Genomic DNA, 57671 nt, shown 5'->3' on the forward strand with positions numbered 1-57671 from the left:
AGTTGCAGCGGCAAAAGATAAAGCTTTAGTCAAAGTCATTATCGAAACAGCGCTATTAACAAATGAAGAAAAAGTCAGAGCTTGCAAATTATCAAAAGCAGCTGGTGCAGATTTTGTTAAAACATCAACTGGTTTTTCAACTGGCGGCGCAAAAGTGGAAGATGTCCGCTTGATGCGTGAAACAGTCGGATCAGAAATGGGTGTCAAAGCTTCCGGCGGGATCCACAACGCTAAAGAAGCAGAAGCAATGATCGAAGCAGGTGCAACTCGTTTAGGCGTCAGCTCAGGTGTTGCGATTATGAACGGACTTTCCGGTACGGGGTACTAGGAGGCAATTAAAATTGAGTAAAAAAGAATGGATTGACATTGCAGTTGACGCGCTTGATAAAGCGTATGTCCCATATTCAAAATTTCCTGTAGGTGCGTGTCTCGTAACGAAGGATGGGAAAACGTATCAAGGGATTAATATTGAAAATGCTTCTTTTGGCTTGACTAACTGTGCGGAACGAACGGCTTTTTTCAAAGCTGTTTCTGAAGGCGAAAGAGAATTTAGTCATCTAGTAGTCGCCGGTCACACACCAGAACCAATTTCGCCATGCGGTGCTTGTCGGCAAGTTATGGCAGAATTTTGTGACCCAGCGATGCCAGTAACCTTAGTCGGTGACAACGGGACAGTCAAAGAAATGACTGTTGAAGGATTACTGCCATATATCTTCACTGACAAAGATTTATAAACCACGTTCATTCAGTCGCATGACTGTTGAAAAAAACATATTTAGGGGGCTTTACAGAAATGAAAAAAGCAAAATTATTTGGCCTAGGTACTGTAGCGATGGCAGCATTGCTAGCACTAGGAGCTTGCGGCGGAGGCAGCGGCTCAACTGATTCCTCAGGCGGAGCGTCTAAAGAAGATGCAAAACACAGTGTTGCGATCGTAACAGATATTGGTGGTGTGGACGACCGTTCATTTAACCAATCAGCTTGGGAAGGACTTCAAGCTTGGGGGAAAGACCACGATATCAAAAAAGGTAACGGCGGATATAACTATATCCAATCAAACGATGCTTCTGAATATGAACAAAATATCTCACAAGCTGTTTCTAACGGATTCAAAACAGTCTTTGGGATTGGTTATTTGCTAGCTGACCCAATCTCAGCAGCAGCAGATCAAAATACAGACACAAACTTCGTTATCATCGACTCAGTTATTGACGGCAAAGATAACGTTGCCTCAGCAACATTTAAAGACCAAGAAGCTGCTTATCTAGCAGGTGTAGCAGCGGCTGAAACAACGAAAACTAATAAATTAGGTTTCGTTGGTGGTGAAGAAGGAGCTGTCATCGACCGCTTCCAAGCTGGTTTTGAAAAAGGTGTAGCAGACACTGCTAAAAAACTAGATAAAGACATTTCTGTAGACGTACAATACGCTGCTTCATTTGGTGATCCAGCGAAAGGTAAAGCACTAGCTGCAAATATGTACAACGGCGGAGTGGATATTATCTATCATGCTTCCGGCGGTACAGGTCAAGGTGTCTTCTCAGAAGCCAAAGCTCGTAACGAAAAACTAGACGAAGCGGACAAAGTTTGGGTTATCGGTGTTGATAGCGATCAACAAAAAGAAGGTAAATATACTTCTAAAGATGATAAAGACAGTAACTTCTGTTTGACTTCAACACTTAAAGGTGTAGGCGCAGCCGTGCAAGATATCTCAACTCGTGCATTAGAAGACAAATTCCCTGGCGGCGAACACTTAGTTTACGGATTGAAAGACGGCGGTGTTTCTCTAACTGACGGATACCTTTCTGACGATGCTAAAGAAGCTGTTAAAGAAGCAAAAGATCAAGTTGCTAATGGCGACATCGAAGTTCCAGAAACTCCTGAAAAATAATTCAGGTGACCATAGCCTCCGATATGCGAGGCTATGGTTCTCTTTTAAAAAAGCCTTCTTTTTTTAGATAAGTCGCAGCCGGTGCTGGATTTATCTAAGGGAAGAACGCCCTTAGCGTTGCAATAGTTTGTCAGGTAGAAAGCGATAGGATGTGAATAGAAAGTGGCAGAAGAACAAAATGTCATTGAGATGCGCAACATCACCAAACAATTTGGCACGTTTAAAGCGAATGATAACATCAATTTACAAGTCCGAAAAGGAGAGATCCATGCCCTTTTAGGAGAAAATGGTGCCGGTAAATCGACGCTGATGAATGTTTTGTCCGGTTTATTACAACCAACTTCTGGTGAAATTTTGATGGATGGTCAAAAGGTCGACATCTCAAGCCCCACTAAAGCAAATCAGTTAGGAATCGGGATGGTCCATCAACATTTCATGTTAGTTGATGCCTTTACCGTCACGGAAAATATTATCTTAGGCAGTGAGCCAAGTAAAAACGGCATACTAGACCAAAAGAAAGCCAGAGAGGAAATCGAACGTTTGTCGCAGGAATATGGGTTGAAAGTGGATCCGGATGCGTATATTCGTGATATCTCAGTCGGGATGCAACAACGTGTAGAAATTTTAAAAACGTTGTATCGCGGCGCAAATGTTCTGATTTTTGATGAACCGACGGCGGTATTGACGCCACAAGAAATCGATGAATTGATCGCGATTATGGGCGGGCTGATCAAAGAAGGCAAGTCTATTATTTTGATCACACACAAATTAGATGAAATCAAGAAAGTTGCTGATCGTTGTTCTGTTATTCGTCGGGGACAATACATTGGAACTGTCGACATAAAAGATGTCAGCTCGCAACAATTAGCTGATATGATGGTTGGACGCTCTGTTTCATTTAAAACCGATAAAGTACCGGCAACACCAGGCGAAGTCGTTCTTTCAATCAAAGATCTAGTTGTAAAAGAAAGCCGCGGTTTAGAAGCGGTCAAGAACTTATCGCTGGAGGTCCATCGCGGCGAAGTTGTTGGAATCGCTGGGATCGACGGCAATGGTCAAACAGAATTGATCCAAGCATTGACTGGTTTGCGCAAGGTCGAAAGTGGAACAGTAATGATCAACGGTCAAGATGTGACTGGCAAAGCGCCGCGTCAAATCACTGAAACGGGTGTAGGGCATGTTCCAGAAGACCGGCATAAATATGGTTTGATCTTACCACTGCCATTATCAGAAAATATTGCTTTGCAATCTTATTATCATGAACCATTTAGTAAGAACGGTATCTTGAATTATGGTGAGATCGATCGTTATGCCAAACGTTTGATTGAAGAATATGATGTGCGGACGACTGGTGAAAAAGCTCCTGCAGCCTCACTTTCTGGGGGGAATCAGCAAAAAGCCATCATTGCACGGGAAGTTGATCGTGACCCTGATCTATTGATCGTCGCGCAACCGACTCGCGGACTAGATGTTGGAGCAATCGAGTATATCCACAAACGCTTGGTCGAACAGCGTGATAAACAAAAAGGTGTTTTATTAGTAAGTTTTGAGTTAGATGAAATTTTAAATGTCTCTGACCGCATCGCGGTTATCCATGCTGGCGAAATCGTCGGAATCGTGGATCCAAAAGAAACTTCTGAAAATGAACTTGGCTTGTTGATGGCTGGGTATAGTTTAGAAGAAGCACGGGAAGAATTAGCAAAGGCTGGTGAGACAAATGAATGATCGCTCAGAAAAAATTAGAAATATGTTGGTACCGATCGTTTCGGTTATTTTAGGATTTATTCTTGGAGCCATTTTGATGGCAATATTTGGTTTCAATCCAATCGAAGGCTACAATGCGATGTTCAGCTCGGCTTTCCAAAGCAAAATGTCTATCGGAGAAATTTTAGTTGGTGCCGGACCATTGATCTTTACAGCATTAGGGTTCTCTGTTGCTAATTCCGCTGGATTTTTCAATATTGGGCTTTCAGGTCAAGCTTTGTGCGGTTGGGTCGCAAGTATCTGGATCGCCTTGAGCATGCCAGATTCACCAAAATTTATCGTATTACCGGTCGCAATTATTGTAGGTGCTTTAGCAGGTGCTGCAGCTGCAGCAATCCCTGGTTTGTTACGGGCATTTTTTGGAACTAGTGAAGTTATCGTAACAATCATGATGAACTATGTGATCTTATACGTAGCGAACCATATCGTTAACCATGTAATCTCACCAGATGTTATCTCCAATAAAGGGGTCACAAAAGCTGTTGGCTTGAACGCTTCTTTGCGGGAACCTTGGCTGACTAATTTGTTTGGCGGTTCTCGGGTCAACTTGGGGATTATTTTAGCGGTTGTGTTCTTAGTCGTTGTTTGGTTCTTAATGAAACGTACAACACTAGGATTTGAAATTCGTTCAGTTGGTTTGAATCCTTTCGCATCGGAATATGCCGGAATGAGCAGCAAACGGACGATCGTGATCTCAATGATCATCTCTGGTGCTTTGGCAGGACTAGGCGGCGTTGTTTACGGTCTTGGAACATTTATGAATTACTTTGTTCAAGGTTCTTCACTAAGTATTGGATTTGATGGGATGGCAGTCTCATTACTTGGAAACGGCAGCTCGATTGGAATTTTATTGTCGGCCTTACTATTCAGTATCTTGAAACTGGGTGGACAGGGGATGCAGTTCTCAGGAATTCCTAGTGAATTAGCGAATAGTGTGATTCCGTTGATCATCTTCTTTGTAGCGATCAACTATATCGTGCGAGTTGCGCTTGCGAAAGTAATGGGCGGTAAAAAAGAAGTCAAAACTGTTCAAGAAGTAGAAAGTGCTCCGAACGAAGAATCTGAAAAAGGGGGCAAAGTCTAATGAATATGGATTTATTAGCGTCAATTATTGCTCAGACACTCGTGTATTCTGCACCATTGATCTTAACAGCGCTCGGCGGTGTATTTTCTGAACGCGGCGGGATCGTTAACGTTGGTTTAGAAGGAATTATGGTAGCGGGTGCCTTTAGCTCAGTCGTTTTCAACTTAGCATTTGCTGAACAATTCGGTACGATGACACCTTGGCTGGGTGTTTTAGTCGGCGGTCTAGCCGGGATGGTCTTTTCGTTGCTGCACGCAGTAGCGACGGTCAATTTCCGGGCCGACCATATTATCAGTGGGACAGTTATGAATCTATTAGCTCCTCCGTTAGCGATCTTTTTGATCAAAGTGCTTTACGGAAAAGGACAAACAGATACAATCCAACAACAATTCGGTTATTTTGATTTTCCAGGACTAAGCAAGATCCCTGTCCTTGGCGAATTATTCTTCAAAAATACCAGTTTGCCAGCGTACTTTGCTATTTTAGTCGCTGTGATCTCTTGGTTTGTCATTTTTAAAACACGTTTCGGATTACGCCTGCGTTCAGTTGGTGAAAATCCGCAAGCGGCGGATACATTAGGGATCAACGTTTACGCGTTGCGCTATTCAGGGGTCTTACTTTCAGGCTTCTTAGGCGGAATGGGTGGAGCAGTCTTTGCACAATCGATCGCAGGACGTTTTGCCGCAACGACGATTGCTGGACAAGGATTTATCTCATTGGCAGCAATGATCTTTGGTAAATGGAACCCGCTAGGAGCAATGGGCGCCGCAATCTTCTTCGGCTTCGCCCAAAACTTGAGTATCGCCGGTTCAAACTTGCCGATCATTTCGCAAATCCCAGATGTGTATTTGCAATCAGCACCATATGTATTGACTATCATCGTACTGGTTCTCTTCTTAGGAAAATCAGCCGCACCAAAAGCCGATGGCGTCAACTACATCAAATCAAAATAATTCTTTTGCAATCAAAGGGTGGGACTATGGGACAATGTTCTTAGTCACGCCCTTTTTGTCAGTTCTACTACCTGCTTTCAGCAGGTTAGTAGAATGATATGCGTGATGAAGATTAAGATAACTTTTTTGATTAAAAAAGTTATGACACTAAAACGAATTAGCAGCGAATTCCACTTCGCGTTTTAGCGCGCTTAGTGGAATCGTATGCGCGCGAAAATAGAATCATTTTTTGTGTTTTTTGAAAAATGAGTACAGCTATGCTGTCAATTCTGAAGTCTTTTGGTTTACGGGACTTGAGGAACTCAATATACTATAAGATGAGTCAGTATTTGATTGGAAATTATATGTTTGTTAAATCATGAGTAGGATATATCTTGCTTATTGGATATAAATTAATAGAAAGAGGGAATAGAAATGTTTAAGCGCATTCACTTAGTTGTTATGGATTCTGTCGGTATCGGAGAAGCACCTGATGCTGAAAAATTTGGAGATGTCGGATCAGATACACTTGGCCATATTGCTGAGAAAGCGGGATTGACTATTCCGCATTTAGAGCAACTTGGACTTGGGACAATCCGTCCATTAAAAGGTGTTCAAGCTGTAGCAGATCATGATGGTTATGCGACAAAATTGGAAGAAATCTCTGTTGGAAAAGATACAATGACCGGTCACTGGGAAATTGCCGGATTAAATATCAAAACACCATTCCGTGTATTTCCAGAAGGGTTCCCGCAAGAATTGCTAGATAAAATCTCAGAATTTTCTGGTCGCGGAATCATTATGGGTGCCAACAAACCTTACAGCGGAACAGAAGTTATCAAAGATTTTGGCGAAGAACAAATGAAGACGGGTGATTTGATTATTTATACTTCTGCCGATCCTGTTTTGCAAATCGCAGCACATGAAGAGATCATTCCATTAGAAGAACTTTATAAGATCTGCCAATACGTTCGTGATATTACGAAAGACGATCCTTACATGATTGGTCGAATCATTGCGCGTCCATATGTCGGCGAGCCTGGCAACTTTACCCGCACGAGCAATCGTCATGATTACGCGTTGGATCCATTTGGCAAGACGGTATTGGATGCCTTGAAAGATAATGGGAAAGATGTGATCGCTGTCGGAAAAATCAATGACATCTTCAATGGTCAAGGAATCACAGATGCCGTTCGTACGAAGAGCAACATGGATGGTGTCGATAAATTATTAGACGTTATGAAAAAAGATTTCACTGGGTTGAGTTTTACAAACTTAGTTGATTTCGATGCATTGTTTGGTCACCGTCGTGATGTCGTTGGTTATGCCCATGCGATCGAAGAATTTGATTTGCGGATTCCAGAGATTTTGGCAGCAATGCAAGAGGATGACCTCTTGATGATCACGGCCGATCACGGAAACGATCCAACATTTACAGGAACTGACCACACACGTGAATACGTTCCATTTTTGGTATACAGTAAAAAAATGACGGAACAAGGCAAATTACCACAAGGCTACTACTCAGATATCGCAGCGACGATTGCTGAAAACTTTGCGGTTCCAGCAACAGAAAATGGCGAAAGTTTCTTAAAACTATTGAAGTAAAAAAATACTCAGAAAAAGGAGCATTTTATGACAGACTTACGAGACAAAATCCAACAAACGGCGAACTACATTCAAGACAAAGGGGTAGCTGATGTCGCATTTGGTTTAATTTTAGGATCAGGTCTAGGCGAAATAGCAGAGGAAATTGAAAATCCTGTCGTCATTCCGTACAATGAGATTCCACATTTTCCAGTATCAACGGTGATTGGGCACGCGGGGCAATTAGTTTACGGTCGTTTGGCAGGGAGAAATGTTTTGGCGATGCAAGGTCGTTTTCACTATTATGAAGGAAATCCAATGGAGACAGTGACATACCCCGTTCGCGTAATGGCTGCTCTTGGAATTCATTCGATTGTTGTGACTAACGCAGCTGGCGGTGTAAATGAAAACTTCCAGCCAGGAAATTTGATGTTGATCACAGATCATATCAATTTTATGGGAACGAATCCATTGATCGGACCAAATGATGAAAAGATGGGACCGCGTTTTCCAGATATGAGTACCGCTTATACAAAAGACTACCAAGAAAAAGCGCGGGCAGTTGCTGATAAATTAGCGATTGATCTTCAAGAAGGTGTTTATCTTGGAATGTCAGGTCCAACGTATGAGACACCGGCTGAAATCAAAATGGCGCGGATAATCGGAGCAGATGCAGTGGGAATGTCGACGGTACCGGAAGTTATCGTGGCGGCTCACAGCGGAATGAAAGTTTTGGGAATCTCTTGTATAACCAACTTGGCTGCAGGGATGCAAGCAAACTTGAATCATACCGAAGTAGTCGAAACAACTGAGCGGGTCAAAGAAGATTTCAAAAAATTGATCAAAGAAACGTTAACCGTTTTATAGTCTGAGGAGGAATACAATGAGCGTTCATATTGAAGCAAAACAAGGCGAGATCGCTGATAAAATTTTGTTGCCGGGCGATCCGTTGCGAGCGAAATTTATCGCGGAGAATTTTTTAACAGATGCAAAATGCTACAATAACGTGCGAGGAATGTTAGGATACACCGGAACCTATAAAGGTGAACGTGTTTCTGTCCAAGGTACGGGAATGGGGATGCCGTCTGCCGGAATTTACGCGCAAGAGTTGATCCAATCTTACGGCGTGAAAAAATTAGTGCGTGTCGGAACTTGCGGCGCATTATCAAAATCAGTCCATGTTCGTGATTTGATTATTGCTCAAGGTGCGGTGACCAGCTCTTCAATGGTCGAGAAACATTTTCCAGGATTCCACTTTGCACCGATCGCAGATTTTGATTTAATGATGAAGGCCTATGAAGTAGCGAAAGAAAAAGGGTTCACTACGCATGTCGGCAATGTCTTATCAGAAGATACATTTTATAAAGATGATCTAGCATCAACTTTCAACTTAGCAGAGTATGGTGTGTTAGGGGTCGAAATGGAAGCGGCTATTTTGTATTACTTAGGCGCAAAATATAATGTTCAAACACTAGGGATCATGACGGTCAGCGACCATATGATTACTGGCGAGGAAACGACTTCAGAAGAACGGCAAAACACGTTCAAAGATATGATGTATGTCGGATTAGAAGCGATCATTGCTTAAAAAATAGAACCGTCCTTCAATTTTTGAAGGACGGTTTTTTGATTGTTCGTTTATTGATTGGAATAGTATTATCAAAAATCACAAGGTGTGCTGAATGATGAAAAAACTAGTAGAATAAGAGCAGGCTTGAATGGAAGCTGATTTTAAACTAGAAAAAGGGGACAAGTATGAAAGTTGTTGTGCGTAAACGGATGGTGGGGAATATTCCGTTGCTTGAAGTTGTTGCGGAAGATAAAATTTATGAACCATTGCCGTTGATCATTTATTATCACGGTTGGCAGACGGCAAAAGAACTAGTCTTGACGCAAGGACGCAAGCTAGCTGCTAAAAATTTTCGTGTGTTGCTGCCGGATGCCGCAAATCATGGGGAACGCAAAACGAAAATATCTGAGATCCCTTCTTTGACTTTTTGGGATAGTATCCAAACAAATCTCTATGAGTTTGGGTTTTTAGTCGATTATTTTGAAAACTTAGGATTAACAGTCGGAAAAATTGGTGTCGGCGGGCTCTCGATGGGCGGTATTACGACGTGTATGTTGTTGACGCAGCATCCGGAGATCGATGTTGCTGCTTGTGTGATGGGGTCTCCAGCACCAATCAAGTATCGTGAGCGGATCCGACTGCATGCCAGCGATTTAGGTTTTTATTTGCCTAAAGATTACCGGCAGCTGACTGCATGGTTAGAAGGCTACGATCTCTCCTTGTCACCAGAAAAAGTCGCTGATCGGCCATTATTTTTTTGGCACGGCACAATGGATGAGAAAATTCCTTATCAGCATACTGCTGATTTTGTTGAAGCAAATCCCCAGAAGAAGCTCACGTTTGTCAGTGCGGAAGAACGGCATTTTGTTCAAATTGCGACAATGGACCAGATCGCTGAATTCTTTGACGCTGAATTGAATCTGACAGCTTCTTAGAAAAAATTTTTTTCAATTATTGGTTGGCAGAATCTAGCAGCAGTACTAATAAATCAAGGGAAGTTAGTTTCATTTAGTGAATTTTTGGCTTATGATAAAAGGATAGAAGGAACTAGGAGGAATTTTAATGGAAAATTTTGATTTTCATGTGACGACGGACATTCGTTTTGGGAAAGACCGCTTAGCTGAATTGCCTGAAGTATTAAATTCATTTGGCAAAAATGTGTTGCTTGTTTACGGCGGCGGTAGTATTAAGAAAATCGGTTTATACGATAAAGTGATTGATCAGTTGCAAGCCAATGATACTCATATTTTTGAATTGGCAGGAGTCGAACCTAATCCGCGAGTAGAGACCGTTCGGCGCGGCGCAGAGATTTGTCGTAAAGAAAATATCGATGTAGTTTTGGCAGTGGGCGGCGGCTCAACGATCGATTGTGCGAAAGTCGTAGCGGCGGCTGCAAAATTTGATGGAGATGCTTGGGACTTAGTGTTGCAACGTCGGAAATATCAAGGCGGTGCATTGCCGTTAGTAACGATCTTGACGCTGGCTGCAACCGGTAGCGAAATGAATGCCGGTGCTGTGATCTCAAATCTTTCGACGCATCAAAAATTAGGGACCGGCAATAAATCGATGTTGCCAAAAGTTTCTTTCCTAGATCCACAAAATACATTTAGCGTGAATAAGTACCAGACAGCAGCTGGTTCGGCTGATATTATGAGCCATTTGATCGAAAATTATTTCAAACGAACAGAAGGAACGGACGTCCAAGATTCTGTTTCAGAAGGCTTGATGCGTTCTGTCATCAAAAACTGTCCGATCGCACTGAAGGATCCAGAAAATTATGATGCACGGGCGAACTTGATGTGGGCCAGCACGTTAGCGTTGAATGGTTTGACTGGTAATGGTAAAGCCGGCGCTTGGTCTTGTCATCCAATGGAACATGAATTGAGTGCATTTTACGATATTACTCATGGAGTGGGGCTAGCTATTTTGACACCGCGTTGGATGGAGTATGTCTTGAACGATGACACTGTCGATAAATTTGCCAGCTTTGCTTGGAACGTTTGGGGAGTAGAAGAAAAAGTTCCGATGTTGGCGGCTCGGATCGGTATTCAAAAATTATATGATTACTTTAAAGCTTGTGGTATCCCAATGACGTTACCAGAAGTTGGGATCGATGATGAAAAATTTGATGAGATGGCTAAACAAGCTGTCGCACATAACGCGATAAAAACAGACGCATATGTTCCGTTAGACGAAGCGGCAGTTAAAGAAATCTACACCGATTGCTTAACTGAAAGCAGTTTTGAATAAAAGCAAAAGGGAGTGACAAGAATCTTGTCACTCCCTTTTTTTGAATAGGTGTTCAGAAAATTTTTTTGGCAATAAGTCGAAATTTCCGGAAGCTGCCTATTTCTGTCACCTTTTTTTATCAAAAATGATGGAATCGAAATTAATCGTTTGGCATGATAAAATATAATATTCGTGCGATAGTCTTTTGCAAAGTCGTAGCCACTTTTGGTCTGGACAGTAAGTATAAAACTAAAAATGTTCCTGCTACTAATAACAGTAAATGAAGCAGTGGATTTTTTACATATTGGGTAAACTGAACGAGTGGCGCCACCAAATAGACATGAAGCAAGTAGATTGCTAACGTTTTTTGGCCCCATGAAGTAAAAAAATGTGGTTTGGGCGCTGCTAGACTCAAAAAAACAAAGACAAAGGCGAAACCAACTAAATAAAGCAGTACGCTGTTTAAAATATTTTGATAAATCGGTAACTTGAATAATAAGAATGAACGGTCACGCCACAAAATTTCAGGTGGGAGATCGGTCTGGACCCAGAAATAGGCCACTCCTAGTCCAATCAAGATGATCCCGATACTGATCACTTTGCGCCAACGCAAGCGATGGATTTTTTCTAGCAACGAACGATCCATGAAATAGCCGGCTAAGAAGTAGGGTAAAAATCCAAGTGTTCGCGCCAGTGCCATGTATGTCCCAAACTCGGTCAAAAAGCCGGAAAAAATTCCGATGATAAAACTTAAGAGTAAGATTCGCCGAACTTTGACCAGATCGGGTAGCAATAAACGCCAAATGAACATACAATACAAATACCAAAGTGTCCATCCGGGGCTCAAGATCGTAAACACATCGATCTTACCAATCGCCAGCATGATCAAGGATAAGATCATGTTCAACAATAGATAAGGAACAAGAAAAGTTTCTACAGCGGTGGAACGACCTTTGGCTAGATTTTTCGAAAAATAACCAGAAATAAAAATAAAGACAGGCATATGAAACAAGTAGATGAAAACGTAGAAAAATTCACCGACGATGTTATCCAAACGGAAATATTCCAATGCATGTCCTAAGACTACGAGTAGGATCAAGATACCGCGAATATTATCATAAAGGTATTCACGATTTGGTTTTGTGATTGTGGACACCTCCTGCAGATTCCGTTATGCTTAAGACGCAGATTGCGCTTTTTTTCTTAAATCTATTGTAGCATGAAAAGAAGTGTGCTACGCGATTTTATAGGAATTCTTTCAGAGGATAGCGATTCTGTTTACCAGGATCAAACAATTGAAAATAGTCGGACAAAGCAGAGTTTTCAGTCATTTTTATAGCGAAGGTCTAGGATTTCAACAAGGAGGATGGAGATGCGCTATTCAGCAAAATTTGTAAAAAATGTTTTTAAAGTAATCAATATGAAAAAACTTGTCGGAGCAACGATGGTCGATCCGCCGAGACGACGCCATTTGATCAGTCGACAGCTTTCTCAAACGGATATTCCGCAAAAAATCTCAGAAATCGATGGCCAACAGCTGATCACGTTATTTCCTAAACTGCCGACAAAACGGCACGTATTATATTTACATGGCGGAGGTTATGCTTTAGAAGCTTCTCCTTTTCATAAAGAGATTCAAGAACGTTTCGTGAAGCGTTATAATTTAAAGGTCAGCTATTTTGATTATCCGTTGGCGCCGGAAAATACCGCGGAAAAAACCGTCCCGCTGACAAAGAAAGCTTTTCAGCAATTGGCTTATTTATATCCGGACGATTGTTTTTGCTTGTTTGGTGATTCAGCTGGCGGCGGCTTAGCAATGAGTTTGGCGCAGCATTTGCGAGATATCGATCTACCGAAGCGACCGAAAAAAATTGCTTTAGTCTCACCGTGGCTAGATGCTTCGTTGAGCGATCCGCGTTCGCAAGAGCTTCAGGCAAAAGATGTCTTACTGGAAAAAGATTTGTTAGCCGCAGCTGGCGCAAATTATGCTGGCAGACTGTCTCTAACAGATCCACTAGTTTCACCGATCTACGGCAATTTCGATCGGCTAGGGGAGTTATTAGTGGTGGCGGGAACGGATGAAATTTTGTATCCAGATGTGTTGCGCTTGCAAGAGCAAGTCAGACACAGTCAAGGCACAACAATGCGTTTAGAAGTTGTTGCTGACATGATGCATGATTTTGTCGTTTATCCATTAAAAGAATCGCTCCCATATGTCGATCAGATCGGGGAGTTTTATCAATAATGATTAGTAAAAAGCAGCAAAGGAGGGGCAGGGTGAATCAAAAAAACAATCATCGTGCGCCGTGGCAGCAAAAAGTGATCCAAGTTTTACCAGTCATCGGTTTAGCAGCGTTTATTTTACTATTAATCTATGTTCGAAAATCGGGAATGTTCAGTTCGATTGCTGATCTGCAACATTTCATCAAACATTTTGGCAGTTTTGCGGTTGTCGCCTTTATCGTCGTACAAGCGATCCAACCGATTGTCCCTTTCTTGCCGGGTGGTTTTGCGACGATCGTCGGGATGTTGATGTTTGGGAATATTCCTGGTGTTTTATACAGTTATGTTGGCTTAGTGATCGGAGAAATCGGTCTTTTCCTATTGATTCGCCGTTTTGGTCCGAAGTTTGCGCGACTTGTATTGTCTGAGAAAAACTTTGAAAAGTTTGAGACGACATTGCAAGATCACACGCAAGATATCAAAAGATTATTGATCGTTTGTTTTGTCATTCCGTTTTTGCCAGATGATTTGACGTGTTTAGTAGCGGGAATGACGGATCTTTCTTTCTCTGAGTATTTGAAAATTATTTTACTCTTTAAAATTTGGTCGGTCGCTTCATACGGCTATGTCTGTCTATTTATTTTGAATAAGACGGTGACAGTATTTTAAGCAAAACAACTGGGGACAAGTTTGTTCCTTAAAATGGGAGATGGAAAAAATGATTCGTTACGGAATTTTAAGCACAGCCCAAGTCGTTCCTCGTTTTGTTAAAGGGGTCAAAGAAAGCAAAGCCGGAATCGTGACGGCGATCGCTTCACGTGGGATCGAAAAAGCCCAAAAAATGGCGCAAGAATTGGCGATCCCGCAAGCTTTTGGCAGCTATGAAGCATTGTGTCAAAGCGACGAGGTCGATATCGTTTATGTTGCGGTTTACAATAAAGCACATTATGCTGTTGCAAAACTTGCTTTGCTGAACAACAAACATGTTTTATTGGAAAAACCGTTTACGCTGACACTTGCTCAAGCAGAAGAATTATTTGCGATTGCTGAAGAACGCGGTTTGTTTTTGATGGAAGCACAAAAATCACTTTTTTTGCCAATCACAAGTCAAGTGGAGCAAGCGATCCAAGCTGGTAAAATCGGAACACTGCGCTGGTTAGATGCGGTCATGGCATATCCCAATATCGATCATATTTCTTGGTTTCGTGATTTGAGTGCCGGCGGCGGTGTTTTTCGCGGTGCGGGCACGTATCCATTGGAATATATGCAACATCTTTTAAAGGCTGCACCGGAAACATTCAAAGGAACTTTAGTTTTTCCAGAAGGTCAATCGGATGCTCAAGCACAGATCACGTTACGCTTTCCTCAAGGTGTGATCGGGACCCTTTTTCTAACAGTAGATCTGGATTTGAAGAAGCGCTTAATTATTTATGGAGAGAAAGGCCAGATCGTCATTCCTGATTTTTGGAAGACGGCTACAGCTGAAATCCAGTATCACGATGGGCAGACAGAAGTTTTACACAGCACACAACAGAGTGAATTCGTGTTTGAAATCGATCATGTGAATGATTGCTTGAAACGCGGTCAATCAGAAAGTCCGGTCGTAACGAAAGAATTGACGTTAAAAACAGTCGCGATGACTGAGAAAATTTATGAGAACAAGCAAAAATGAGTGTCAATGTTTCAATGAATGTGCTATAGTAGTCCACATGCGACGAGTCGAGTGGATCTGATGATCCTTCGATACCAGAGGCACACGACGCAAGTCACCTGTCGGATTTCAGGGTGTCGGAAAGAAGCTTAGTGGACGAAGAACCTTTCTATCACATTGTTGGTACTGGAAAAACCCCCGTTTAGAATTTATTCTAAACGGGGGTTTTTGTATGGTCAGAGATAAGCTGCATAAATACAAAAAAAGACGATCGAATATGTCGGTCGATCGTCTTTGTCAGTTAGTTTGATTTTGGAAAGAGAAACTAACTGAAATCAGTATAGCATAAAATTTTTTTTTTGATCGCCATCGCTTTGTCAGTGGAACTGCTGTTTTGCGGATTATTCTTTGAAAACGACGAAAAGTCAGATTTTTGTAAAAAGATTAGACATATTTTTAATTTGGCTGGAGCGCCTTAGTTTTATCGATCATGATTTTTCGAATCATCGCCTGAAAATTTCGTAGATCTTCATATTTATCTTTGCACTCTAAAAAGAGGATTGGTTTGTTTTGAACATTCTTAATGGGGAAAAATTTATTTGTGCTGATGATCAAATCAACCGATTCATCGGCTAATAAAAAGCGGTTAGGATCGACAAAATTTAATTTGACCAGACCTCGAGTGCTTTTAGTAAAGAAATTTTTCAACCAAATAGAATTGAACTCACCGTGAGAATCATCAATAAAAATCGATAACTCATAGCCGGTCATAAATTCATTAGCTAGGCTTATGGCAGCGTACAGAAAGATCGCGTAATCAAGCTGAGAATAAATCAGACTGTTGCGAGAATGGATATTTTTTAGCCGCATGCGAAGATTTTCTTGGACGATTGCCATGTCTTCAGGATAAAGATTGTAGTATTCACCGATTGGCACATGATTGTAGAAGCTTTTGAACAGTAGCCGAGTATGCACGACGTACAGCTCTTTTTCCAGTTCGTCATAATCAAAATTAAATTGATTGAAGAGCAGACCGATGTTTTGAATAAAGAATTGATTGGCTTGGTAAATATTCGAGTCGATCAATTGGTGATATTTTTTCAGTTCTTGAAAGAATTTATCGTTTCGGTAAAAGACCATTTTTGATTGCAAGAACAATAAGATGAAATACAGCTCATCTTTGAAATTTTCATAAGCAGAAACATTTTCTTCCGTGATGAAGTGGAAATGCTGCACAAATTTATTCCCAATCAAAATCGACTCGACCGGTAATTCGTTGTTTTTGATCTTATGTCCGGTAAAATAGCGAGTCAAGGTGATGTCGACTAAGTAATCGTATTGAAGTTTGGTGATAGGATCGATATGATCCGAAAGCAAAAAACTAAGCTTCTCAAAAATGAAATTTTTCTCTGTAGAATTTTCTAAGTTAAACGGATGACCATAGCCACCGTAAAGCTGCCAAAAGAAACTCAAAAAGAACAGCCGGATCGCCGGTTCCAGTCCAGACAAGACTAGTTCCCGGTTTTTAATATGAAGTTCGATCTCAGATTCTTTAAGGAAATCGCGGACTTCGTAAATATCTTTTTTTAAAGTAGAATAACTCAAGTTATATTTTTCCATCAAGCGATCCATAGTATTCTGTTCATTTAAGAGCAGTCCTTCCAATAGATCGATCTTGATTGAGATATGATAGATCGCCAAAGACAGTTCTTTGTTTTGGGTATAATGATTCTGAATGATTTGGTAGCTCCGTTCAGAAGTGATAAGAGGAGAGGTGCCGAATCGGTTTTCCACCTCATCGGAAAGCTCAGCCAGCCGTTCCAAATATTTTGCGGTCGTTCGTTTCTCAAAGCCCACTTGTTCTGAAATCTCATTGATATCGTGAAAGCCGGGGGTTTCTTTTAAATAAGTAAAAATAGAAAAAAGCGCCTGACTCTCAAAATCTAATAATAGATCGATGCTCATGCGTAACACTCCTTCAGACACAAAGTATAGTCCGCTCTCATTAAGGGGGGATTAAGCAAAACAAGGTAGTTCATTTAAAGATCTCTGCGAAGATTCTCCTTTATAGAGCGCTTAACTAAGTAAGATTATCATTTAATGAAAAGAATAAGCGAGAGGTTCCAAAAATTTGCGGCGTTTTTTTGCATAATTTGGACCTTTTTTATTTTTTCTTAAAAAACCCTTTTAGCTAAGAACGAAATAAAAGAGAAAGTGGTGATTATTAAAGGATTTCTTCCATTACGATGACAGAATCCCTTTTAATAAATCTTCTAATAGAACGCTGAAGGGGCGTTTGACTTTGATTTTTTAAAGGCTAATATGATGGCTGTAGTCTGGAAGTGCGCACTTCGATTGCAAAGAATTTAAAGGATGTGTCACAAATGAATAACGAAGAGAAGAACGCTTCTTTGAGCGAGCATAATCAGCTCACCGGTGTTCAACTATTCTCAATGACTACTTCGATGGTCATGACGGTGTACGGATTTGCAGCCTTCGCTAAACAAGGACCAACAGCTTTGTTCTTCCTATTTTTAGCCGGTGTTTTATGGTTTATTCCCGTAACACGTACTGCTGGTGAAATGGCTTCAGTCGACGGTTGGAGCAAAGGCGGAATCTTTACGTGGGGTCGTCACATGATCGGCGAACGTCTTGGTTGGTCTGCACTATTTTATCAATGGATCCATATTACCGTTGGTATGTGTACAATGATGTATTTCATCATTGGCTGTCTATCAATTACTTTGAATGTTCCAGTCATTAATACAAATCCATTGTTCAAATTCCTTATCATGATGGTCATCTTATGGGGCCTGATCTTCGCTCAACAACATGGAACAAAGATCACCGGGAAAATCGCTCAATGGAGTTTCACGATTGGCGTTATTATTCCAGTCTTTCTATTATTGTTTTTAACGATTACCTATTTAGTTAAAGGAAATCCAATGTTGATCAAAATCAATCCGCATACAATCTTACCATCAAGCTGGAGCGGAAATGTTTTAGTTGGATTCGTACCATTCATCTTAGCTTTTGCCGGTGCTGAAGGATCAGCAACACACGTAAAAGATTTGAAGAAACCATCTATCTATCCAAAAGTTATGTTAGCTTTAGCGATCAGTGCGATTGTTTCTGATATTATCGGAACAATCTCAATCGCCGCAACGATTCCAAATGCGAAGATCCAATTGAGTACAGGGATTGTCTACGCTTATGGCGCATTAGTTCAACAATTTCCAGGAATCAACGTTGTCTTTATTGAACGTTTGATTGGTTTATTGCTTGCTATCGGGATCATCGGTGAAATCAGCAGCTGGGTCGTTGGACCAAATGCTGGCATGTATGAAGCCGCTAAAGAAGGCTACTTACCAGAACGTTTTGCTAAAACCAATGCTTACGGTGTTGAAACAAACGTAATGGTCTTGCAAGGTGTGATCGTTTCAATCATGGCTGCATTGTTGACCTTTGGTGCTGGTGGAGATAAATCAAATCTTTCATTCCAAACAGCAATGAGTTTGACCGTTGCATTGTATACCTTAATGTATATGCTGATGTTCGTTACTTATTTAGTTTTAGTTTTCAAACATGATGATTTGAATCGCACATTCCGTGCAGCAAAATCTAAAGTAATGCGTGTCATCATGGGTGTTCTAGGTTTTGTATTGTCAGCTTTCGGATTTGTCGTAACATTCTTCCCACCAGCTGCATACAACATGCATCAAAAACATACGTATCTGACTTTGTTATTGACAGCGTTCATTGTCGTCTTCTTTATTCCATTTATCATGTATTTGTTCCATGGAAACTGGACATTGCATCACCATGATAAAGCAGAAAAAAATTTGCACCATCCTGCTCACTAAGCAAATCAGACTTTATTGAAAAAATAGTATTATAAGGATTTTTAATTCCTCTATTATAACTAAGGAGATTTTTAACATGCATACAGATTATTTAGAAAGTTCATTTTTAGGAAGCAAAGAAGCTGCTCGCAGCATGCCTAAAGAATTTTTACCTGATGAGGGTATGAACCCTGACACAGCCGAGACGCTCGTCAATCATATTCGGTTGAACGAAGCCAAAGCAGACCAAAACTTGGCAACATTTTGTACAACTCAAATGGAACCACAAGCTGACCGCTTGATGTTAGGTTCACTTGAAACGAATGCGATTGACAAATCAGAATATCCAAAAACCACAGCAATGGAAAACTATACAATCAGTATGGTTGCTCATATGTGGAACATCGGTGAAGGCAAAAAATTGTATAACGACTTTATCGGAACTTCGACTGTAGGTTCTTCTGAAGGTTGTATGCTAGGCGGACTTGCTTTGTTACACAGCTGGAAACATCGTGCAAAAGCAGCCGGATTAGATATCGACAACTTGCATGAACACAAACCTAACTTAGTCATCAACTCAGCGTTCCAAGTTGTATGGGAAAAATTCTGTACGTACTGGAATGTCGAGATGCGGGAAGTTCCAATGGATGAAGACCATATGTCATTAAATACTGACACCGTCATGGATTATGTTGACGAAAACACCATTGGTATCGTAGGGATCCAAGGGATTACTTACACTGGCCGCGTAGATGATATTCAAAAATTAGATGAACTAGTTTCTGAATACAACAAAACTGCTAAATTACCAATCAAAATCCATGTCGACGCAGCATTTGGCGGCTTCTTTGCACCATTTGTTGATGGCTTCAAACCATGGGACTTCCGTTTGAAAAATGTGGCATCAATCAACGTTTCAGGGCATAAATACGGGATGGTTTATCCTGGTATCGGCTGGATTGTTTGGCGCGAAAATACGGAAGAATATTTACCAGCAGAAATGCGTTTTTCAGTTCCTTATCTAGGCAGCAGCGTAGATTCAATCGCTATCAACTTCTCACATAGCGGAGCACACATCGTTGCGCAATATTACAACATGATTCGCTTTGGTCGTGAAGGCTTTACTGCGATCATGAATAATGTACGCAGCGTGTCACAACGAATCAACGAAGAATTGAAAGACTTAGGAATTTTTGAAATCATCAATGATGGTTCACAATTACCTATCAATTGCTGGAAAATTGCGGATAGTGTTGAATTGACTTGGAATCTTTATGATCTAGAAGACAAGTTGAAAGAATACGGTTGGCAAGTACCAGCTTATCCACTTCCAGTCAGTCTCGACGATGTAACGATCAGTCGGATTGTTGTTCGCCCATCAATGACAATGGCCATTTGTGATGATTTCATTGAAGATTTGACTCGTGCAATCGACGACTTAAATCGGAATCATTTGATTCATCACGCATCTTAATTTATAATAGCTACTGTTATTAAAGTCCTGATAACGTAACTATCATCAGGACTTTTAAAATGGAGGGAATCAAATTGAAAAAAGAAAAAGTAGAAGTTACCGGCGACGTACGAGTGAGATACGCACCAAGTCCAACAGGCTTTTTACATTTAGGCAATGCGCAATCCGCGTTGTTTAACTACTTGTTTGCAAAACATTATAACGGCACTTGGGTTTTGCGGATTGAAGATACTGACTTAAAACGCAATGTACCCCATGGCGAAGAAAGTCAGATGGAGAATCTTCATTGGTTGGGTATCGACTGGGACGAAGGTCCGGATAAACCTAAAAAAGAATTTGCCCCTTACCATCAAAAAGATCGTGTGAACTTGTACCATAAATTTGTTTTACAATTATTAGATGCTGGTCTTGCTTATCGAGACTATGCGACTGAAGAAGAACTAAAAGAATTACATGACCAACAAATCGAAGCTAAAATCGCGCCGCATTATGACGGTCGCTGGTATGGAGCAACAGAAGAACAAATCAAACAAGCCGAAGCTGAAGGCCGCAAACCAACAGTCCGTCTGCATCTTCCTGAAGATCATATCTATGCTTGGGATGACATGATCAAAGGTCGGGTTGAATTTAACTCAGACAATATCGGCGGAGATTTCATTATTGAAAAAAGTAACGGAATGGCAACGTATAACTTTGCCGTAGTTATTGATGACTATCTAATGAAGATCACACATGTGTTGCGCGGGGATGACCATATTGCGAATACACCAAAACAAATCGCCGTATACGAAGCACTAGGCATTCCTAAACCATTGTTTGGCCATATCACTTTGATTTACAGCTTAGATACCCATAAAAAATTAAGTAAACGTGATAAAAATACATTGCAATTCATCAGCCAATACCGTAAATATGGCTATTTGAATGAAGCATTATTGAACTTTATCGCCTTTCTTGGCTGGTCGCCAGTTGGGGAAAAAGAATTATTTACCCGCGATGAATTGATCGAAGCTTATGATATCAATCGGATGTCAGCCTCGCCTGCTTACTTCGATCAAAAGAAATTAGACTGGACCAATGCTGAGTACATCAAAAAACTTTCTGTCGATGAATTGACGAAACGGATCCTTGCGTTAGTCGATGCAGCAGAAACAGATGCAGCTGAACAACTAAAAGCTATTGGTATCGAAAACGAAACTGACTTTATCAAAAAAGTAGTCGACATCTATCATACAGAAGCCAAAACGTTGATGACGTTCATGGAAAAAATCTTGTTTATCAAAAATGCGAACCAAGTGACGTTCACTTATACCGACTTAGCAGAATTTGATAGCGAAAGCGTAAAACAAATTTTGACTGTGATGTCAGCTGAATTGAAGAACGCACCAGATCCAGTGGATTATCCAGCGATCTTGTCAGTGATTCAAAAAGAAACGGGACAAAAAGGCCGTAAGCTGTATATGCCGTTGAACGTTGTCTTTACTGATAGTAAATCAGCACCACAAATCACCGATATTCTATCCGTTATGCCAAAAGCAACGGTGGAACATTTAATTGAGAATGCGTTAACGTTTTTAAGTAAATAATTTTTACTGCAGCCTTGACTGAGGGCTGCAGTTTTTTTGTTTCACTAACGTATTGGTGATGAAAGAAGAGGGGATAAGCAGAAAAGTTGTAGGGGATAAAAAATTTTTGAACAAAAAAACTGCCGCAAAATCTGCGGCAGTTAAAGTCTTTAAATAAAAATTGCTTTATACAAAGCGATCGCAACGATTGAAGCAACGATTGGGGCAAGTACTGGTACCCAAGAGTAACTCCATTGTGAATCGCCTTTATTTTTCAATGGTAACAACGCATGCAAGATACGAGGTCCTAAATCACGAGCTGGATTCAAACCAGGTCCAGTTGGTCCACCAAACGATGCAACTAATGTCCAAACTAAGAAACCTAAAGCTAAATGAGCAGTTCCTAAATTGTCTTGGAAGAATGGTGCTTTCGTAATACCAAGTGCTCCAAAGAATAAAATAAATGAACCGAAGAACTCATTGACAAAACCGTTGAACTTAGAACCAACACTATTGATCGTTGAAAATGTTCCTAAAACGTGTAATTTGTCTTCTGTTTGATCGTAATAGGGTTTGTAGCTGGCTACTACGACTAATTGGCCGACCATCGCGCCAATGAATTGAACGACGATGTAAGGAAGAACTTCCGACCATGGGAACATACCGCTAACTGCCAAACCAATTGTAAAGGCTGGGTTGATGTGGTTGCCGCTGATACCACCAAAAATCATTGCAGGAATCATAACCCCACATCCGTATCCTACTGCAATCAACATCCAGTCACTTCCGTAACCTTTTGTACCTCTCAAATCAACATTGGCAACTGCACCATTTCCGAGCATTACTAACAAAGCAGTCCCAAAGAACTCAGCCGCTAACCGAGTAGTCAATGAATAATCCATAAAAACCTCCTAAAATATTTAAAATGAAAACAAAAAATGAAAATTTCATTCTATATCTTAATCTGATTTCCAAAAATTAGCAAATGTTAAGTCCAAAAAAATTCATATTTTTTTCAATAAATGGATAAAAAACTCGAAAAAACAGCTGATTTAAGCTTTTTAACGAAAAATTTGCTTTTAACGAAAAAAATCTCATTCATTTGAATGAGATCTGATCAATTTATTAGAACAAGATGCCGGAAATTTGGATTATTTTCGATCAGTTTGTGTGCGCCGTAGAAATTTTTATCCGAAAACCCATTTAATTGGGCAGTCAGAATAGATTTTAACTGATTTTTTTCCCATAAATAAACTAATAATTCCATCGCTTTTCGTGAATAATTGATGCCTTCTTCTGTTGCAAAAGAAGCTTCTAGAAATTCTTGGCAATAAAAATGCAGATAGTCTGGATCAAAGTTTTTCGTCTTCTTTTTGACAAAATGTAAGAGGAGAACTTTGGCGGTATCTTTGAATTCTGCTAGATGTTCGAAACTTTTTTCTTTTTCAGTATCTAAGTTGATCACATAATCAACAGGCGTCATTTCCGCGTTAGCCAATTCTCGCGATAAATGGGTCGACTGTGAGAAGACGACATCGGCACCCATATTTTTGATCCAAATCTCTGAATTGTTTTTATTGATTGTAGCAGCGACCTTCAGTCCAGCCCATTTAGCCAATTGAATGATCGTAGCACCTAGTCCATCGGATGTGTTTAAAATCAACAGGTTCCCTTGATTTTTGCCTGGATGGGGAATCAATTCTAGCTGGTTGAATAATACTTCAAAAGCTAAGAAAAAGCTGTAGGAAAAAGCCGCGGCTTCATCGGTAGGAAATGAGTCCGGCAGTTTTACGACTGAACGGACATCCACGATTTGAAAGTTGCTGTAACTGCCGTATTTGCCTACTCGGTTGACGTATAAGACGCGGTCTCCAACGTTCAGTCTCGGATTGCTACTTCCTAACCGAGTAATGATCCCTACACCGCCAAAGCCTAAAATGTACGGCTTTTTAGCACCCTTGATCGTTTGGCGAATCTGGGTGTCCAAGGTACTGATAGAGATCGCGGAAGTTTTTATCATTAAATCGTTTTCCCGCAATTTTGGGAGCATGATTTTATACTGTTCAAATTTTATATCTTCTTTTAAACGAAATTTTTTCTCGAACCCTACTGCGTCTGAAATCATTCGTGTTATCCTCCTCAGAAATAAATTTCTGAATCTCCAATAATAAAATGGCTACTTATATAATATACTTGATTTAACAAAGAGAGGGAAATAATTTCTTTAAAATAGCCAAAGAAGTCAATCGTTTTCTAGTTAAAACCGACTACTGAAGAAAGAACCTCTCAAGTAATCTTAAACTTGTATTTATAAGCAGTGCAAACGAACACATAACTAAGCATACCAATTTTGGCTTGAAATCGCTATAGGAGACAGTCGATCGACCAAAATTATTGTTTAGAAAGGCTTCACTGTAAAATAAAAACAGCAGATCATTGAGAATCAGGAGGAATCATATGTTTAATGAAAAAAGTTTCGAAGTTTTTGAAGTCGCTGGATTGGATGAACGAATGGCGGCGATTCGCCAAGTGATCCAACCGACTTTTCGACAACTAAATGAAAGTTTTCAACAACAGCTCGAACCATTACTGGATGAACCATTATTTATCCACATCGCACAGCATCGCCGCCGCACGACGTATCCCCCAGAAAATACATGGTCAGCCTTAAGCCGGCAAAAGCGCGGCTATAAGATGGAGCCACATTTTCAATTAGGGATCGGTTCCGAGTATGTCTTTATGTGGCTATCTTGCATTGATCAACCAAAAAATGAACGTGCTATCGCACAAATGTTGTTAGACAATCAGCCGTTGTTTGAATCATTATCCCCAGACTTTGTTTTATCAGGCGATCACACGAAAGAAAAAATCGAGGAGTTATCACCAGAAAATCTCCAAAGACTGTTGATAAGATTTCGAGATGTGAAAAAAGGGGAGTTCCAAATCGGCCGAATCATCAAAAAAGAAGATCCAATGTGGAAAAAGCCAACAGCAGCCCAAGCATTCATGCTGAAAACGTATGAACAACTAATACCGATCTACCAAATAGCGATTCAGGCAGAGTTTATTCCAGTGGAAAACTAATTCTTTTAGCGGGAGGATATAGTTGATTGCAGATGTTTATTTTTCAACAAGGGAATCAAATTTTTTTTGACTTAGAAGAAAGAATAGGATAACGGGTTTAAACCCCTCCAAAAAATTTGGAGGGGTTCGTTTAGCTTATATTGTGCAGGTGTTGGATAATTCAGCGAGTAATTCTATTTGGTAACAGAATTTTTTGTGATTGGCAATCTTCTGCCAATCAAGACACCGAGGTAACCGGCGGCGATTGCTTTGATGATGCCGGGTAAAATGAAGGGAATCATTCCGGCTGAAAATGCGGCATCCCAGGCTAAACTGCCGCCAAATTTTAACCACAATGAACCGAAAATCAAAGTAATAAAAGCACCGATAATATTCGCAAACAGCGACCAGAAATAATTGAAACCGAATTTTTCGATCATCCAACCGGTGAAATAGGCTTGGAAAATAAATCCGACTAAAAAACCGCCAGTTGGTCCAAAGTAATTAGCGATTCCCGCCGCACCGCCAGCTAAAACTGGCAAACCGATCATTCCCATCAATAAATAAACTAAGACCGCGATCGTTCCAGTTTTTTTTCCTAAGAGGGTCACGACAAATCCGACAGCAAAAGTTTGCAAGGTCAATGGGATCGGACCAAATGGGATTGTAAATTGTGCTAAAACACTGATGACTGCCGCAAATAATCCGGCTAAAACGATTTCTCGACTACTTAATTTCAATTGCTTCACTCCTTGTTAACTCAATTAAATATTTTGGTTAACGAAAGTATAAAGGAGGATCAACAAACTGTAAAGTTAAATTTTATAGTTTGTAAAATAAAGTGTCGAAACCAGTCGCTTTTTTGACTGTCCCAGATTGTACTGGGAGCTGTTCTGCTTTGAGCAAATTTCCTGTTTTTTAATTAAAGAAATCAGGTTGTAAATGGCAGAAGTGTTTTATATACTTGAGTAAATGGGAGAAAACAGAGGAGGAGAATTATGAAATTTCAACGGTGATCGTGTAAATGTCTTAGAGTTTCTAGGTATGTAAAGTTTAAATTCTCCTCGTCAACGTTTTGTTTTTAGTAATGTGACTAGTTTCACTTTTAGAAATCGTTCGGCAGAAAGAGGCTATTTTTTTGCAATGGCAGAGAATTTAAGCGCTTAAAAATGACAAATGAATGGAGCAGAAAATGAAAAAAATTATTATTGGACTATTGATGGTGACTACATTGGGATTAGCTGGCTGTGGCAGTGGTAAAGCAACAGATTCCACCGAAACAACTAAAAAAACGACAGCATTTACAGGGGAATACGTTGTTAACGCGGATTATGTGGAAAAGAACTTGGATGATATTATTTTGATCGATGCGCGGGGTGAAGAAGCGGCGAGTAAAGGAACGATCAAAGGTGCGACAGCAATCAGCTGGCAAAATTTGGCATTGGTTGAAGAAGGAGCCTCTGGCGATGAACAATGGGGCTTGATTCCAGAACCGGCTGAGTTAAGCGATCGGTTAGGCGAAAAAGGAATCGCTATGGATAAAGAGATCGTATTATTCGCCAACGCACAAAAAGGCTGGGGCGATGACGGACGGATTGCTTGGGAATTATTGGCAGCTGGATATAAGGATGTCAAAATTGTTGATGGCGGATTTGCGGCACTAAAAAAAGCCGATTTGAAGACTGCTACGGAAAGTACAAAACTAGAACCTGTCGATGTTGCAATCGATTCGATCGATCAAACACACATTATTCGGACGGATGAATTAAAAGCAGACTATGCTGATTATAAAGTTGTCGATGTGCGAGCAGATAAAGAATATGACGGTGAAGTTTTGTATGGCGAAGCAAAAGGCGGGCATTTACCTGATGCGATCCATATTCGTTATACGGATTTGTTTACTAGCAAAGGTACGTTAAAAAATAAAAAAGAGTTAACAAAACTTTTTGAGGATGCTGGTTTAACTAAAGAGGATAAGATCGTAACCTATTGTACAGCGGGGATTCGTTCAGCATATATGCAATTAGTGATGGATATGTGCGGCTTCAAACAAGTGAAAAACTATGATGGCTCTTATTATCGTTGGGCAAAAGTTGAGGATGTTGAATAATCATGGCTAAAATTAATAAGCGAACGTTGGCGCGGATATTGTTAGTCGTTGCGATCCTTATGGCGGTGCTTGGTTTTTATTTTGTGCCGGCGTTCCGCTCGAAGCTTACACAAGTTATGATGTTGTTCCGTTCAATGAGTGTCGAAAGTATTATCGGTTATTTACGTTCCTTTGGAGTTTGGGCGGTTGTGATCTCCTTCTTATTGATGATGTTCCAATCGGTCATTGCTCCGCTGCCGGCTTTTTTGATCACCTTTGCTAATGCGGCAGTGTTTGGTTGGTGGCAAGGGGCATTGCTCTCATGGGTGAGCGCGATGGCTGGTGCGCTGCTTTGTTTTTATATCGCTCGGATTGCTGGACGAGACATTGTTGAAAAAATGAATAAAAACTTTTCGTTGGAAAAATTAGATGAGTATTTTGATCGATACGGCAAACATACGATTTTGATTTGTCGACTGCTGCCGTTTATCTCTTTTGACTTTATCAGTTATGCCGCTGGCTTGACCGCAATCAAGCCGCTGCCGTTTTTGATCACGACAGGAATCGGGCAACTGCCGGCGACTATTGTGTATTCTTATGTCGGCAGTAATTTAACAGGCAGTACAAAGACGATTATGTTTGTTTTGTTGAGCATGTTCGCACTGTTTATTGCGATTTATGTCTTCAAACAGATTTATCAAAATAGACAAGTAAAAACAAATAAATAAAAAAGACGTCGGCTTGTAGTTAAGTCGACGTCTTTGATTTATGCAGCTGTTTTTTCTACGTAATGGGTATAAAGGGTATCTAAAAATTGGATCTCTGTCACATTTTGATAAGGCATCACATAAAAATTCGTCAGTTGGAAGAGTGCAACGATATTCCAGAAGAAGAAAGAGTAACGTAAAATCAAGAATTCTAATTTGTAGCCGTGCATGATTTGGCGGCTCAATAAGATCGCTTCAGAAGCGCTTAGACTGTCATCTTTTTCTAACAAGTAATTCGTCATAGCGTAAGATGCTGTTTTTACGATTCCGGGGATAACGAATAATAAGGACCATAAGAAAGTAAAGATTGCAATCAAGACATTGGCTTTCAGCACGCGATTTTTTTGTGATTTGATAAAATAAGAAAAAATCTTTAAGCCGTCAGCTCGGTTGCCTCTAAGTGTATGGATCGCACACCATTGCAAGACAGCGGTAGCTAGAGCTGCGATCAAAAAAAGTAAAACGAGTGCAATGATCATGACTAAGAACCACAAAAATAATGAAAAGCCAGAATAAAAACCACTGTAACCATAACCGTAGTCATAGCCGTAATCACCATAAGGCGTGAATAGACCGGCTAAACGATAGACGCCATTGACGAAGAAATTGACGTAAGCGATTTGGAAAAGAAATCCTTCTAAGAATCTCGCAACAATCAGTAAAATGATCGTTTTGCACCATTCACCATATCTGCCGGATAATTTTTCTTGCGCCCGTTTTTTTATTTCAGCCCGAGTGATATTCAAACCTTCTTCTTTTTCAAGTTCAAGTTTAAACGTGTCTGGGGTATTCGCAACAAACGATTCAGTTGTATGATCTGCATCGAGCGAATCCTCCAATTCTAAATTGTAGCCGCACGTCGGACAAAACTTCGCTTCAGCTCGTACTTCCGACCCGCAATTTGGACAATAGTTCATTTCTCCACCCTTTTCTTTTTCATTGAAATTTACAAATATTTTTACATGACAATTATCATTGATAAGACAGCATACGTCAATAAGCTAGAAACAAAAAAACACGCAAATCCTTATTGCTAAGGACTTGCGTGTCGTGTAAAAAATCTTACATTAATTTGTTGTAGAATTCAACGACTAATGATTCGTCGATTTCTGGGTTGATTTCATCACGTTCTGGTAAACGAGATAATGAACCTTCTAATTTTTCAGCGTCGAAGCTTACAAAAGCAGGACGGCCAACAGCTGATTCAACTGCATCTTTCACAGTAACCATGTTTTTAGATTTTTCGCGAACACCAACTACTTGGCCAACTTCTACTTCGTATGAAGCGATGTCAACACGTTTTCCATCGACTGTTACATGGCCGTGGTTAACTAATTGACGAGCTTGACGACGAGTTGAAGCTAAACCTAGACGGTAAACAACGTTATCTAAGCGACGTTCTAGTAAGATCATGAAGTTAACACCGTGTTTACCTTCTTTGATTTTGCTAGCGCGTACGAATAAGTTACGGAATTGACGTTCGTTTAATCCGTAGATGAAACGTAATTTTTGTTTTTCTGACATTTGCAAGCCGTATTCAGATTTTTTTCCACGGCTGTTTGGTCCATGTTGACCTGGAGCGTATGGACGACGTGCTAATTCTTTACCTGTTCCTGATAATGAGATACCAAGACGACGAGATTGTTTCCATGATGGTCCTGTATAACGTGACATTTAAAATTCCTCCAATAAATTGTTTTGGAGTAAAATAATCCGTTGAAAAATTCATATCCGTGTAGTTCGTTCTTCAATCTTCGCCTTCGCAGCCGCGGTTACGCAATTGAACCAATACTGGCAACGAACTGGGGACGGGTTATTATTCTTCTGCTGCATTATTTTACACAGATGTCAGTATAACGGATAAACCAAAGCAGAGTCAAGTTCGGGTGTTGCTTTTTTGAAAAAAATGTGGTAATTGTTGAGAGTCGAAAAAAACGAAAGCTTTTTTCGACTATAGAAATCAACTAAAAATTCTTTGATTGTTTGATCGATTGTTTTTAGTGCAGGTCTGCGAATCTTTGTCCAACAGTTATATGAAGGAGCGGTACAATGGATGTTTTGATTTTTCCAATGCAAGCTGAAAATGCGGGACCGATGGCTCGTTATATGAAAGATCATTTTTCTTTTTGCGGGGTCAAAAAACCGCAACGGGCATTGTTGGAACGTCCGTATTTAAAAGCAAGCTTGGCTTTACCGGTGCCTGCATTGATCCAAGAGATTTTCCGCAACTATCGCAAACCCGAACGCGAGTATCAGTACTATGCGATTGACTTAGCGCAAACGAACATCGCGCGTTTTTCACTAACTGATTTAGCCGCGTTGCTTCCATTACTAGCTGAAAAAAGTTGGTGGGACAGTATCGATGCGTGGCGCAAAGTTTACTCGACGTGGGTCCTTGCACATCCAACGGAATTGAAACAAGTCTACAGTTTTTTTTATCGGCATGAGAATTTTTGGTATCGACGAGTGGCGATCAATTTGCAATTGATGTTTAAGGAACAAACGAATACGGAGCTTTTAGCACAAGCAATCGTAGCAGATCTGACGACGGATGAATTTTTTATCCAAAAAGCGATCGGCTGGGCATTGCGGGATTATAGCAAAGTGAATCCTGATTGGGTAAGAAATTTTATGCAGCAGCATTCATTAAGTAAGTTGGCCCTGCGTGAGGGCAGCAAATACATATAGATGGAGAGATAAATTTTGGAAAGAAAATTAATCGCACTAGATATTGACGGTACCTTATTGAGTAGTCAAAGAAAACCATTGGACAGCACCGTAAAGGCATTGAAGGCACTGCGTCAAGCAGGTCATTTGGTGATCATTGCGACGGGACGCTCGCGTTTATTGGCTGGCAGTGTGATCCATCAACTAGGTTGTACAAATTACATCATTTGCAACGGTTCAGCAGCTTTTCTTGATCATGAACAAGTTTACAAACACACGTTGGATCGTAAAGTCTTGACCCGCATGCTTGATTTTGCTAGTGAGCGCAAGGTCGACATCGCCTTGTTTGGTTTAGATTCTTTTGCACGAGTGACAAGATTTGATGAACCGAGAGTATTAGAGACAATGGAATCTTTTGGTCAAAAAGCACCGGATTATGATGCTGATTATTTCGCTCAACATGAAGTTTATCAAGGTTGTGCGTTTTATGATCAATCAAGAGATGCAGAATTTGCAGAAGCCTTTCCAGAATTTCGCTTAGTCCGTTGGCATGAACACAGCGTTGACATCATTCCTAATCCAGGATCAAAAGCGCAAACGATTTTAGCGTTAGCGAAAAGAGTCGGAATCAAGCCAGAAAATATCATTACTTTTGGTGATGGAAATAATGATATCGAGATGCTGAATTTAGCTGGAACAGGTGTGGCGATGGGAAATGCAGCGGCACATGTCAAAGAAGCGGCGAATCTTGTGACAGATACAAATGATCAAGATGGAATTTATAAAGCATTAAAAAAATTAGATTTGGTTCGTTAATCAGAAGAAGGGGCTGCGACAGTTATCGCAGCCCCTTTTTTATAGCAAATAGTTTTGAAATAGAACCGATCATTTTCAGATTTCCTGTTTTTATACCTGAAGAGTGTCAGCGTAGTTTTTTATTTGTTTGTTTCTAAAGCAGCAAGCGGCATCGCTTTTACATATAAGAACCCGACTGCGAATCCGACCAATGTTGGTACGATCCAACCTAAGCCTAAAGAAGCAAATGGTAAATAGTGATGGTACAAGCTAAGAACGCTTTGAACCGCCGGCTGAGTGGCAATCATTTCTGGTGCATTCGCAAGCATATCTAGAACGGCTGGCAGTAAAGTGAAACCAATCGTCAATTGATAAACAAATGGATGATTATCGAAGTGGCGGGCTGTCAAAGATAATAAGATCAAAGCTAATGATAAAGGATATAATAGCATCAATACGGGCAATGACCATTGGATGATCCGATCCAATCCTGCATTCGCAACGACAAAGGAAACGACTGTTGTGATACGCAACCAAGTTTTGTAGTTTACTTTCGGGAATAGTTTATGGAAGTCTTGAGCAAAAGAAACAAGTAATCCCATTGCAGTAGTAAAGACGCCTAATGTGACTAAGACTCCTAGGAACACAGAACCAAAATCAGATAAATAATAATGAACGATTTGAGCTAACGCGGTCCCGCCATTATCAGAAAGATCAAAGCGATTCAGACTCATCGCGCCGACTAATACTAAACCAAAGTAGATCAAAACTTCTAATAAAACACTGAAGATACCAGCTTGGGCTGTGACCCGTGCTTCATTTTTATGAAAGCCCATCGCCTTGACAGCGTGGACGAAAGTGACACTAAGTGCAAGTAAAGCCACTGCATCAACAGTGTTATAACCTTCTAAGACACCATTAGTCAATGGATGTTGCGCGTAGTTAGCTGTTGCTGAATGTGTCAAATTGCCCATTGGATGAAAGAAAGCGATCAAAAAGATGACTGCCAGTAAAACAAGGAAGATCGTGTTCAAATATTTTCCGATATAAGTGACTAATTTATGTTGATGGATAGTTAAGAAATAAGCGAGACCAAAGAAAGCGGCTGAGAACAATAGCATGCCAAGTCCCCAATTTTTTTCAGCCAAGAAAGGTTTCAGACCGATTTCAAATGCAGTTGCTGCCGTTCTTGGTGTACCAAAGAAGGGGCCGATGGTTAAATGAGCAAGGATCAAAAAGAGTGCCGCATAGGTTTTTCCAACAGGCCGTGCTAAATCATAAAGCCCATCACTTTTAGTTACGACGACTGCAAGAATGGCTAATAAAGGAAAGAGTGCACCAGAAATTGCAAAACCCAATGCGGATACAAACCAATGTCCGCCCGCCATTTGTCCTAAATGAACGGGGAAAATCAAATTACCTGAACCAAAAAACATGCCGAAGATTAATGAACTTAATACGAATAATTGCTTCCAAGAGACTTTTTTTGTTGTTTCCATCATAGATAGTTCCTCCCAAATTTTTCAAATTGTTCTGAATGTCGCAAATATCAACTTCCAAAAAAATCCCCCCTCTCAAATAGCAACTAATTACTTGTAGTGCAACAACGTTTCAATAAATAAAAAAAGAACCCTTTTTTCCGATATCGGAAAAAAGGGTTCTTGAATGAACGGTACCACCTTTTGTTTTACTCTTTCGCAGACGATGACAGCTATCTGCTAGCCGGATAATGGTGGCAGCCACAATGTTCTACTTATCGACATTGACTCAGGAATGATGTTCAAAATAGGTTGGACTGCCGTTTCCCACCAATAACGGCTCTCTGAGAATCCTATGCTAAATCTACTGTTTCCCTCTATGTTTTTTGTAATTAATTTTTAATCATTATAACAGAAACAAAAAAGATTGCAATAATTTTTTGCTAAATTTTTTTCTAGTCCGACTAGATAAGGGAATCTTTTAATTTTAAGCGAAAACAACTATAATAAGACGAGATGCTTAACTAGAGAAGGGGAAAAAAAGTGCGCTTACTATTTATTGGGGATGTTGTCGGTTCTTTAGGTCGGCAAGTATTGAGTGATTATTTACCGCGCCTAAAGAAGAAGTACCATCCACAGTTGACGATCGTCAACGGAGAAAATGCGGCTGCGGGTCGTGGAATCACGGAAAAAATCTATAAGAAATTTTTACAAGACGGTGTAGATGTTGTTACAATGGGCAACCATACATGGGATAACCAAGCAATCTTTGATTTTATTCCTGATGCAAAAAAAATGATCCGGCCAGCGAATTTTCCAGCGGGTGCACCAGGCAAAGGTCATTTGTATGTTAAAGTAAACGATTTGGAACTGGCGATCATCAATTTGCAAGGCCGATCATTTATGACAGACTTGGATGATCCTTTTCGGATTGGCGATCAACTGATCACAGAAGCACAAAAACGCACACCTTATATTTTTGTGGATTTTCATGGCGAAACGACGAGTGAAAAACAAGCGATGGGCTGGTTTGTAGACGGCCGTGTTTCAGCCGTAGTTGGTACCCATACACATGTTCAAACAAACGATGCACGAATCTTGCCAAAAGGTACCGCTTATTTAACTGATGTCGGGATGACAGGACCATACGACGGTATTTTAGGAATGAAAAGAGAACCGGTCATTGAGAAATTTATGACGGCATTGCCGCGCCGCTTTGAAGTAGTAGAAGAAGGCCGGTCACTATTATCGGCTTGTGTGATCGATATTGATAAAAATGGTCATGGACAAAAAATTGAAACGATCTTGATCAACGAAGATCGTCCATTCAGAGAATAGAAGCAGAGGGATAAGATGAATTTAAAAGATGAAGCCGCCGTTGATGCGGCTTTAACGCATTTAACGGCATTATTAAGTGAAAACGAAGTCATTCTTGACTATCAGCAACTTAAAAAGCGAGTAGCCGAAAATGATACGCTGAAGGAATTGGAAGAAGGAATCAAGACCGCTCAAAAAAACGCGGTCCAGTTTGCTCATTACGGGAAGCCCGAAGCGGAGCGTGAAGCATTGAAAGAAGCAGATCGCTTAACAAAAGAATTTGATCGCTCCCCTTTAGTGACCGCTTATCGCGAGCAACTATATGAAGCCAACGACTTGTTGCAGCACTTGACGACTATGATCCAAAAAGAAGTCAATGCTGCCTTAGAAGCAGAATCAACTAGAGAAGGGGAGCAATGATGCCTCAAAAAACGAAAAATACGCCGATGATGGAACAATATTTGGCGATCAAAGAACAATACAAAGATGCCTTTTTATTTTATCGTTTGGGAGACTTTTATGAGCTTTTCAATGAAGATGCGATCAAAGTTTCACAACTGTTAGAGTTGACGCTGACGAGCCGCAATCGAAATGCTGAAGATCCGATCCCGATGTGCGGTGTTCCCCATCATTCGGCTCAAGGGTATATCGATACACTGGTCGAACAAGGCTACAAAGTTGCTATTTGCGAACAAATGGAAGATCCAAAGCAAGCCAAAGGCATGGTCAAGCGGGAGGTCGTCCAACTGATCACACCAGGAACAGTAATGGAAGGCAAAGGAATCGAAGCAAAAACGAATAACTTTTTGACTGCGGTCATCCAAGTGAAAGATAAATTCGGTTTTGCTTATGCAGATTTATCGACAGGTGAATTGAAGACTGCGTTGCTGCACGACGAAGAAGCAGTGATGAATGAAGCCACAGCTTTGCAAACAAAGGAACTTATTTTAGGCAGTGAGATTCCCGAACAGCTGCAAAAAAATTTGGCGGAGCGACTTGGTTTAGTTTTTTCTAAACAAGAGACGATCGAAGATAATGCTGAGTTTAGTTTTTTGACTGCTGATTTGACGAATGAATTAGAAAAAGAAGCCACAGGTAAATTGTTGACCTATCTATCTGTCACACAAAAACGTAGCCTGGGTCACATCCAAAAAGCAGAAGAATATCAACCGGAACATTTCTTGAAGCTGGATTATTTTTCTAAGACGAATTTAGAATTGACTCGTTCGATCCGAACAGGAAAAAAACAAGGGACGTTATTGTGGTTATTGGATGAAACAAAAACAGCGATGGGTGGACGTTTATTGAAACAATGGATCGACCGTCCCTTGATCCAAAAGCGTCAGATCCAGGCAAGACAAGCGATGGTTGCATCTTTATTGACTGCATATTTTGAACGGATGGATTTGAACGAGTCTTTGACGAAAGTTTATGACTTAGAACGCTTGGCTGGTCGTGTCGCTTTTGGTAATGTCAACGGACGCGATTTGATTCAATTAAAAACATCATTGATGCAAGTGCCGCAGATCCGTCAATTATTGACAGGGATCAATCAAGGGGAATGGAATGATTTGTTGGTAGATATGGAACCAATGGATGATCTCGTCGCTTTGATCGAAAAAGCTATCAATGAAGAGGCGCCGTTGCAGATTACTGAAGGCAATGTCATTAAAGACGGTTACGATGAACAATTGGATCAATACCGAAAAGCCATGAAAAACGGCAAAACTTGGTTGGCTGAATTAGAAGCTCGCGAGCGTGAAGCAACGGGAATCAAAACATTGAAAGTCGGCTACAACCGCGTATTCGGTTACTACATCGAGATCACTAAATCCAATCTTTCCAACTTAGAAGAAGGCAAGTACGAGCGGAAACAAACGTTGGCCAATGCGGAAAGATTCATCACACCAGAACTGAAAAAACTAGAAACATTGATTTTAGAAGCTGAAGAAAAATCGGTCGCGTTAGAATACGATCTTTTCTTAAAGGTACGCAATGAAGTCAAAAAAGCAATCACGCGTTTGCAAAAATTGGCAAAAAGTTTGAGTGCGACGGATGTGCTGCAAAGTTTTGCAACGATTAGCGAACGGTATCAATATATCCAGCCGATAATGGAAACTGGCACCGCTAATCTGCAAATCAGTGAAGGACGTCACCCCGTCGTGGAAAAAGTTCTTGGTCACCAAGAATATATTCCAAATAGTGTGCATATGGATCCAGATGAAATGGTCTTATTGATCACCGGACCGAACATGTCTGGTAAAAGTACGTATATGCGTCAACTTGCTTTGACTGTGATCATGGCGCAAATGGGTTGTTTTGTTCCTGCTGAAAAAGCAGAGCTGCCGATTTTTGATCAAATTTTTACTCGAATCGGTGCCAGTGATGATTTGATCGCCGGTCAATCGACCTTCATGGTAGAGATGATGGAGGCCAATCAAGCTCTGCGTCATGCGACGCCGAATAGTTTGATTTTATTCGACGAGTTGGGGCGCGGTACCGCGACTTACGACGGGATGGCTTTAGCACAGGCAATCATTGAGTATATCCATAAACGTGTCAAAGCAAAAACATTATTTTCGACGCACTATCATGAGTTGACTGTGTTAGAAGATACATTGCCGAAATTAAAAAACGTCCATGTGGGGGCAGTTGAACAAAATGGTGAAGTAGTCTTCTTGCACAAATTGATGGAGGGTCCTGCTGATAAAAGTTACGGGATCCATGTGGCAAAGATTGCAGGGATGCCGACTGAATTATTAGCACGAGCAGCTACGATTTTAGCGGCTTTAGAAGCCGATACACCGGTTCAGCAAAAAGCCGAAGTCACAGAAGAAACGGAACAACTTTCATTGTTTAATGAAGTTTCGACCGCTGAGCTGAGTGTGGTGGACAGTCTTAAAAAAGCCAATTTACTTGAAATGAATCCTATGGAAGCTTTAAACTTCTTATACGAATTGCAAAAACGGATTTAACAAAGGAGGCATTCGATGGGAAAAATCCAAGAATTATCCGAACGCTTAGCCAATCAAATAGCTGCCGGTGAAGTCGTTGAACGCCCGGCATCTGTCGTAAAAGAATTGGTCGAAAATGCGATCGATGCCCAAGCGACACAAATAGATATTTTGATTGAAGAAGCTGGTTTGAAAAAAATCCAGATCGTAGACAACGGCGAAGGTATCAGCCAAGAAGATGTCGAAAATGCTTTTAAGCGCCACGCTACCAGTAAGATCCATAGTCGAGACGACTTGTTTCGTATTCGGACGTTAGGATTTCGTGGAGAAGCTTTGCCGTCAATCGCCTCTGTTTCTGAACTGACATTAGAGACTGCAACGGCAGATGAAACGCAAGGATCATATTTGGTTTTAAAAGGCGGAAAGGTCGAGGAACATCGGCCAACTTCATTACGAGTAGGAACGAAGCTTACCGTAGAAAACCTTTTTTTCAATACTCCTGCTCGGCTGAAATATGTCAAAACATTACAAACAGAATTGTCGAAGATCGGTGATATCGTCAACCGAATGGCGTTGAGTCATCCACAAATTGCGTTTCGCCTTGTTCATGACGGTCATAAGATGCTGACGACGAGCGGCAGCGGTGACTTGAAACAAACACTTGCCGGTATTTATGGCGTAGCGACTGCTAAAAAAATGTTGAAGATTGAAGCCAAAGACTTGGACTTCAACTTAAAGGGCTATGTTTCGCTGCCAGAAGTAACGCGAGCAAGCCGCAATTATCTTTCTGTGATCATTAATGGCCGCTACATCAAAAATTATGCGCTGAACAAAGCAATTGTCCAAGGCTATCAGTCTAAACTGATGGTCGGTCGCTATCCGCTTGCGGTATTGGAGATTACTATGGACCCGCTACTAGTCGATGTGAACGTCCATCCGACAAAACAAGAAGTACGTTTGTCGAAAGAAAAAGAATTGACTGAATTGATCAGCCAAGCTATCGCTGAAAGTTTGCGCCAAATTAATTTGATCCCAGATGTCGGCGAAAATCCAAGTTTTAAACGAAAAGTTGAAAAAATCCAAACGGAACAATTAGACTTGCCGCTAGAAGAACAGCCAAAGAAAAAAAGCGATTTGAATTATGATCCGAAGACGGGCATTTTTTATGTTGAACAAACATCTGAACCACCTGTTTCAATTAAAGAAGAGCCGTTTGAAGCAAGTAAGCCGCTACCGCTGAAATCAGAAACAGAACAAGTAGCGACAGCGGAAATCTCGCCGACCACACCGGAAGAAGCAGATGAGTATGTTGAACTGGCTAGCACGGATCATCCTGAGTTTGATTTAAGTACGCAATCGGGTGAAAAAGTCATCGAGCAGGCGATTACTAAATTGGAGCAGGAAAAGCTGCAAGAACGCTTCCCGTTGTTAGAATATTTTGGTCAGATGCATGGAACGTATTTATTTGCTCAAAGCAAAGACGGGTTGTACATCGTTGATCAGCATGCAGCTCAAGAACGAATTAAATATGAGTATTTCCGCGAAAAAATCGGGGATGTCTCGGCTGATTTACAAGAATTATTAGTTCCCTTTGTTTTGGATTACCCGAATAACGATGCGATCAAATTAAAAGAACAAACGGAGTTGCTCCAAGAAGTCGGCATCTATTTAGAAGAATTTGGGCCGAATAGTTTTATCGTCCGAGCCCACCCAACGTGGTATCCGGCAGGACAAGAAGAAAGTATTATTCGCGAGATGATCGAGATGCTTTTGATCACCGGTTCTGTCAGCGTTAAAAAATTCCGCGAGGCAACAGCAATCATGATGAGTTGTAAACGATCGATCAAAGCCAATCATCATTTGAATGAGGCGCAAGCCCGTGTGCTACTGACTGATTTGGCACAATGTGAAAATCCGTTTAATTGTCCGCATGGTCGGCCAGTTTTGATCCACTTTAGCAACAATGATATGGAACATATGTTTAAACGAATCCAAGATCCTCATTGATCATGGGTAAGGAGTAGAAGAATGACAGTTATTTTAGCTTCACAATCACCAAGACGAAAAGAATTATTGCGTTGGTTGATCTCTGATTTCATCGTTCAACCGGCTGATATTGATGAAGAAGTCAAAGATCAGTATGCCCCCGAAGAATATGTGATGGAAATGGCACGACAAAAAGCAGCGGTCATCGCTGCTGATAACTTTGATGCATTAGTTATCGCCAGCGATACCGTTGTAGTGCTGGATGAAAAGATTTTAGGAAAACCTAAGAGTCGGCAAGAAGCCTTTGATATGTTGAAAGGCATGAGCGGCGGCAGTCATTTGGTTTATACGTCGGTAATGCTCCGTAGAAAAACACAGTTGGAAGAACGATTGACATCTGCGAAAGTAACGTTTTATCCCTTGAGCGATGAAGAGATCAATCGGTATCTTGATAGCGATGATTATAAAGACAAGGCAGGAGCATACGGTATCCAAAATGGTGCAGGCGTCTTTGTTGAACGTATTGAAGGCGACTATTACAGCATCGTAGGCTTTCCTGTAGGGACCGTGAATCAAATGTTGAAAAATTTTGAACAATGATCGATGAGCTTTTTGCTCGTCGATTTTTTTTCACCTGAATTTTCGAAAGGCTCGTATGCAAAGTGAGGGAAGGACGACTTGGAAAAAAGTGTGTGAACCGTTTGCTAGTTTTCAAAAATTGTTTAATAACCAAGTGATCATGAGCAGATTCTTCGTTTCTTTTTGTGTGCGGGCGTATGCTTATTTTATTCAAAAATGAAAGCGAGGAATTACGATGAATGAAGAATTGAAACAGAAACTTTCACCGATAGAATATGCAGTGACGCAAGAAAATGCGACCGAGCGACCTTTTTCTGGAAAATATGATGACTTTTATCAAAAAGGAATCTATGTCGATGTCGTCAGCGACGAACCGTTGTTTTCTTCCAGCGATAAATATGATGCTGGCTGTGGCTGGCCGTCTTTCAGCCAGCCAATCGAAAAACGCGGCGTTGCAGAAAAAGCAGATTTTTCTCATGGCATGCATCGGGTAGAAGTTCGCAGTAAAAAAGGCGATTCGCATTTAGGTCATGTTTTTAGTGATGGTCCACAAGATCAAGGAGGACTACGCTATTGTATCAATTCTGCGGCACTGCGCTTTGTTCCATTTGATGAGATGGAAGCGGCAGGTTATGGTGAATATAAAGCAGTAGTAAAATAAGTTGTCCCGATTTTTCGGTGCAACTTTTTTCAGAAAATGTCTAGAAATTATACAAAACTTGGTGAGGTGCCGCGTCTTTTTTAGGTATACTAGAAACATCCTATTTAGAGAAGGCGATATTTATGAAAATGTTTAAAGAATTGAGTCTGTTGCTGCTGTATTCTATTCTTGGCGAAGGGTTGCGGATGTTTCTTCATTTACCGGTACCAGGAAGCATTATCGGCATTTTGCTATTATTTCTTTCTTTCCAAACCAAAATTTTGAAACCAACCGCAATTGAAGACACGGCGAATTTCTTATTGAATCATTTAACTATTTTATTTGTACCGGCAGGTGTCGGTTTAATGCAATATTACGGAGCAATCAAATATACTTGGCCGATTTTATTAGGAGCTGTTGTTCTCTGCTCATTAGTTTCTCTTGTAGCAGTTGGAAAAACGGCAGAGTTAGTTGAAAAAGTTGGTCTAAAGAGCCGTGCAGAAAAATTGCATTTGCTTGAAAAAGTTGAAAGTCTGCGAGGTGAGGCGGATGATCTCAGCGCTGGCGAGTAACCCGCTTTTCGGGTTGGCTTTGACGTTATTGATTTATACGGTGATGGAAAAACTTTTGAGCAAAGTCACTATTCCTTTTATCAATCCGCTGATCGCAAGTGTCGTCATTATTATCGTCTTATTGAAATTCAGTGGGATCAGCTACAAAGATTACAACATGGGTGGAAATTTGTTTACCATGATGATCACACCGGCGACCGTGGCATTAGCTTTGCCGCTGTATCAGAATTTTGACAAGCTGAAAAAATATTTTTTACCAGTGATTTTAGGAACTTTAGTTGGTGTCGTCCTTAATTGTTTATTGAGTGTTGGAATCGGGCGATTGTTCTCATTGAATCAAGGAATCGTCGTTTCTTTATTGCCAAAATCTGTAACAACAGCGATCTCTGTCGATCTTTCTAGTCAGATGGGAGGGATCTCACCTGTTACTTTGGCGATCGTGGTCTCTACTGGGATTTTCGGTGCTTTAGTAGGAACGAAAGTCTTTGAAATCTTCAACATCAAAAGTCCTGTGGCACAAGGAATCGCTTTAGGCAGTACATCTCATGCAATCGGTACAGGCCGAGCAATCGAGATTGGCGAGTTGGAAGGGATTTTGTCTGGCTTGTGTATTTGTGTCAATGGTTTAGTGACTGTAGCGTTGCTGCCGGTATTGTTTCGCTTATTTGAAAGTTTTTAGTAACCACTCCTTGCGCTCTTTTGCTAAAATAAAGCGTGAAGGAGTTTTTTTATGTATATAGAAGCGCTGGAATTACAAAATTACGAGAAAGAAATTTATTTTGGTGTCCGTTTACTGGAATTGATGGATGATGGTCAGACTCACAAAAAAAGTGATCTGGCAAAAGCACTGACGTTAGATACGCGCAGTGTCCAACGATTACTGGAAGATCTAGGGAAAAATTATCTGCGTTTTACTGAAGCAGATCTGCCCTTGTTTGAAAAAAACGGCAATAGTTATCGGCTTTTGATCGCCAACCAAACGATGGAACAGAATCAGTTTCTCGTCGACTTGATTCGGCATTCGTTGGCTTATCGCTTGCTAGATCTTTTGATCGCCGGCAATGTTCGAACGATCAAAGAACTGAGTGAAAAGCTGTTTCGCAGCGAGTCGACGATCCGACGGAAATTAAAAGAAATCCGTAAAGAATTGGCGCCGCTGCAGTTAACGATCGAACGCGGCGAGGTGATTTTCAACGCACCAGAGGCAGTTATTCGAATGTATTTATCTGTCTATTATTGGCGCTTGTTTCGCGGCAAAGATTGGCCGTTTGCGCCGCTGCAGCATGAGTTGGTGGAAAAAGTCAGTCGCGCGATCCAACGTTTTTTTCAAGTCGATTTGAATCCGATCAAGGAACAGCGGCTGGAATATTTAGTAGCAGCCCATTTACTGCGCGAGGTCCAGCATTATCCGCTAGAAAAAGATCATCAAAATGTGCTGAAAAATGATCCGCTGTTTAAAGCTTTTTCTCGTCAATTGAAGGTTGTGATGCCGCCTTATTTCCGCAAACAGGGCCCGTTAGGAAATCTGTTTTTAAATTTATTGACGCGGGAAGAATATTATCATGAGCCAGCTATCACGGAGAAAATCCATCGCTTGCTGGCAAAAGCGCCGTTTTCGGTGATTGCTGAAGTGGAAACGATGTATCAATTATTAGAAAAGAAAATCAATGATGCTCCGACATGGAAAAAATTCCAGACGTTGCAGGCGGAAAATTATTTGATCAGCGGGCATCTGTACCATCGCTTATTTCCGATGATCCGTTTCAACATCAACGGCAAAGCCTTTTGGACGATGGTCACACAACAACAGCCTAGACTAGTTGCTTTTGTGGCGGATATTTTAGCGGATCAAGGCGGAAGCGAGTCGATTTTATTCGGCCGTTACTTATCGGTTTTACGCCGTTTGCCCGAGTTGACGGTGCAACCTGTGTTACGGATTTTTTTACAGACTGATTTGCCGGAATTTGAAGAATTGATTTTAAAAGAAGATGTGCGTCGATTTTTGGCCAATGATTTTCAAGTTGTGTTTGCGGAAACATTGACTAATAGCGATCTTTGTTTAACGACGAGTTTGCTTTATGACAATGATGACGTCCCGACATTGGCGATTACACAAGAATTGCGAATGACGGATTATTTTGCCTTATTGCGGTTATTGCAAGGATTCGGCGGTAAGAGTTTTTAACCGCCGTCTTTTGTGCTAAAATGATGAGAACATATGTGCAGTTTATTCGTTGCAACTTCTGCATGTTTTAGTTAGATGGAATGAAAATAAAATCATTGGATGATCCTATTAATTCGGATCAATTTCTGCAACACAAGAAAGGAACAACTATGTACGAATATATTACTGGTCGATTGACATTCATCAGTCCAAGTTATGTAGTGTTGGATGTGAATGGTATCGGCTATCAAATCGCGCTAGGCAATCCCTACCGCTACAGCAGCAAGATGGAACAGTCTGTAACGATCTATGTCCAACAAATCATCCGTGAAGACGCGCATTTATTATACGGCTTTGAAACATTGGCTGAAAAAGAATTGTTTTTGCGGCTGCTTTCTGTATCAGGGATTGGACCAAAAAGCGGACTAGCAATCATGGCGAATGACGATCATCAAGGATTGATCCAGGCAATCGAAGCTGGTGACGTGACTTATTTGGTAAAATTTCCAGGTGTCGGCAAAAAAACAGCACAGCAAATGGTCTTGGATCTAAAAGGCAAGCTGACTGAATTAGTTGACGATCCGATGTCCTTATTTTATGAGGGCAATGACGATACAGCGCTGTCTGAAGCGATGGAAGCTTTGCAGGCGCTGGGCTACAGTCCAAAAGAAATCAAGAAAGTCGAAAAAGTTTTGGAAAAAGAATCATTGCCGAACACCGACGATTACTTGCGGGCAGCATTAAAATTAATGATGAAGAAATAGGAGGACGAGTGAAATGGATGAAGAACATTTGTTATCACCTGATGCAGATGAACGTGACAAAAGTTTAGAAAAATCATTGCGTCCTCGTTATCTTGCTCAATACATTGGACAAGACAAAGTAAAACAAGAGTTGTCGATTTATATCGAAGCGGCGAAAAATCGGCAAGAAGCGTTGGATCACGTCTTACTTTATGGACCGCCGGGCTTAGGAAAAACAACGATGGCGATGGTGATCGCCAATGAAATGGATGTGCAGATTCGCTCGACCAGCGGGCCGGCAATCGAACGACCAGGCGATCTTGTGGCGATTTTAAATGAGTTAGAACCTGGCGATGTCTTGTTTATCGATGAGATCCATCGGTTGCCGCGAGTAGCAGAAGAAACGTTGTATTCGGCAATGGAAGATTATTACGTGGACATTATGGTCGGCCAAGGTCCGACTGCTCATCCTGTGCATTTTCCTTTGCCGCCTTTTACATTAGTCGGAGCGACAACGCGGGCAGGGATGCTCTCGGCACCGTTGCGAGATCGTTTTGGGATCATTTCCCATATGGAATATTATGAAGAAAATGATTTGCGGGAGATCGTGTTGCGCTCAGCAGATATTTTTCAAACAGAGATCGTAGAAACCGGTGCAATCGAGATTGCGCGCCGTTCACGGGGAACACCGCGAATCGCCAATCGATTGTTAAAAAGGATTCGTGATTTCGCACAAGTTCAATCTAATGGAATGATCGATCAAAAAATCGCAGATCAAGCATTGCGCTTATTGCAAGTCGATGAAGCCGGATTGGATTATGTCGATCAGAAATTATTGAAAACTATGATCGAGCTTTATCACGGTGGTCCGATCGGCCTGAGTACGTTAGCGGTCAATATTGGTGAGGAACGGGAAACAGTTGAAGATATGTATGAACCGTATTTGATCCAAAAAGGGTTTATAAAACGGACACCGCGAGGACGGATGGCAACACCATTAGCTTACGAACATTTGAATTATCCTTATCAAGCATAGATCGAAGGTGGAAAAATGGCGGAAGGAAAAGCGACCAAAGAAACATTTGTCCAAGCGCTAGTCGCATTATGCCAAGAAAAAAATTACGACAAAATCACTGTTCAAGATATTAGCCAAGAGACCGGCTTGAACCGCCAAACATTCTATTATCACTTTAAAGATAAGAACGATCTGCTCCACTATGCGTATTATCAACATGGTTTGCAGTATCTAGTCTCTGATGAACTGGCATTGACGAATTGGGAAGAATCCGTGTTGAAGATGTTAAAAGAGATGCAGATTTTTCATCAATTTTATTTGAACACAGTCAAGTCGACACCCAAAGTACTGACTAAAGAATTCAATGAATTATCTAAACGGTTATTTTTCCGTCTGTTTGATGAAGTGGATCAAGAAGGCGCACTTTCATCTACGGATAAAGAATTTTATGCCCGCTTTTTAGCCCATGGCTGTGGTGGAATCTTAACGGATTGGCTTTTAGCCGGAGCGGATCAACCACCAATCACAATTGCGGCACAATTATTTCGTTTCGCGAAAGATATTGAATTTTTTGCCTATCGATTATATGAAAAAGACTGGCGTGAGCAGTAAGCTCACGTCAGTCTATTGGTTAACGATATAGTGGATTGGTTGTTTTTCAAAAAAAGCAATCGCATTTTTTGCGACAATGGCTGCCATATCATTGCGAGCTTCTACGCTAGCATTGCCGATATGAGGGGTCAAGATGACATTGCCCAACGTTTTTAAACCAGCGACGACTTCAGGTTCAAATTCATAGACATCTAAAGCTGCTCCAGCAATTTGTCGATTTTTTAGTGCTTGAAGCAAAGCCGCTTCATCGATCAACGGTCCACGGGCGGCATTGATTAAAAAGGCATTGTCTTTCATTTGTTCAAAGGTTTCGCTCGTCAATAAATGATGCGTCTCGGTTGTCAATGGCGCATGCAGACTCAAGATGTCTGCTTGTTGGATCAATTCAGTTTGGGAACAAAAAGTTGCCTGTAATTTTTTTTCCAGTTCAGGTGTTAGCTGTTGGCGTTGATTGTAAATGATCTTCATGCCAAAGGCGGTCATCATCTGAGCGAGAGCCTGTCCGATTTGTCCCATACCGATGATTCCTAATGTTTTATCTTTTAATTCATGGCCTAAGAAAAAGAGCGGTGCCCAACCGTCAAAACCTTGCCCATGCATGAGCCGATCGCCTTCAACGATGCGGCGTGATAACGCGATGATCAAACCAGCAGTTAGTTCTGCAGTTGCATTGGTGGAAACTTTTGGCGTATTGGTTACATAGATATGTTTTTCTTTTGCATATGCCGTATCGATATTGTTAAACCCAGCGCCAAAGTTTGCAATCAGTTTTAGTTTCGGTGCGGCATCGATGACTTCTCGATCGACGAGTGTGGACAGTGGGCAGATCAAAACTTCACAGTTGGAGACATTTTTGATCAATTCTTCTTTTGTGATCAACTGATCGCCTGCATAGACCGTATAATCAAGTGCGGCATTTTTTAATAGTTTTGTGCCCAGCTCAGGTAGCTTGGCGGATAGATAAATTTGAGTCATTTGTGATCCCCTCGTTTCATTTCGATAAATTGACTATAGCACAGGAGGAATGACATGAAAAAGATTCTATTTGTTTGTATGGGAAATATCTGCCGTTCGCCAATGGCAGAAGCAATCTTTCGTGACGCGTTTCAAAAAGAACGGTTGGAAGACAAGTATGAGGTGGACTCAGCAGCGACGAGTCGTTGGGAAATCGGTAATCCGCCACATCAAGGAACTCAAAAAATATTGGCGCGTTACCATATTTCTGCGCAAGGGATGTCCGCTCGGCAAGTGTGTGCTGAAGATTTTTATACAGCTGATTATATTATCGGAATGGATCAAGAAAACATCAATGATCTGCAAGCAATCGCACCTGAAGGGACCGAAAACAAACTATATCTATACTTAGATCGTGTCCCTGGATATGCCGGAAAAAATGTCCCAGACCCTTGGTATACAGGGGATTTTGAAGAGACTTTTGATTTGATCCAAAAAGGTTTAAACGAATGGTTAACTTTTTTTGAAATCGATTAGATTCCTTGTTTTTTCTCAGGAATTTAAGTAAAATCTAACTACGCTCTTGAATAGGAGGAAGCTGAATGACTAAAAACGAGAAGCCTAAAAAGAATTTAATTAAGCTGTTTTCGAATTCGTCGTATCGTTTTATTTCGGACTTTTTGAATGATTCTGCTGAAAAACGTGCTCAAGAGCAAGCCAATGAGAATATTTTTCTCAAACTGAAAATGGCGGCTCTGCAAAATAGTTTAGTAGTCATTCAAGTTCAAGACGAGAAAGACGAAGAGAAATTCCAAACGATTTCTGGCTGGCTGCCCAAAGCGGTAAGCAATGATTCAATTGTAATCCGTACTCAAGAAAATCAATTAGTGATGCTGCCGATCGATCGAATCAAAAAAGTGACGACATTATCGCCAAACGGTGTTCAAGAAAGCATTTCGCGTTAAAAGTATTTCATACCTTTACGAACAATCAGACATCTGTTATACTTTGAATGCATTAAAAAATAGAATAATACTGTCGCAAAGGGGAGCCCTCGGGCTGAGATTGAGATGACTCTAAACCCTAGTACCTGTTTCGGTTATTCGAGCGTAGGAATTGTGATGAAGTAATGATAATTACTTCTCCTTTGTGGACTGTATGTTCAAAAGGAGGAGTTTTTTTATGTACAAAACAAGAATTTTAGTAGAAGGAACCATCGTGGCAGCCTTGTCGTTAGTCTTATCCTTTATTCCAACGACTATCGGCAGCAGTTTTACGATCTCATTGGGGATGATTCCCATGACATTGTTTGCTTTACGTCGCGGGTTAAAACCAGCGCTGATGTCCGCGTTTATTTGGGGAATCTTGCATTTTCCAGCGAGCCAAGTTGTGTATTTGAGTGTCATCCAAGTGTTGATCGAGTACCCAATCGCTTTTGTCTTTGCCGGGTTTGCGGGCTTGTATGCAAAAAAAGTTCAACAAGCATTGGTCGACCAAGATATGCGAAATGCACGGAAAAATATTATTTTAGGTTCTTTTGTTGGAACTGGCGCGCGCTTTTTCTGGCACTTTATCGCAGGCGTGGTCTTTTGGGGAAGTTATGCTTTGTGGGGAATGAATCCTTGGGTGTTCTCATTAGTCATGAATGGTGTCAGCGGATTGGCAACAGCGATCGTAACAGCAGTTGTGGCGGTGTTAGTCGCAGAAAAAGCACCGCAATTGTATTTGCCTAAAGATGGTCGGTTAGTTCAAAAGAAAAGTCAGTAATCAAATAAAAAAGCATTTGCCCAAAAAACGGACAAATACTTTTTTTAATGATTAGCGAAACGAAAAGACGGGATCATCGTTTTCAACTTCTAATGACCAGTGTTTATTTGCGGTATCATAAGTGATTTCCGCAATCTGCAGCTCTTTTGTATAATTTTTAGGACTGCGCCGCCATCCTTTTTCATCCGATAGAAAAATCGGGATGCGGTACAATTTATTTTTTAATTCAGATTGGTTGAGACAAAAAACGGCGCCTTCTTGCAAAATAGGATATAGATCTTTCAATAGTTCGCTGTCCAATGGTGCAACTGGCGAGCCTTTGCGGAAGAACGAGCGGCGATCGTTGACTTTTTCTAAGGTAATCCGTGTCAACTTGCTGGCTAAAATACGATAAAATTCATCCAAATAGCGATAATAGACCCGCATCGTTTCATTGCCTAAATTGAAGTAGACAAAATTATTTTGTAACTTGTAAAAAAAGGGAGAGTGCAAATGTGTTCGCATATGCCCAAAGTAGAGTAATTCAGAAATCTCTAATGGTGTTAGTTCTTTCAACATCGCCAGATCATTAAAATCGATCCACTTTGTCCCTTTTGAATTAGTAAAAGTTTTGTTATTGAAAAATTGTTGGACTTGTTCAGAGTTGTTAATGATTTTCAAGCCAGTATGAGGCTCGTATTCTCCTGTTTCTGCCATCGGATCCAGTAATAACAAATTTTTTGGCCGATGAACGATTCCTTCAACAAAATCATTAGGTGAAAGACCTTTCGAAAGCACCGCATTACTTGTGGAATCGATATAAGCAAATAATGTATCTGGCACAGATTTTCACCCTTTCTAATAATTGTCATACTCATTTTAACTCAATAATAAAAAAAAAGCTCGTATCTTTTATTTTAAAATTAGATTACAAAGACCTTAAAAGATGCAAGGTCGAGGGCTTTTTTCAACTGTGGGAAAGGGATGAATAAATAACAGCTTACTAATACAATTCTCTTTTTTCTTTCATTTTCATAACAAGTAAAAGTAGTTCACTGAATTCGAAATAATGTGGTAGAATAAGTGCGAAAATACAGGAGGCTTATGATGAAGAAGAAAAAAAGAAATTGGTTCATAAATATTTTTCTTTTCTTATTGTTATTAGTAGGTTTGGCTTTAGTTTTCAACAATCAAATCAAATATTTTTTAATGCAATACAACGCTGACCGCTATACTGTCGCAAAGCTGGACCGAGCAGAGCTTGATAAGAATATCCAAAAAGAAGCATCCTTTGATTTTGATGCGGTGCAGCCTGCCAGTACGGAGTCGGTCTTACAAGCACAATTAAGCAATAAAAAATTACCGGTTATCGGAGGGATCGCAGTCCCGTCAGTGAAAATAAATCTGCCGATTTTCAAAGGGTTAGCCAATGAAGTTTTATTGTATGGAGCGGGGACATTGTCGCCTGACCAAAAGATGGGCGAAGGAAATTATGCACTGGCAAGCCATCGTGCAGATCGTCCAGGCTTATTATTCACGCCGCTTGAAGGAGTCAAAGATGGCGATTTGATCTATTTGACGGATCTGACGAATATTTACACATATAAAACGACGTTGAAAGTTCGGGTGCAGCCGACGGAAGTGAAATATTTAGATATTCAGCCAGGGAAAAAACAAGTAACGTTGATTACTTGTGGCGAGATCGAAGGCGTGACTCGAATCATCGTCCAAGGTGAACTTGATGCTACGACTCCGGTCAATGATGCGACCGATCAAATGCGTGCAGCGTTTGAAATGGAACAGCGGACCTATTAAAAAGCAGTGCTGTTTTCAGTTTTGCTTTTACTAACTGCAAGATTCGTGCAATGAGCAAAGTCTAGATTGCTGACTTTGTTTATTACAGGGTCTTGCGGTTTTTTGTTACGGGAAATTTTCTGCTATACTGAAATAAACCAATTGATGTATCGATCATAGAATGGATCAGGAGGAAGCGATGGAGTTAAACAGAGTTTATGTCTCAGACTTGTTAGCAGATTGGAAAAAATTTCAACAGACCCAGCTGTTGTTTCCTTTTTATACTTCTCATAGTCAAGCACGGGCAGCTTTTTTAGACGCGGTTAAATGCGGAAAAGGTTATTGGGTCCAGTGTGACACTGATTGGTTGCTAGTAACTAAAAACGATCAAGCTGACAGTTGGGAAATTAGTAATTTGTTGATCTCAACGGATTTTGGCTGGCAGAAAGCTTTTTTATTACTAGAAACGGCTGCCCGCCAAAAATTCAAACGATCGTTACGATTGATCTTTGAAGCAAATTTGATTTTGCGCCAATGGCTAACCGCACAAGGCTATCAATTGAAAGCAGGCGTTTGGCAAAAGGATTTGGTCTATCATACGGGGTTGGTGCTAGGCGGAGGCGGCGCTCGCGGAGCGTATCAAATCGGTGTTTGGAAAGCGCTACTTGAAAAAGAGATCACGTTTGAAGTAGTTGCAGGAACTTCAGTCGGCGGATTGAATGGTGCTTTGATCGTTCAAGGAGATTATGAACAAGCGTTGACGTTGTGGCAAGAAATCGAAACGAATAAAGTGCTAGATATCACCTTTAAAGAAGTAGAAGAATTAGATTTTTCGGCACAAGTGGATCAATTGCGTACATTTATTCGAACGTCTTTACAACAACGCGGAATCTCTTCAAAACCTCTTAGAAGATTATTGGAGGAGCGCTTGGATCCGGCAAAACTTCAAACGGGGTGTCCATTTTATGTGGTGACGACAAAAGTTCCGGCTTTTCAAGAAGTAGTTGTCGCAATCAATCAATGTTCAAAAGCTGAGATCATCGATTGGCTGTTAGCGTCTGCGTCGTTTTTTCCCATGATGGCAATGACGAAAATTACGGATGAATTTTATGTAGACGGCGGCTACCGCAACAATTTGCCGGTTGATGTCGCTTTACAAAAGCCAATTACTGAATTGATCGTAGTTGACGTCCACGGTCCCGGTCTGGATAAACGCTATCGCTTATCAGCAGAAGTGGCTGAATTGAAGTTAGCGACACCTTGGAGTTTAGGCGATCTATTCTTATTTCAAAGTGATCGTTCAGCAGAAAATATCGAATTGGGTTATTTAGAGACGAAGCGGGCATTGGGTGAGTTGCAAGGCTATCGCTATTTCTTTAACCGGCAAGCCGATTTTGAAACACTGACAAAAGATTTTTTGCGGTATCTTAAAACAGAGATCCCTGTCGATTTGAATGGACTGTATCCGGAATTAAAAAAATTCTTTCGACGAAGTGTCCCGGTGGAAATGCTCAGCTTAGCTTTTTTAGAATTTTTTGCCTATTGGGTAAAAGTCTCACCAGCGCGTGTATTTGAGCCATCTGAATTTATTGAAACGATTTTGCAGCAATTTGAGCTGCCGAACCGATTGAACCCGAATTTTTCAGTGCAGGAACAAATTGAAGATTTTATTGAGAACCATAATGTCTTTTCAGATTACTATCGCGTCTTGCAACTCTATCAGCAACAAGGCAATCTGAAATCATTCTATCGCCGCTGGCCGATTCCGACCTTGCTGGCACTTTTTTTCCGTTATATTCGAGCAGAGGAGGTTACTGCTGATTTTTAGCGAACAGTGTGAATGGTTTTGCTGGTCTGAGGTAGCTAATGAAAAGACTTGAAATGTTGATTAAATGAATCAGGAGGAAATACAATGGCTGAGTTTAGTTATGAGATTGTAGAAGAGATTGCCGTTTTATCGGAAAATCCGAAAGGGTGGCGTAAAGAGTTGAATTTAGTGAGTTGGAATGGCCGTCCGCCAAAATTCGATTTGCGTGATTGGGCACCAGAGCATGAAAAAATGGGCAAAGGCGTAACATTGAGTAATGAAGAATTTGCGATACTGAAAAAAACGTTGAGCAATATGTAGTGTGCCAAGAAGGAGACAGAGCAAATGAAAAGTATGACCGGTTACGGACAAGCAGCACAAAGCAATGAAGCGTATGAATTGAACATTGAATTAAAAAGCGTCAATAATCGTTTCTTAGATTTGCAAATTCGGATGCCTAAGGAGCTGAATCCGTTTGAAGCGCTGATTCGCACGATCGCCAAAGAAAAGATCCGTCGCGGACGGGTCGATGTGTTCATTAATTTGACACCGTTGAAAAGCGGCAATAAAAAAGTCGCTGTTGATTGGGAACTTTTGCAACAATTAGTCGCAGAATTGCAAACAGGCGGAAAAGAACATTTTGGGATCGTTGATTTTCCCGTGGAACAAGTGTTGGTCAAAGCGATGGAGCAGGCAGATTTTGTAACGTTAGTCGATCAGCCGACAGAAGAAGCGTCGTTAGAAAACTTAGTCCAAGTAGTTGCGAGCGAAGCTTTTACACAATTAGCCAGCAGCCGCGAACATGAAGGCGCAGGCATTCAAAAAGTACTAACAGATTATGTAACAAAGGTCCAGTCATTAGTTGCTGAGTTGAAGAGTTTTGTGACCGAATACGAAGCGGACTTCCAACAACGCTATCAAGCGAAGTTAGAAGAATATCTAGGCAGTACGGTTGATCAAGATCGTTTGTTGACCGAACTAGCGATTTTATTGGAGCGGGGCGATATCCATGAAGAACTGGATCGTTTGAGTATCCATTTAGAAAAGTTGGCGCAACTTTTACAAATGACCGACCCGATTGGCCGCGAATTAGACTTTTTATTGCAAGAAATGAATCGTGAAGTCAATACGATCGGATCCAAATCAAGTCCAATCCAAATCAAAGATATTGTCGTTCAATTAAAAACGCTCTTGGAAAAAATTCGTGAACAGATCCAAAATGTGGAATAGTTATAGGGTTTTTTATAAGAAATAAGAGGCAGCTTACGGAAGCCTCTTGAAATATTTGTAAAAAAAGTGCACAATAGGCGTTAGCTAAAACGAGCATGAAAGGGCGTTAGTATGTCTGAACGAGGACTGTTGATTGTATTGTCGGGACCTTCCGGAGTTGGAAAAGGAACGGTCAGAAAAGCCATTTTTGAAAGAGATGATAATGAGTTTCAATACTCGATCTCAATGACCACCCGTCCAATGCGGGAAGGGGAAGTTGACGGCGTCGATTATTATTTCCGGACCAAAGAAGAATTTGAAGCGATGATCGAAGCGGGGGAAATGCTGGAATACGCTGAGTACGTCGGAAATTATTATGGGACACCGCTGACTTATGTAAATAAAACATTAGACGAAGGCAAAGATGTCTTTTTAGAGATCGAAGTCCAAGGTGCGCAACAAGTAAAAGAAAAAGTGCCTGATGGTGTTTTTATTTTTCTGACACCACCGGATCTTGCAGAATTAAAAGCACGGATTGTCGGACGCGGGACGGACAGCCCTGAAGTGATCGAAGAACGAATGAAAGTCGCGCGGCAAGAAATCGAGATGATGGCGCTCTATGATTATGCTGTCGTCAATGATCAAGTACCAAAAGCTGTCGAACGGATTAAAGATATCATCGTCAGCGAACACTACCGAGTTGACCGAGTAATTGGCAAATATATAAAAATGTTAAAGGAGATATAAGCTTATGATGTTAAAACCTTCAATCGATACATTATTAGACCATGTGAATTCAAAGTATTCTTTAGTGATCTTAGCTAGCAAACGTGCCCATGAATTAGACGCAGGTGCACAACCAACCTTGGAATCATTTGATTCTGTTAAAAGTGTCGGTCAAGCACTAGAAGAAATCGATGCTGGCGCAGTGATCAATGATCCGCATCCAGAAATCAAACGGGAACGTTTGAAAATGGAAGAAGAAGAACGTCACTTGCAACGCGAACGCGATCAACGTGATCTAGAAGCACGGATCCGTAACGAACAAAATTAAGCGTAGATTTTTCTCGCTGATGAAGTGTGAATGGGATTGTACCAATACTTTTGGCGCAGTCCCTTCTTTTTGTGCTAAAAGTATTTTTCATCGTTCGTTAAATTTAGCTGTACATAGATAAAATTTTGATACATAAATCAGGAAATGGAGGCGGAAAAAATGAATTTAGCACAAGTGATTGTGGATGTCCCTTCGATGCAGACAGATCAGCCTTTCAGCTACTTGATCCCGCCTCACTTAGCAGTAGAGATCGGCATGCGGGTAGAAGTTGGTTTTGGTCCGCGGCATGTTCAAGGATTCGTGGTGGGATTTGAAACAGCAACCCAGCCGCTACCGGCTAATTTGAAACCGATCATTCGAGTATTAGACCTGGCCCCTGTTTTGAACCGAGAGTTATTAGCATTGGCAGATTATATGAAAGAGACGACGTTTGCCTTTAAAGTGACGTGCTTGCAAACGATGCTGCCGAGCGTAATGAAAGCCGATTATCAGAAACGGTTGTACCTTATAGGTGATGATCCAACCATTCAAGCAAAATATTTTGGCACTGATGATTCGTTGAGCTGGGAAGAAGCGGAAACACAAGGCTGGCTGAAAGAACTAGCCGTTTTGCGTGAACAAGGGATTGTTGAACTGCGTTATGAAGTTCATACAAAAAATAAAATAAAAACCGAACGCTATATCAAACGGCTTTTCAAACAAGAAAGATTGGCTGAACTAAAAGCGGAACTGCGCAAAAATTCCTACAAGCAAGTTCAATTACTGGATTATTTAGTAAAACTTGCGGATGAAGAATTCGTTTCTGTCAAACAAATGAAAGCCGAAGATTTTTCTTTAGCTAATTTGAATCAGGCAGAGCAAAAAGGCTGGTTGGCATTTGAAGCTGTTGAAAAATATCGTGATCCTTATGCTGAAAAAGAGATCAAACAAACTTCCGCGCTAGAGCTGAACAGCGAACAAAAGCTTGCTTATGAGGCGATCAGCCAAAAATGTGCCGAACAAGAACACCGCGTCTTTTTATTAGAAGGCGTGACCGGCAGCGGAAAGACTGAAGTTTATTTGCAAGTCATTCAAGATGTATTGGCAAAAGGACAGACTGCAATGATGCTAGTACCGGAAATTTCGTTGACGCCGCAGATGGCAACGCGGTTCAAAGCGCGTTTCGGCAGTGAAGTGGCAGTTTTGCACAGTGGATTGTCACAAGGTGAAAAATATGATGAATGGCGTAAATTAGAACGCGGAGAAGCCCATGTAGTTGTAGGCGCTCGCTCAGCCATCTTCGCTCCGTTAGAAAATCTAGGAGTGATTATCATCGATGAAGAACATGAGACGAGCTACAAACAGGAAGAGTCACCGCGATATCATGCGCGAGACTTAGCGATTTGGCGTGGGAATTATCATCACTGTCCTGTAGTTTTAGGCAGTGCAACACCATCGTTGGAATCACGTGCACGCGGACAAAAAGGTGTCTATCAGTTATTAAAATTGACGAGACGAGCCAATGAGCAGGCCAAGCTACCAACTGTTGAAATCGTCGATATGCGTGAAGAGATGCAGCGCCGGTTGAATTCTTCCTTTTCGGAAAACTTAGAAAATAAATTGCGGGATCGGCTAGAAAAAGGCGAGCAAAGCGTGCTTTTATTGAATCGCCGCGGATATTCCTCGTTTGTGATGTGCCGAGATTGCGGATTTGTTTTGCCTTGTCCGAATTGCGATATTTCATTGACTTTGCATATGGATACTAAAACAATGCGCTGCCATTATTGCGGACATGAAGAAGGCATTCCTCATCGCTGCCCAAATTGCGGGAAGGATAAGATCCGCTATTTTGGCACAGGAACGGAAAAAGTTCAAGAAGAATTAGCACAATTGATTCCAGAAGCTCGAGTTTTGCGGATGGATGTCGATACGACCAGACGTAAAGGTGCTCACGAAAAAATCTTGACGACTTTTGGCGAACGCAAAGCGGATATTTTATTAGGTACGCAGATGATTGCTAAGGGCTTAGACTTTCCAAACGTCACATTAGTCGGCGTGTTAAATGCAGATACGGCGTTGAATCTGCCGGATTTTCGTTCCAGCGAACGGACCTTCCAATTACTGACACAAGTCAGCGGCCGAGCGGGTCGAGGGGCGAAAGCTGGGGAAGTAGTGATTCAAACGTTCAACCCGGAACATTATACGATCAAGTTGGCGCAGCATCACGATTACGAGAATTTTTTCAAACAAGAGATGCAGATTCGGCATCAAACGGATTATCCACCCTATTATTACACGGTCAAAGTAACAGTCTCACATCAAGAAGAGATCCGAGCCGCTCAAAAAGCTTTTCAATTAGCTAAACAGCTGCAACAGCAATTAAGCCCGCAAAGTATATTGTTAGGACCTACGCCGGGCGCTGTTTTGCGAATCAAAAATCGTTATTATTATCAATTGATCATTAAATATAAAAATGAACCGAAGTTACGAGCGGTTTTAGCCGATATTTTACAAGTTAGTCAAAAAGATCAACGTCAAGGCTTATTGATCGCTATTGACAATGAACCGATGTATTTTATTTAAAGTATAAACATGAAGGAGGATGGATGTTATGCGTTATCCGATCATTATTCATCCAGATCAACGTCTGCAAGAAAAAGCTGAACCAATCGAATATATCACAGACGAGATTGTGGCATTGCTGGATGATATGTATGAAACAATGGTAGCCCACGATGGAATTGGTCTTGCGGCTCCCCAGATTGGAAAAAAACTGCGTATTGCAGTGGTAGAAGTCGACGAAGGTGATCGTTTTGATTTCATTAATCCAGAAATCATTGAACGGAAAGGAACCAGTATCGACGTAGAAGGCTGTCTTTCGATTCCAGAAGTCTATGGGACAGTCGAACGAGCCGATGAAGTAACAGTCCGTTATTATGATCGCGAAGGGTCCGAGATGGAAGTTACCGCTTATGGGTATTTAGCTCGTGCCTTTCAACATGAAATCGACCATTTAGATGGAAAATTATTTATTGATCAACTCATCGATCAAATCAAACCAGAAGATTTAGAACGTTATATGGAGGAACATGCCGATGACTAAAATTGTATTTATGGGAACGCCTGCTTTTTCAGTCCCCATCTTAGAAAGTTTAATCGCAGCCGGCTACGATGTTGCTGCGGTAGTGACACAGCCAGACCGCCCTGTAGGACGAAAAAAAATCATTACTCCGACACCAGTAAAAGAAGCGGCATTAAAACATGACCTATTAGTGTTGCAGCCAGAAAAAATCAGCGGCTCACCTGAAATGGAAAAAATCAAAGAATTAGCACCAGATTTGTTGATTACTGCCGCTTTCGGCCAATTTTTACCTGAAAAATTATTACAAGTCCCAAAATTAGGTGCAATCAATGTCCATGCGTCACTATTGCCTAAATATCGCGGCGGGGCACCTGTGCATTATGCGATCATGGAAGGTGAAACAAAAACAGGCGTGACGATCATGGAGATGATCAAGAAAATGGACGCAGGCGGTATCTTCAGCCAGCAAGAAATTTCGATCACCAAACAAGACGATGTCGGTACGATGTTTGAAAAATTAAGCCAAGTTGGTAAAGAGTTATTATTAAAGACATTGCCAAAAATTATTTCTGGCGAGTTGAAACCTGTTCCGCAAGATGAAACTGAAGTGACTTTTTCGCCAAATATCAGCCGTGAACAAGAAGCAATCGATTGGAAAAAAACAGCTGAGGAAGTGGACAATCAAGTGCGCGGGATGCACCCATGGCCAGTTGCGTTTACAACTTACGCTGGGGCACGTTGGAAAATTTTTCACGTGACGCCATTGGAAGAAACGACAACTGCCGCACCAGGCACA

56 protein-coding genes and 1 riboswitch (2 of these 57 running past the window's edge) are annotated in these 57671 nt (G+C 41.0%); of the genes, 46 read left to right on the plus strand and 10 right to left on the minus strand.

The genetic code is table 11. From position 1 onward, the window contains the following. From deoC to FFM68_RS08795, 11 genes are all read left to right on the plus strand, one after another. Window positions 1–328, plus strand: partial view of a deoxyribose-phosphate aldolase gene (gene deoC / locus FFM68_RS08745; RefSeq protein WP_137619034.1) — the 3' end only. It extends 335 nt beyond the left edge of the window; 328 of the gene's 663 nt are visible here — the last part of the coding sequence; the start codon falls outside the window, past its left edge; its stop codon occupies window positions 326–328. Window positions 329–341: 13 nt separating this feature from the next. Continuing rightward, window positions 342–734 (plus strand): cytidine deaminase, encoded by a 393-nt coding sequence (locus FFM68_RS08750; protein WP_137618957.1) that lies wholly within the window; start codon window positions 342–344, stop codon window positions 732–734. Window positions 735–793: 59 nt separating this feature from the next. Beyond that, window positions 794–1888, plus strand: coding sequence for a BMP family lipoprotein (locus FFM68_RS08755; RefSeq protein ID WP_137618958.1), 1095 nt, complete (start codon window positions 794–796; stop codon window positions 1886–1888). 189 nt (window positions 1889–2077) lie between these two features. Continuing rightward, window positions 2078–3613 carry an ABC transporter ATP-binding protein gene (locus tag FFM68_RS08760; RefSeq protein WP_239585144.1) on the plus strand — a complete coding sequence of 512 codons (1536 nt, stop codon included), beginning with the start codon at window positions 2078–2080 and terminating at the stop codon, window positions 3611–3613. Next, complete coding sequence (locus tag FFM68_RS08765) at window positions 3606–4736, plus strand: ABC transporter permease (protein ID WP_137618960.1); 1131 nt, start codon at window positions 3606–3608, stop codon at window positions 4734–4736. The genes FFM68_RS08760 and FFM68_RS08765 overlap by 8 nt, the downstream gene beginning before the upstream one ends. Next, window positions 4736–5689, plus strand: coding sequence for an ABC transporter permease (locus FFM68_RS08770; protein ID WP_137618961.1), 954 nt, complete (start codon window positions 4736–4738; stop codon window positions 5687–5689). The genes FFM68_RS08765 and FFM68_RS08770 overlap by 1 nt, the downstream gene beginning before the upstream one ends. Before the next feature lie 414 nt (window positions 5690–6103). Beyond that, window positions 6104–7276 carry a phosphopentomutase gene (gene deoB, locus FFM68_RS08775; protein ID WP_137618962.1) on the plus strand — a complete coding sequence of 391 codons (1173 nt, stop codon included), beginning with the start codon at window positions 6104–6106 and terminating at the stop codon, window positions 7274–7276. A 27-nt stretch (window positions 7277–7303) separates the two neighbouring features. Next, the gene (locus FFM68_RS08780) at window positions 7304–8122 is read left to right on the plus strand and encodes a purine-nucleoside phosphorylase (RefSeq protein ID WP_137618963.1); all 819 of its coding nucleotides are present in this window, start codon (window positions 7304–7306) and stop codon (window positions 8120–8122) included. Window positions 8123–8138: 16 nt separating this feature from the next. Further along, the gene (deoD, locus tag FFM68_RS08785; RefSeq protein WP_137618964.1) at window positions 8139–8843 is read left to right on the plus strand and encodes a purine-nucleoside phosphorylase; all 705 of its coding nucleotides are present in this window, start codon (window positions 8139–8141) and stop codon (window positions 8841–8843) included. A 167-nt stretch (window positions 8844–9010) separates the two neighbouring features. Next, entirely contained in the window at window positions 9011–9760 is a 750-nt protein-coding gene (locus FFM68_RS08790; protein ID WP_137618965.1) for an alpha/beta fold hydrolase, read from the plus strand. Between the two features lie 127 nt (window positions 9761–9887). Next, a complete protein-coding gene (locus FFM68_RS08795; RefSeq protein ID WP_137618966.1) occupies window positions 9888–11075 on the plus strand; it encodes an iron-containing alcohol dehydrogenase in 1188 nt (395 codons plus the stop codon). Window positions 11076–11214: 139 nt separating this feature from the next. Here the strand turns inward: FFM68_RS08795 and FFM68_RS08800 are convergent, their stop codons facing one another. Next, window positions 11215–12210, minus strand: a complete 996-nt coding sequence (locus tag FFM68_RS08800; protein ID WP_137618967.1) for an acyltransferase family protein — start codon at window positions 12208–12210, stop codon at window positions 11215–11217. 216 nt (window positions 12211–12426) lie between these two features. Between FFM68_RS08800 and FFM68_RS08805 the strand changes: the two genes are divergently transcribed. From FFM68_RS08805 to FFM68_RS08815, 3 genes are read left to right on the plus strand one after another with little or no spacing between them, the layout of a single operon-like run. Next, window positions 12427–13299 carry an alpha/beta hydrolase fold domain-containing protein gene (locus FFM68_RS08805; RefSeq protein ID WP_137618968.1) on the plus strand — a complete coding sequence of 291 codons (873 nt, stop codon included), beginning with the start codon at window positions 12427–12429 and terminating at the stop codon, window positions 13297–13299. A 32-nt stretch (window positions 13300–13331) separates the two neighbouring features. Beyond that, window positions 13332–13946 (plus strand): TVP38/TMEM64 family protein, encoded by a 615-nt coding sequence (locus tag FFM68_RS08810; protein WP_244925814.1) that lies wholly within the window; start codon window positions 13332–13334, stop codon window positions 13944–13946. A gap of 49 nt (window positions 13947–13995) precedes the next feature. Further along, window positions 13996–14949: a Gfo/Idh/MocA family protein gene (locus tag FFM68_RS08815; protein WP_137618970.1), complete on the plus strand. Its 954-nt coding sequence runs from the start codon at window positions 13996–13998 to the stop codon at window positions 14947–14949. A 435-nt stretch (window positions 14950–15384) separates the two neighbouring features. On the opposite strand, the gene FFM68_RS08820 is transcribed toward FFM68_RS08815, so the two are convergent. Further along, window positions 15385–16893, minus strand: a complete 1509-nt coding sequence (locus tag FFM68_RS08820; protein WP_137618971.1) for a helix-turn-helix domain-containing protein — start codon at window positions 16891–16893, stop codon at window positions 15385–15387. A gap of 419 nt (window positions 16894–17312) precedes the next feature. Between FFM68_RS08820 and FFM68_RS08825 the strand changes: the two genes are divergently transcribed. The 3 genes from FFM68_RS08825 to gltX all read left to right on the plus strand — a co-directional run bounded on the left by FFM68_RS08825 (window position 17313) and on the right by gltX (window position 21830). Further along, the gene (locus FFM68_RS08825; RefSeq protein ID WP_137618972.1) at window positions 17313–18791 is read left to right on the plus strand and encodes an amino acid permease; all 1479 of its coding nucleotides are present in this window, start codon (window positions 17313–17315) and stop codon (window positions 18789–18791) included. A 76-nt stretch (window positions 18792–18867) separates the two neighbouring features. Then, complete coding sequence (gad, locus tag FFM68_RS08830) at window positions 18868–20244, plus strand: glutamate decarboxylase (protein ID WP_137618973.1); 1377 nt, start codon at window positions 18868–18870, stop codon at window positions 20242–20244. A 59-nt stretch (window positions 20245–20303) separates the two neighbouring features. Then, window positions 20304–21830, plus strand: coding sequence for a glutamate--tRNA ligase (gene gltX, locus FFM68_RS08835; protein WP_174784511.1), 1527 nt, complete (start codon window positions 20304–20306; stop codon window positions 21828–21830). 149 nt (window positions 21831–21979) lie between these two features. Here gltX and FFM68_RS08840 read toward each other — a convergent pair whose 3' ends face one another. After that, a complete protein-coding gene (locus FFM68_RS08840) occupies window positions 21980–22711 on the minus strand; it encodes an MIP/aquaporin family protein (RefSeq protein WP_137618975.1) in 732 nt (243 codons plus the stop codon). 215 nt (window positions 22712–22926) lie between these two features. Beyond that, entirely contained in the window at window positions 22927–23934 is a 1008-nt protein-coding gene (locus FFM68_RS08845) for an alcohol dehydrogenase catalytic domain-containing protein (RefSeq protein WP_137618976.1), read from the minus strand. Window positions 23935–24266: 332 nt separating this feature from the next. Between FFM68_RS08845 and FFM68_RS08850 the strand changes: the two genes are divergently transcribed. Next, the gene (locus tag FFM68_RS08850; RefSeq protein ID WP_137618977.1) at window positions 24267–24893 is read left to right on the plus strand and encodes a DUF1054 domain-containing protein; all 627 of its coding nucleotides are present in this window, start codon (window positions 24267–24269) and stop codon (window positions 24891–24893) included. A 173-nt stretch (window positions 24894–25066) separates the two neighbouring features. Here FFM68_RS08850 and FFM68_RS08855 read toward each other — a convergent pair whose 3' ends face one another. Continuing rightward, window positions 25067–25612, minus strand: a complete 546-nt coding sequence (locus FFM68_RS08855) for a biotin transporter BioY (RefSeq protein ID WP_137618978.1) — start codon at window positions 25610–25612, stop codon at window positions 25067–25069. A gap of 452 nt (window positions 25613–26064) precedes the next feature. Between FFM68_RS08855 and FFM68_RS08860 the strand changes: the two genes are divergently transcribed. Both FFM68_RS08860 and FFM68_RS08865 read left to right on the plus strand, forming a co-directional pair. Continuing rightward, entirely contained in the window at window positions 26065–26982 is a 918-nt protein-coding gene (locus FFM68_RS08860) for a sulfurtransferase (RefSeq protein ID WP_137618979.1), read from the plus strand. Between the two features lie 2 nt (window positions 26983–26984). Beyond that, the gene (locus tag FFM68_RS08865; protein WP_137618980.1) at window positions 26985–27689 is read left to right on the plus strand and encodes a TVP38/TMEM64 family protein; all 705 of its coding nucleotides are present in this window, start codon (window positions 26985–26987) and stop codon (window positions 27687–27689) included. A gap of 38 nt (window positions 27690–27727) precedes the next feature. Here FFM68_RS08865 and FFM68_RS08870 read toward each other — a convergent pair whose 3' ends face one another. Together FFM68_RS08870 and rpsD are read right to left on the minus strand one after the other, a co-directional pair. Next, on the minus strand, window positions 27728–28645 hold the full coding sequence (locus FFM68_RS08870) for a DUF975 family protein (protein WP_137618981.1): 918 nt from the start codon (window positions 28643–28645) through the stop codon (window positions 27728–27730). Between the two features lie 145 nt (window positions 28646–28790). Beyond that, window positions 28791–29402, minus strand: coding sequence for a 30S ribosomal protein S4 (gene rpsD, locus FFM68_RS08875; protein ID WP_137618982.1), 612 nt, complete (start codon window positions 29400–29402; stop codon window positions 28791–28793). Window positions 29403–29777: 375 nt separating this feature from the next. On the opposite strand from rpsD, the gene FFM68_RS08880 reads away from it, so the two are divergent. After that, window positions 29778–30416: a DNA alkylation repair protein gene (locus tag FFM68_RS08880; protein WP_137618983.1), complete on the plus strand. Its 639-nt coding sequence runs from the start codon at window positions 29778–29780 to the stop codon at window positions 30414–30416. Window positions 30417–30431: 15 nt separating this feature from the next. Further along, entirely contained in the window at window positions 30432–31211 is a 780-nt protein-coding gene (locus tag FFM68_RS08885; RefSeq protein ID WP_137618984.1) for an HAD family hydrolase, read from the plus strand. Window positions 31212–31330: 119 nt separating this feature from the next. Here FFM68_RS08885 and brnQ read toward each other — a convergent pair whose 3' ends face one another. Beyond that, entirely contained in the window at window positions 31331–32689 is a 1359-nt protein-coding gene (gene brnQ / locus FFM68_RS08890; RefSeq protein WP_137619035.1) for a branched-chain amino acid transport system II carrier protein, read from the minus strand. A gap of 522 nt (window positions 32690–33211) precedes the next feature. Here brnQ and FFM68_RS08895 point away from each other — a divergent pair. The 12 genes from FFM68_RS08895 (at window position 33212) to FFM68_RS08950 (ending at window position 45250) form a co-directional block, all read left to right on the plus strand. Next, window positions 33212–34006, plus strand: coding sequence for a TIGR00282 family metallophosphoesterase (locus FFM68_RS08895; protein ID WP_137618985.1), 795 nt, complete (start codon window positions 33212–33214; stop codon window positions 34004–34006). 15 nt (window positions 34007–34021) lie between these two features. Further along, window positions 34022–34405 carry a YlbF family regulator gene (locus FFM68_RS08900; protein WP_137618986.1) on the plus strand — a complete coding sequence of 128 codons (384 nt, stop codon included), beginning with the start codon at window positions 34022–34024 and terminating at the stop codon, window positions 34403–34405. Next, a complete protein-coding gene (mutS, locus tag FFM68_RS08905; protein ID WP_137619036.1) occupies window positions 34405–36960 on the plus strand; it encodes a DNA mismatch repair protein MutS in 2556 nt (851 codons plus the stop codon). Before FFM68_RS08900 ends, mutS begins: the two co-directional genes overlap by 1 nt. Window positions 36961–36975: 15 nt before the next feature. Next, on the plus strand, window positions 36976–38946 hold the full coding sequence (gene mutL / locus FFM68_RS08910; protein ID WP_137618987.1) for a DNA mismatch repair endonuclease MutL: 1971 nt from the start codon (window positions 36976–36978) through the stop codon (window positions 38944–38946). A 21-nt stretch (window positions 38947–38967) separates the two neighbouring features. Then, window positions 38968–39525, plus strand: coding sequence for a Maf family protein (locus FFM68_RS08915; protein WP_137618988.1), 558 nt, complete (start codon window positions 38968–38970; stop codon window positions 39523–39525). A 214-nt stretch (window positions 39526–39739) separates the two neighbouring features. After that, window positions 39740–40165 (plus strand): peptide-methionine (R)-S-oxide reductase MsrB, encoded by a 426-nt coding sequence (gene msrB / locus FFM68_RS08920; protein ID WP_137618989.1) that lies wholly within the window; start codon window positions 39740–39742, stop codon window positions 40163–40165. Between the two features lie 122 nt (window positions 40166–40287). Next, window positions 40288–40716, plus strand: coding sequence for a CidA/LrgA family protein (locus tag FFM68_RS08925; protein ID WP_137618990.1), 429 nt, complete (start codon window positions 40288–40290; stop codon window positions 40714–40716). Further along, window positions 40697–41395 (plus strand): LrgB family protein, encoded by a 699-nt coding sequence (locus tag FFM68_RS08930; protein ID WP_371852015.1) that lies wholly within the window; start codon window positions 40697–40699, stop codon window positions 41393–41395. The genes FFM68_RS08925 and FFM68_RS08930 overlap by 20 nt, the downstream gene beginning before the upstream one ends. A 51-nt stretch (window positions 41396–41446) precedes the next feature. Further along, window positions 41447–42901, plus strand: coding sequence for a helix-turn-helix domain-containing protein (locus FFM68_RS08935; protein ID WP_137618992.1), 1455 nt, complete (start codon window positions 41447–41449; stop codon window positions 42899–42901). Between the two features lie 149 nt (window positions 42902–43050). Continuing rightward, window positions 43051–43644, plus strand: a complete 594-nt coding sequence (gene ruvA / locus FFM68_RS08940; RefSeq protein WP_137619037.1) for a Holliday junction branch migration protein RuvA — start codon at window positions 43051–43053, stop codon at window positions 43642–43644. Window positions 43645–43657: 13 nt separating this feature from the next. Next, window positions 43658–44659 (plus strand): Holliday junction branch migration DNA helicase RuvB, encoded by a 1002-nt coding sequence (ruvB, locus tag FFM68_RS08945; RefSeq protein ID WP_137618993.1) that lies wholly within the window; start codon window positions 43658–43660, stop codon window positions 44657–44659. A gap of 15 nt (window positions 44660–44674) precedes the next feature. Then, the gene (locus FFM68_RS08950) at window positions 44675–45250 is read left to right on the plus strand and encodes a TetR/AcrR family transcriptional regulator (RefSeq protein ID WP_137618994.1); all 576 of its coding nucleotides are present in this window, start codon (window positions 44675–44677) and stop codon (window positions 45248–45250) included. 12 nt (window positions 45251–45262) lie between these two features. On the opposite strand, the gene FFM68_RS08955 is transcribed toward FFM68_RS08950, so the two are convergent. Next, the gene (locus FFM68_RS08955) at window positions 45263–46225 is read right to left on the minus strand and encodes a 2-hydroxyacid dehydrogenase family protein (protein ID WP_137618995.1); all 963 of its coding nucleotides are present in this window, start codon (window positions 46223–46225) and stop codon (window positions 45263–45265) included. Window positions 46226–46279: 54 nt separating this feature from the next. On the opposite strand from FFM68_RS08955, the gene FFM68_RS08960 reads away from it, so the two are divergent. The 3 genes from FFM68_RS08960 to thiT all read left to right on the plus strand — a co-directional run bounded on the left by FFM68_RS08960 (window position 46280) and on the right by thiT (window position 47971). Beyond that, window positions 46280–46741: a low molecular weight protein-tyrosine-phosphatase gene (locus FFM68_RS08960; RefSeq protein WP_137618996.1), complete on the plus strand. Its 462-nt coding sequence runs from the start codon at window positions 46280–46282 to the stop codon at window positions 46739–46741. A gap of 65 nt (window positions 46742–46806) precedes the next feature. Next, window positions 46807–47169 carry a hypothetical protein gene (locus FFM68_RS08965; protein WP_137618997.1) on the plus strand — a complete coding sequence of 121 codons (363 nt, stop codon included), beginning with the start codon at window positions 46807–46809 and terminating at the stop codon, window positions 47167–47169. Window positions 47170–47238: 69 nt separating this feature from the next. Then, a riboswitch (TPP riboswitch) is annotated at window positions 47239–47337 on the plus strand. A 49-nt stretch (window positions 47338–47386) separates the two neighbouring features. Next, a complete protein-coding gene (thiT, locus tag FFM68_RS08970; RefSeq protein ID WP_137618998.1) occupies window positions 47387–47971 on the plus strand; it encodes an energy-coupled thiamine transporter ThiT in 585 nt (194 codons plus the stop codon). A gap of 51 nt (window positions 47972–48022) precedes the next feature. Here the strand turns inward: thiT and FFM68_RS08975 are convergent, their stop codons facing one another. Then, a complete protein-coding gene (locus FFM68_RS08975) occupies window positions 48023–48793 on the minus strand; it encodes a hypothetical protein (protein ID WP_137618999.1) in 771 nt (256 codons plus the stop codon). Between the two features lie 261 nt (window positions 48794–49054). Between FFM68_RS08975 and FFM68_RS08980 the strand changes: the two genes are divergently transcribed. From FFM68_RS08980 to fmt, 9 genes are all read left to right on the plus strand, one after another. Continuing rightward, complete coding sequence (locus FFM68_RS08980; protein ID WP_174784512.1) at window positions 49055–49765, plus strand: class A sortase; 711 nt, start codon at window positions 49055–49057, stop codon at window positions 49763–49765. 178 nt (window positions 49766–49943) lie between these two features. Beyond that, window positions 49944–51572 (plus strand): patatin-like phospholipase family protein, encoded by a 1629-nt coding sequence (locus tag FFM68_RS08985; protein ID WP_137619001.1) that lies wholly within the window; start codon window positions 49944–49946, stop codon window positions 51570–51572. 84 nt (window positions 51573–51656) lie between these two features. Continuing rightward, on the plus strand, window positions 51657–51872 hold the full coding sequence (locus tag FFM68_RS08990) for a YdbC family protein (protein ID WP_137619002.1): 216 nt from the start codon (window positions 51657–51659) through the stop codon (window positions 51870–51872). 24 nt (window positions 51873–51896) lie between these two features. Beyond that, window positions 51897–52781, plus strand: a complete 885-nt coding sequence (locus FFM68_RS08995) for a YicC/YloC family endoribonuclease (protein WP_137619003.1) — start codon at window positions 51897–51899, stop codon at window positions 52779–52781. 111 nt (window positions 52782–52892) lie between these two features. Continuing rightward, window positions 52893–53507 (plus strand): guanylate kinase, encoded by a 615-nt coding sequence (gmk, locus tag FFM68_RS09000; protein WP_137619004.1) that lies wholly within the window; start codon window positions 52893–52895, stop codon window positions 53505–53507. 4 nt (window positions 53508–53511) lie between these two features. Further along, complete coding sequence (rpoZ, locus tag FFM68_RS09005) at window positions 53512–53814, plus strand: DNA-directed RNA polymerase subunit omega (RefSeq protein WP_137619005.1); 303 nt, start codon at window positions 53512–53514, stop codon at window positions 53812–53814. Between the two features lie 159 nt (window positions 53815–53973). Further along, the gene (gene priA / locus FFM68_RS09010; protein ID WP_137619006.1) at window positions 53974–56376 is read left to right on the plus strand and encodes a primosomal protein N'; all 2403 of its coding nucleotides are present in this window, start codon (window positions 53974–53976) and stop codon (window positions 56374–56376) included. Between the two features lie 28 nt (window positions 56377–56404). Next, complete coding sequence (gene def / locus FFM68_RS09015) at window positions 56405–56896, plus strand: peptide deformylase (protein ID WP_137619007.1); 492 nt, start codon at window positions 56405–56407, stop codon at window positions 56894–56896. Beyond that, a protein-coding gene (fmt, locus tag FFM68_RS09020) for a methionyl-tRNA formyltransferase (RefSeq protein WP_137619008.1) crosses the window boundary here: on the plus strand, window positions 56889–57671 show its 5' portion. The gene runs 159 nt beyond the window's last position; the window shows 783 of its 942 coding nt (coding positions 1–783); the start codon lies at window positions 56889–56891; the stop codon falls past the right edge of the window. Before def ends, fmt begins: the two co-directional genes overlap by 8 nt.

The organism is Enterococcus xiangfangensis (genome assembly GCF_005405365.1).
GTDB lineage: Bacteria > Bacillota > Bacilli > Lactobacillales > Enterococcaceae > Enterococcus_A > Enterococcus_A xiangfangensis.

Bases quoted from the DNA above. Each gene is read 5' to 3' on its own strand.
- priA (WP_137619006.1), top strand. From the start codon at position 53,974: ATGAATTTAGCACAAGTGATTGTGGATGTCCCTTCGATGCAGACAGAT.
- FFM68_RS08925 (WP_137618990.1), top strand. From the start codon at position 40,288: ATGAAAATGTTTAAAGAATTGAGTCTGTTGCTGCTGTATTCTATTCTT.
- FFM68_RS08995 (WP_137619003.1), top strand. From the start codon at position 51,897: ATGAAAAGTATGACCGGTTACGGACAAGCAGCACAAAGCAATGAAGCG.
- FFM68_RS08990 (WP_137619002.1), top strand. From the start codon at position 51,657: ATGGCTGAGTTTAGTTATGAGATTGTAGAAGAGATTGCCGTTTTATCG.
- FFM68_RS08780 (WP_137618963.1), top strand. From the start codon at position 7,304: ATGACAGACTTACGAGACAAAATCCAACAAACGGCGAACTACATTCAA.
- FFM68_RS08795 (WP_137618966.1), top strand. From the start codon at position 9,888: ATGGAAAATTTTGATTTTCATGTGACGACGGACATTCGTTTTGGGAAA.
- FFM68_RS08865 (WP_137618980.1), top strand. From the start codon at position 26,985: ATGGCTAAAATTAATAAGCGAACGTTGGCGCGGATATTGTTAGTCGTT.
- mutS (WP_137619036.1), top strand. From the start codon at position 34,405: ATGCCTCAAAAAACGAAAAATACGCCGATGATGGAACAATATTTGGCG.
- FFM68_RS08960 (WP_137618996.1), top strand. From the start codon at position 46,280: ATGAAAAAGATTCTATTTGTTTGTATGGGAAATATCTGCCGTTCGCCA.
- thiT (WP_137618998.1), top strand. From the start codon at position 47,387: ATGTACAAAACAAGAATTTTAGTAGAAGGAACCATCGTGGCAGCCTTG.
- rpoZ (WP_137619005.1), top strand. From the start codon at position 53,512: ATGATGTTAAAACCTTCAATCGATACATTATTAGACCATGTGAATTCA.
- FFM68_RS08845 (WP_137618976.1), bottom strand. From the start codon at position 23,934: ATGATTTCAGACGCAGTAGGGTTCGAGAAAAAATTTCGTTTAAAAGAA.
- FFM68_RS08870 (WP_137618981.1), bottom strand. From the start codon at position 28,645: ATGAACTATTGTCCAAATTGCGGGTCGGAAGTACGAGCTGAAGCGAAG.
- ruvA (WP_137619037.1), top strand. From the start codon at position 43,051: ATGTACGAATATATTACTGGTCGATTGACATTCATCAGTCCAAGTTAT.
- FFM68_RS08985 (WP_137619001.1), top strand. From the start codon at position 49,944: ATGGAGTTAAACAGAGTTTATGTCTCAGACTTGTTAGCAGATTGGAAA.
- FFM68_RS08825 (WP_137618972.1), top strand. From the start codon at position 17,313: ATGAATAACGAAGAGAAGAACGCTTCTTTGAGCGAGCATAATCAGCTC.
- FFM68_RS08770 (WP_137618961.1), top strand. From the start codon at position 4,736: ATGAATATGGATTTATTAGCGTCAATTATTGCTCAGACACTCGTGTAT.
- FFM68_RS08820 (WP_137618971.1), bottom strand. From the start codon at position 16,893: ATGAGCATCGATCTATTATTAGATTTTGAGAGTCAGGCGCTTTTTTCT.
- FFM68_RS08755 (WP_137618958.1), top strand. From the start codon at position 794: ATGAAAAAAGCAAAATTATTTGGCCTAGGTACTGTAGCGATGGCAGCA.
- FFM68_RS08815 (WP_137618970.1), top strand. From the start codon at position 13,996: ATGATTCGTTACGGAATTTTAAGCACAGCCCAAGTCGTTCCTCGTTTT.
- FFM68_RS08880 (WP_137618983.1), top strand. From the start codon at position 29,778: ATGGATGTTTTGATTTTTCCAATGCAAGCTGAAAATGCGGGACCGATG.
- FFM68_RS08840 (WP_137618975.1), bottom strand. From the start codon at position 22,711: ATGGATTATTCATTGACTACTCGGTTAGCGGCTGAGTTCTTTGGGACT.
- FFM68_RS08935 (WP_137618992.1), top strand. From the start codon at position 41,447: ATGTATATAGAAGCGCTGGAATTACAAAATTACGAGAAAGAAATTTAT.
- gad (WP_137618973.1), top strand. From the start codon at position 18,868: ATGCATACAGATTATTTAGAAAGTTCATTTTTAGGAAGCAAAGAAGCT.
- FFM68_RS08850 (WP_137618977.1), top strand. From the start codon at position 24,267: ATGTTTAATGAAAAAAGTTTCGAAGTTTTTGAAGTCGCTGGATTGGAT.
- FFM68_RS08760 (WP_239585144.1), top strand. From the start codon at position 2,078: ATGCGCAACATCACCAAACAATTTGGCACGTTTAAAGCGAATGATAAC.
- FFM68_RS08765 (WP_137618960.1), top strand. From the start codon at position 3,606: ATGAATGATCGCTCAGAAAAAATTAGAAATATGTTGGTACCGATCGTT.
- gltX (WP_174784511.1), top strand. From the start codon at position 20,304: ATGGAGGGAATCAAATTGAAAAAAGAAAAAGTAGAAGTTACCGGCGAC.
- gmk (WP_137619004.1), top strand. From the start codon at position 52,893: ATGTCTGAACGAGGACTGTTGATTGTATTGTCGGGACCTTCCGGAGTT.
- FFM68_RS08955 (WP_137618995.1), bottom strand. From the start codon at position 46,225: ATGACTCAAATTTATCTATCCGCCAAGCTACCTGAGCTGGGCACAAAA.
- def (WP_137619007.1), top strand. From the start codon at position 56,405: ATGCGTTATCCGATCATTATTCATCCAGATCAACGTCTGCAAGAAAAA.
- deoD (WP_137618964.1), top strand. From the start codon at position 8,139: ATGAGCGTTCATATTGAAGCAAAACAAGGCGAGATCGCTGATAAAATT.
- FFM68_RS08915 (WP_137618988.1), top strand. From the start codon at position 38,968: ATGACAGTTATTTTAGCTTCACAATCACCAAGACGAAAAGAATTATTG.
- brnQ (WP_137619035.1), bottom strand. From the start codon at position 32,689: ATGGAAACAACAAAAAAAGTCTCTTGGAAGCAATTATTCGTATTAAGT.
- mutL (WP_137618987.1), top strand. From the start codon at position 36,976: ATGGGAAAAATCCAAGAATTATCCGAACGCTTAGCCAATCAAATAGCT.
- FFM68_RS08965 (WP_137618997.1), top strand. From the start codon at position 46,807: ATGACTAAAAACGAGAAGCCTAAAAAGAATTTAATTAAGCTGTTTTCG.
- ruvB (WP_137618993.1), top strand. From the start codon at position 43,658: ATGGATGAAGAACATTTGTTATCACCTGATGCAGATGAACGTGACAAA.
- FFM68_RS08900 (WP_137618986.1), top strand. From the start codon at position 34,022: ATGAATTTAAAAGATGAAGCCGCCGTTGATGCGGCTTTAACGCATTTA.
- msrB (WP_137618989.1), top strand. From the start codon at position 39,740: ATGAATGAAGAATTGAAACAGAAACTTTCACCGATAGAATATGCAGTG.
- deoB (WP_137618962.1), top strand. From the start codon at position 6,104: ATGTTTAAGCGCATTCACTTAGTTGTTATGGATTCTGTCGGTATCGGA.
- FFM68_RS08860 (WP_137618979.1), top strand. From the start codon at position 26,065: ATGAAAAAAATTATTATTGGACTATTGATGGTGACTACATTGGGATTA.
- FFM68_RS08805 (WP_137618968.1), top strand. From the start codon at position 12,427: ATGCGCTATTCAGCAAAATTTGTAAAAAATGTTTTTAAAGTAATCAAT.
- FFM68_RS08980 (WP_174784512.1), top strand. From the start codon at position 49,055: ATGATGAAGAAGAAAAAAAGAAATTGGTTCATAAATATTTTTCTTTTC.
- FFM68_RS08790 (WP_137618965.1), top strand. From the start codon at position 9,011: ATGAAAGTTGTTGTGCGTAAACGGATGGTGGGGAATATTCCGTTGCTT.
- rpsD (WP_137618982.1), bottom strand. From the start codon at position 29,402: ATGTCACGTTATACAGGACCATCATGGAAACAATCTCGTCGTCTTGGT.
- FFM68_RS08950 (WP_137618994.1), top strand. From the start codon at position 44,675: ATGGCGGAAGGAAAAGCGACCAAAGAAACATTTGTCCAAGCGCTAGTC.